This is a genomic window from Pseudomonas algeriensis (genome assembly GCF_048847255.1).
In the GTDB taxonomy this organism is placed as follows: domain Bacteria; phylum Pseudomonadota; class Gammaproteobacteria; order Pseudomonadales; family Pseudomonadaceae; genus Aquipseudomonas.
Window position 1 is genome coordinate 1 of the sequence record NZ_JBKKRK010000002.1, and the last position, 55,719, is coordinate 55,719.

51 protein-coding genes, 2 tRNA genes, 2 rRNA genes and 2 pseudogenes (1 of these 57 only partly in view) are annotated in these 55,719 nt (G+C 60.2%); 29 read left to right on the forward strand and 28 right to left on the reverse strand.

Annotated features, from left to right (window positions below):
• From ACLK1G_RS02790 to ACLK1G_RS02810, 5 genes are all read left to right on the forward strand, one after another.
• Nucleotides 1-1,005: ribosomal RNA gene (locus tag ACLK1G_RS02790) — 23S ribosomal RNA — on the forward strand; the annotation flags it as partial.
• A 155-nt stretch (nucleotides 1,006-1,160) separates the two neighbouring features.
• A 5S ribosomal RNA gene (gene rrf, locus ACLK1G_RS02795) occupies nucleotides 1,161-1,276 on the forward strand.
• A 148-nt stretch (nucleotides 1,277-1,424) separates the two neighbouring features.
• Nucleotides 1,425-2,084 carry a paraquat-inducible protein A gene (locus ACLK1G_RS02800; RefSeq protein ID WP_420764040.1) on the forward strand — a complete coding sequence of 220 codons (660 nt, stop codon included), beginning with the start codon at nucleotides 1,425-1,427 and terminating at the stop codon, nucleotides 2,082-2,084.
• Nucleotides 2,071-2,694: a paraquat-inducible protein A gene (locus ACLK1G_RS02805; protein WP_420764041.1), complete on the forward strand. Its 624-nt coding sequence runs from the start codon at nucleotides 2,071-2,073 to the stop codon at nucleotides 2,692-2,694. The genes ACLK1G_RS02800 and ACLK1G_RS02805 overlap by 14 nt, the downstream gene beginning before the upstream one ends.
• On the forward strand, nucleotides 2,687-4,990 hold the full coding sequence (locus ACLK1G_RS02810; RefSeq protein ID WP_420764042.1) for a PqiB family protein: 2,304 nt from the start codon (nucleotides 2,687-2,689) through the stop codon (nucleotides 4,988-4,990). The genes ACLK1G_RS02805 and ACLK1G_RS02810 overlap by 8 nt, the downstream gene beginning before the upstream one ends.
• 117 nt (nucleotides 4,991-5,107) lie before the next feature.
• Here ACLK1G_RS02810 and mksF read toward each other — a convergent pair whose 3' ends face one another.
• The 3 genes from mksF to mksB are packed head-to-tail and all read right to left on the reverse strand — an operon-like array spanning nucleotide 5,108 to nucleotide 9,922.
• On the reverse strand, nucleotides 5,108-7,948 hold the full coding sequence (gene mksF / locus ACLK1G_RS02815) for an Mks condensin complex protein MksF (protein WP_420764043.1): 2,841 nt from the start codon (nucleotides 7,946-7,948) through the stop codon (nucleotides 5,108-5,110).
• Entirely contained in the window at nucleotides 7,945-8,652 is a 708-nt protein-coding gene (gene mksE / locus ACLK1G_RS02820) for an Mks condensin complex protein MksE (RefSeq protein WP_420764044.1), read from the reverse strand. The genes mksF and mksE overlap by 4 nt, the downstream gene beginning before the upstream one ends.
• The gene (gene mksB, locus ACLK1G_RS02825; protein WP_420764045.1) at nucleotides 8,642-9,922 is read right to left on the reverse strand and encodes an Mks condensin complex protein MksB; all 1,281 of its coding nucleotides are present in this window, start codon (nucleotides 9,920-9,922) and stop codon (nucleotides 8,642-8,644) included. The genes mksE and mksB overlap by 11 nt, the downstream gene beginning before the upstream one ends.
• 181 nt (nucleotides 9,923-10,103) lie before the next feature.
• Here mksB and ACLK1G_RS02830 point away from each other — a divergent pair, with 181 nt between their 5' ends.
• Together ACLK1G_RS02830 and rimI are read left to right on the forward strand one after the other, a co-directional pair.
• Nucleotides 10,104-10,889: an energy transducer TonB gene (locus ACLK1G_RS02830; RefSeq protein ID WP_420764046.1), complete on the forward strand. Its 786-nt coding sequence runs from the start codon at nucleotides 10,104-10,106 to the stop codon at nucleotides 10,887-10,889.
• Nucleotides 10,882-11,334 carry a ribosomal protein S18-alanine N-acetyltransferase gene (gene rimI, locus ACLK1G_RS02835; protein ID WP_420764047.1) on the forward strand — a complete coding sequence of 151 codons (453 nt, stop codon included), beginning with the start codon at nucleotides 10,882-10,884 and terminating at the stop codon, nucleotides 11,332-11,334. The genes ACLK1G_RS02830 and rimI overlap by 8 nt, the downstream gene beginning before the upstream one ends.
• A 105-nt stretch (nucleotides 11,335-11,439) precedes the next feature.
• On the opposite strand, the gene ACLK1G_RS02840 is transcribed toward rimI, so the two are convergent.
• Nucleotides 11,440-11,844 (reverse strand): serine kinase/phosphatase, encoded by a 405-nt coding sequence (locus tag ACLK1G_RS02840; protein WP_420764048.1) that lies wholly within the window; start codon nucleotides 11,842-11,844, stop codon nucleotides 11,440-11,442.
• A gap of 133 nt (nucleotides 11,845-11,977) precedes the next feature.
• Between ACLK1G_RS02840 and can the strand changes: the two genes are divergently transcribed.
• Nucleotides 11,978-12,622, forward strand: coding sequence for a carbonate dehydratase (gene can, locus ACLK1G_RS02845; protein ID WP_039594546.1), 645 nt, complete (start codon nucleotides 11,978-11,980; stop codon nucleotides 12,620-12,622).
• Nucleotides 12,623-12,631: 9 nt separating this feature from the next.
• On the opposite strand, the gene ACLK1G_RS02850 is transcribed toward can, so the two are convergent.
• From ACLK1G_RS02850 to ACLK1G_RS02860, 3 genes are all read right to left on the reverse strand, one after another.
• Complete coding sequence (locus ACLK1G_RS02850) at nucleotides 12,632-13,159, reverse strand: SET domain-containing protein (RefSeq protein ID WP_420764049.1); 528 nt, start codon at nucleotides 13,157-13,159, stop codon at nucleotides 12,632-12,634.
• A 177-nt stretch (nucleotides 13,160-13,336) separates the two neighbouring features.
• Nucleotides 13,337-14,497 (reverse strand): hypothetical protein, encoded by a 1,161-nt coding sequence (locus ACLK1G_RS02855; RefSeq protein WP_420764050.1) that lies wholly within the window; start codon nucleotides 14,495-14,497, stop codon nucleotides 13,337-13,339.
• 110 nt (nucleotides 14,498-14,607) lie between these two features.
• Nucleotides 14,608-16,026, reverse strand: coding sequence for a short-chain fatty acid transporter (locus ACLK1G_RS02860; RefSeq protein WP_420764051.1), 1,419 nt, complete (start codon nucleotides 16,024-16,026; stop codon nucleotides 14,608-14,610).
• A gap of 308 nt (nucleotides 16,027-16,334) precedes the next feature.
• On the opposite strand from ACLK1G_RS02860, the pseudogene ACLK1G_RS02865 reads away from it, so the two are divergent.
• The 4 genes and pseudogenes from ACLK1G_RS02865 to ACLK1G_RS02880 form a co-directional block, all read left to right on the forward strand.
• A pseudogene (locus ACLK1G_RS02865) lies at nucleotides 16,335-17,021 on the forward strand (PAS domain-containing protein); the annotation flags it as partial.
• Between the two features lie 108 nt (nucleotides 17,022-17,129).
• Nucleotides 17,130-17,561: pseudogene (locus ACLK1G_RS02870) on the forward strand (methyl-accepting chemotaxis protein); the annotation flags it as partial.
• Nucleotides 17,562-17,691: 130 nt separating this feature from the next.
• A complete protein-coding gene (locus tag ACLK1G_RS02875; protein WP_420764052.1) occupies nucleotides 17,692-18,210 on the forward strand; it encodes a DUF2975 domain-containing protein in 519 nt (172 codons plus the stop codon).
• Between the two features lie 7 nt (nucleotides 18,211-18,217).
• Entirely contained in the window at nucleotides 18,218-18,451 is a 234-nt protein-coding gene (locus ACLK1G_RS02880; RefSeq protein ID WP_420764053.1) for a helix-turn-helix domain-containing protein, read from the forward strand.
• Here ACLK1G_RS02880 and ggt read toward each other — a convergent pair.
• Complete coding sequence (gene ggt / locus ACLK1G_RS02885) at nucleotides 18,433-20,277, reverse strand: gamma-glutamyltransferase (RefSeq protein WP_420764054.1); 1,845 nt, start codon at nucleotides 20,275-20,277, stop codon at nucleotides 18,433-18,435. The genes ACLK1G_RS02880 and ggt overlap by 19 nt on opposite strands.
• A gap of 107 nt (nucleotides 20,278-20,384) precedes the next feature.
• On the reverse strand, nucleotides 20,385-21,185 hold the full coding sequence (locus ACLK1G_RS02890; RefSeq protein WP_420764055.1) for a helix-turn-helix transcriptional regulator: 801 nt from the start codon (nucleotides 21,183-21,185) through the stop codon (nucleotides 20,385-20,387).
• A gap of 123 nt (nucleotides 21,186-21,308) precedes the next feature.
• On the opposite strand from ACLK1G_RS02890, the gene ACLK1G_RS02895 reads away from it, so the two are divergent.
• Nucleotides 21,309-22,130 (forward strand): carbon-nitrogen hydrolase family protein, encoded by an 822-nt coding sequence (locus ACLK1G_RS02895; RefSeq protein WP_420764056.1) that lies wholly within the window; start codon nucleotides 21,309-21,311, stop codon nucleotides 22,128-22,130.
• Nucleotides 22,131-22,278: 148 nt separating this feature from the next.
• On the forward strand, nucleotides 22,279-23,604 hold the full coding sequence (locus ACLK1G_RS02900) for an APC family permease (RefSeq protein WP_420764057.1): 1,326 nt from the start codon (nucleotides 22,279-22,281) through the stop codon (nucleotides 23,602-23,604).
• A 131-nt stretch (nucleotides 23,605-23,735) separates the two neighbouring features.
• Here the strand turns inward: ACLK1G_RS02900 and ACLK1G_RS02905 are convergent.
• A tRNA-Met gene (locus ACLK1G_RS02905) sits at nucleotides 23,736-23,812 on the reverse strand.
• 103 nt (nucleotides 23,813-23,915) lie between these two features.
• Complete coding sequence (locus tag ACLK1G_RS02910; protein WP_420764058.1) at nucleotides 23,916-25,973, reverse strand: methyl-accepting chemotaxis protein; 2,058 nt, start codon at nucleotides 25,971-25,973, stop codon at nucleotides 23,916-23,918.
• A gap of 335 nt (nucleotides 25,974-26,308) precedes the next feature.
• On the opposite strand from ACLK1G_RS02910, the gene ACLK1G_RS02915 reads away from it, so the two are divergent.
• From ACLK1G_RS02915 to ACLK1G_RS02925, 3 genes are all read left to right on the forward strand, one after another.
• A complete protein-coding gene (locus ACLK1G_RS02915; protein WP_420764059.1) occupies nucleotides 26,309-27,526 on the forward strand; it encodes an MFS transporter in 1,218 nt (405 codons plus the stop codon).
• 143 nt (nucleotides 27,527-27,669) lie between these two features.
• Nucleotides 27,670-27,825 carry a hypothetical protein gene (locus ACLK1G_RS02920; protein ID WP_420764060.1) on the forward strand — a complete coding sequence of 52 codons (156 nt, stop codon included), beginning with the start codon at nucleotides 27,670-27,672 and terminating at the stop codon, nucleotides 27,823-27,825.
• A gap of 3 nt (nucleotides 27,826-27,828) precedes the next feature.
• Nucleotides 27,829-29,904 (forward strand): calcium-binding protein, encoded by a 2,076-nt coding sequence (locus ACLK1G_RS02925; RefSeq protein ID WP_420764061.1) that lies wholly within the window; start codon nucleotides 27,829-27,831, stop codon nucleotides 29,902-29,904.
• A 54-nt stretch (nucleotides 29,905-29,958) separates the two neighbouring features.
• Here ACLK1G_RS02925 and ychF read toward each other — a convergent pair whose 3' ends face one another.
• The 8 genes from ychF to ACLK1G_RS02965 all read right to left on the reverse strand — a co-directional run bounded on the left by ychF (nucleotide 29,959) and on the right by ACLK1G_RS02965 (nucleotide 36,876).
• Nucleotides 29,959-31,059, reverse strand: a complete 1,101-nt coding sequence (gene ychF, locus ACLK1G_RS02930; RefSeq protein ID WP_420764062.1) for a redox-regulated ATPase YchF — start codon at nucleotides 31,057-31,059, stop codon at nucleotides 29,959-29,961.
• A gap of 22 nt (nucleotides 31,060-31,081) precedes the next feature.
• Nucleotides 31,082-31,666, reverse strand: a complete 585-nt coding sequence (gene pth, locus ACLK1G_RS02935) for an aminoacyl-tRNA hydrolase (protein WP_420764063.1) — start codon at nucleotides 31,664-31,666, stop codon at nucleotides 31,082-31,084.
• Nucleotides 31,667-31,832: 166 nt separating this feature from the next.
• Nucleotides 31,833-32,435 (reverse strand): 50S ribosomal protein L25/general stress protein Ctc, encoded by a 603-nt coding sequence (locus tag ACLK1G_RS02940; RefSeq protein ID WP_420764064.1) that lies wholly within the window; start codon nucleotides 32,433-32,435, stop codon nucleotides 31,833-31,835.
• Between the two features lie 140 nt (nucleotides 32,436-32,575).
• Nucleotides 32,576-33,517, reverse strand: a complete 942-nt coding sequence (locus tag ACLK1G_RS02945; RefSeq protein WP_003171603.1) for a ribose-phosphate pyrophosphokinase — start codon at nucleotides 33,515-33,517, stop codon at nucleotides 32,576-32,578.
• A 47-nt stretch (nucleotides 33,518-33,564) separates the two neighbouring features.
• Nucleotides 33,565-33,639, reverse strand: a tRNA-Gln gene (locus ACLK1G_RS02950).
• Nucleotides 33,640-33,676: 37 nt separating this feature from the next.
• Nucleotides 33,677-34,528: a 4-(cytidine 5'-diphospho)-2-C-methyl-D-erythritol kinase gene (gene ispE, locus ACLK1G_RS02955; protein WP_420764065.1), complete on the reverse strand. Its 852-nt coding sequence runs from the start codon at nucleotides 34,526-34,528 to the stop codon at nucleotides 33,677-33,679.
• A gap of 1 nt (nucleotide 34,529) precedes the next feature.
• On the reverse strand, nucleotides 34,530-35,147 hold the full coding sequence (gene lolB, locus ACLK1G_RS02960; protein WP_420764066.1) for a lipoprotein insertase outer membrane protein LolB: 618 nt from the start codon (nucleotides 35,145-35,147) through the stop codon (nucleotides 34,530-34,532).
• Between the two features lie 4 nt (nucleotides 35,148-35,151).
• Nucleotides 35,152-36,876, reverse strand: coding sequence for a tetratricopeptide repeat protein (locus ACLK1G_RS02965; RefSeq protein WP_420764067.1), 1,725 nt, complete (start codon nucleotides 36,874-36,876; stop codon nucleotides 35,152-35,154).
• Nucleotides 36,877-37,057: 181 nt separating this feature from the next.
• Here ACLK1G_RS02965 and hemA point away from each other — a divergent pair, with 181 nt between their 5' ends.
• The 6 genes from hemA (at nucleotide 37,058) to ACLK1G_RS02995 (ending at nucleotide 42,438) form a co-directional block, all read left to right on the forward strand.
• A complete protein-coding gene (hemA, locus tag ACLK1G_RS02970) occupies nucleotides 37,058-38,347 on the forward strand; it encodes a glutamyl-tRNA reductase (RefSeq protein ID WP_039592198.1) in 1,290 nt (429 codons plus the stop codon).
• Nucleotides 38,344-39,426 carry a peptide chain release factor 1 gene (gene prfA, locus ACLK1G_RS02975; RefSeq protein WP_420764068.1) on the forward strand — a complete coding sequence of 361 codons (1,083 nt, stop codon included), beginning with the start codon at nucleotides 38,344-38,346 and terminating at the stop codon, nucleotides 39,424-39,426. The genes hemA and prfA overlap by 4 nt, the downstream gene beginning before the upstream one ends.
• 14 nt (nucleotides 39,427-39,440) lie before the next feature.
• On the forward strand, nucleotides 39,441-40,271 hold the full coding sequence (prmC, locus tag ACLK1G_RS02980; RefSeq protein WP_420764069.1) for a peptide chain release factor N(5)-glutamine methyltransferase: 831 nt from the start codon (nucleotides 39,441-39,443) through the stop codon (nucleotides 40,269-40,271).
• Entirely contained in the window at nucleotides 40,265-41,020 is a 756-nt protein-coding gene (locus ACLK1G_RS02985; RefSeq protein ID WP_420764070.1) for a molybdopterin-synthase adenylyltransferase MoeB, read from the forward strand. The genes prmC and ACLK1G_RS02985 overlap by 7 nt, the downstream gene beginning before the upstream one ends.
• Nucleotides 41,013-41,804 (forward strand): glutamate racemase, encoded by a 792-nt coding sequence (murI, locus tag ACLK1G_RS02990; RefSeq protein WP_420764071.1) that lies wholly within the window; start codon nucleotides 41,013-41,015, stop codon nucleotides 41,802-41,804. Before ACLK1G_RS02985 ends, murI begins: the two co-directional genes overlap by 8 nt.
• A 115-nt stretch (nucleotides 41,805-41,919) precedes the next feature.
• Nucleotides 41,920-42,438: an acyloxyacyl hydrolase gene (locus ACLK1G_RS02995; protein WP_420764072.1), complete on the forward strand. Its 519-nt coding sequence runs from the start codon at nucleotides 41,920-41,922 to the stop codon at nucleotides 42,436-42,438.
• 124 nt (nucleotides 42,439-42,562) lie between these two features.
• Here ACLK1G_RS02995 and ACLK1G_RS03000 read toward each other — a convergent pair whose 3' ends face one another.
• The 6 genes from ACLK1G_RS03000 to ACLK1G_RS03025 form a co-directional block, all read right to left on the reverse strand.
• On the reverse strand, nucleotides 42,563-42,868 hold the full coding sequence (locus tag ACLK1G_RS03000; protein WP_420764073.1) for a YkgJ family cysteine cluster protein: 306 nt from the start codon (nucleotides 42,866-42,868) through the stop codon (nucleotides 42,563-42,565).
• A gap of 28 nt (nucleotides 42,869-42,896) precedes the next feature.
• The gene (locus tag ACLK1G_RS03005) at nucleotides 42,897-43,643 is read right to left on the reverse strand and encodes an SDR family NAD(P)-dependent oxidoreductase (RefSeq protein WP_420764074.1); all 747 of its coding nucleotides are present in this window, start codon (nucleotides 43,641-43,643) and stop codon (nucleotides 42,897-42,899) included.
• Between the two features lie 133 nt (nucleotides 43,644-43,776).
• Nucleotides 43,777-45,216, reverse strand: coding sequence for a deoxyribodipyrimidine photo-lyase (phrB, locus tag ACLK1G_RS03010; protein ID WP_420764075.1), 1,440 nt, complete (start codon nucleotides 45,214-45,216; stop codon nucleotides 43,777-43,779).
• Between the two features lie 11 nt (nucleotides 45,217-45,227).
• A complete protein-coding gene (locus ACLK1G_RS03015; protein ID WP_420764076.1) occupies nucleotides 45,228-46,166 on the reverse strand; it encodes a MerR family transcriptional regulator in 939 nt (312 codons plus the stop codon).
• A complete protein-coding gene (locus tag ACLK1G_RS03020) occupies nucleotides 46,166-47,128 on the reverse strand; it encodes a YbgA family protein (protein WP_420764077.1) in 963 nt (320 codons plus the stop codon). Before ACLK1G_RS03020 ends, ACLK1G_RS03015 begins: the two co-directional genes overlap by 1 nt.
• A 171-nt stretch (nucleotides 47,129-47,299) precedes the next feature.
• Nucleotides 47,300-48,286, reverse strand: a complete 987-nt coding sequence (locus ACLK1G_RS03025; protein ID WP_420764078.1) for an NAD(P)/FAD-dependent oxidoreductase — start codon at nucleotides 48,284-48,286, stop codon at nucleotides 47,300-47,302.
• Nucleotides 48,287-48,481: 195 nt separating this feature from the next.
• On the opposite strand from ACLK1G_RS03025, the gene ACLK1G_RS03030 reads away from it, so the two are divergent.
• Complete coding sequence (locus ACLK1G_RS03030) at nucleotides 48,482-49,381, forward strand: TIGR01777 family oxidoreductase (RefSeq protein WP_420764079.1); 900 nt, start codon at nucleotides 48,482-48,484, stop codon at nucleotides 49,379-49,381.
• Nucleotides 49,382-49,394: 13 nt separating this feature from the next.
• Complete coding sequence (gene hemH, locus ACLK1G_RS03035; protein WP_420764080.1) at nucleotides 49,395-50,420, forward strand: ferrochelatase; 1,026 nt, start codon at nucleotides 49,395-49,397, stop codon at nucleotides 50,418-50,420.
• A gap of 134 nt (nucleotides 50,421-50,554) precedes the next feature.
• Here hemH and ACLK1G_RS03040 read toward each other — a convergent pair whose 3' ends face one another.
• Nucleotides 50,555-51,829: a uracil-xanthine permease family protein gene (locus ACLK1G_RS03040; protein ID WP_420764081.1), complete on the reverse strand. Its 1,275-nt coding sequence runs from the start codon at nucleotides 51,827-51,829 to the stop codon at nucleotides 50,555-50,557.
• Nucleotides 51,830-51,831: 2 nt separating this feature from the next.
• A complete protein-coding gene (gene upp, locus ACLK1G_RS03045) occupies nucleotides 51,832-52,470 on the reverse strand; it encodes a uracil phosphoribosyltransferase (RefSeq protein ID WP_039592183.1) in 639 nt (212 codons plus the stop codon).
• A gap of 163 nt (nucleotides 52,471-52,633) precedes the next feature.
• On the opposite strand from upp, the gene ACLK1G_RS03050 reads away from it, so the two are divergent.
• The 4 genes from ACLK1G_RS03050 (at nucleotide 52,634) to ACLK1G_RS03065 (ending at nucleotide 54,626) form a co-directional block, all read left to right on the forward strand.
• Entirely contained in the window at nucleotides 52,634-53,191 is a 558-nt protein-coding gene (locus ACLK1G_RS03050; protein WP_030138595.1) for a hypoxanthine-guanine phosphoribosyltransferase, read from the forward strand.
• A gap of 4 nt (nucleotides 53,192-53,195) precedes the next feature.
• Nucleotides 53,196-53,669 carry a WbuC family cupin fold metalloprotein gene (locus ACLK1G_RS03055; protein ID WP_420764082.1) on the forward strand — a complete coding sequence of 158 codons (474 nt, stop codon included), beginning with the start codon at nucleotides 53,196-53,198 and terminating at the stop codon, nucleotides 53,667-53,669.
• Between the two features lie 122 nt (nucleotides 53,670-53,791).
• Nucleotides 53,792-54,277 carry a hypothetical protein gene (locus ACLK1G_RS03060; RefSeq protein ID WP_420764083.1) on the forward strand — a complete coding sequence of 162 codons (486 nt, stop codon included), beginning with the start codon at nucleotides 53,792-53,794 and terminating at the stop codon, nucleotides 54,275-54,277.
• A gap of 61 nt (nucleotides 54,278-54,338) precedes the next feature.
• Nucleotides 54,339-54,626 carry a PA4642 family protein gene (locus tag ACLK1G_RS03065; RefSeq protein WP_420764084.1) on the forward strand — a complete coding sequence of 96 codons (288 nt, stop codon included), beginning with the start codon at nucleotides 54,339-54,341 and terminating at the stop codon, nucleotides 54,624-54,626.
• Between the two features lie 112 nt (nucleotides 54,627-54,738).
• Here ACLK1G_RS03065 and mqo read toward each other — a convergent pair whose 3' ends face one another.
• Nucleotides 54,739-55,719 carry the 3' portion of a malate dehydrogenase (quinone) gene (gene mqo, locus ACLK1G_RS03070; protein WP_420764085.1) on the reverse strand. 528 nt of this gene lie beyond the right edge of the window, so the window shows 981 of its 1,509 coding nt (coding positions 529-1,509); the start codon falls outside the window, past its right edge — the gene reads right to left on this strand; the stop codon is at nucleotides 54,739-54,741.

Here is a 55,719-nt window from a genome sequence, read left to right on the forward strand (position 1 = left end):
AACGGCGGCCGTAACTATAACGGTCCTAAGGTAGCGAAATTCCTTGTCGGGTAAGTTCCGACCTGCACGAATGGCGTAACGATGGCGGCGCTGTCTCCACCCGAGACTCAGTGAAATTGAAATCGCTGTGAAGATGCAGTGTATCCGCGGCTAGACGGAAAGACCCCGTGAACCTTTACTATAGCTTTGCACTGGACTTTGAATTTGCTTGTGTAGGATAGGTGGGAGGCTTTGAAGCGTGGACGCCAGTCTGCGTGGAGCCATCCTTGAAATACCACCCTGGCAACTTTGAGGTTCTAACTCAGGTCCGTTATCCGGATCGAGGACAGTGTATGGTGGGTAGTTTGACTGGGGCGGTCTCCTCCTAAAGAGTAACGGAGGAGTACGAAGGTGCGCTCAGACCGGTCGGAAATCGGTCGTAGAGTATAAAGGCAAAAGCGCGCTTGACTGCGAGACAGACACGTCGAGCAGGTACGAAAGTAGGTCTTAGTGATCCGGTGGTTCTGTATGGAAGGGCCATCGCTCAACGGATAAAAGGTACTCCGGGGATAACAGGCTGATACCGCCCAAGAGTTCATATCGACGGCGGTGTTTGGCACCTCGATGTCGGCTCATCACATCCTGGGGCTGAAGCCGGTCCCAAGGGTATGGCTGTTCGCCATTTAAAGTGGTACGCGAGCTGGGTTTAGAACGTCGTGAGACAGTTCGGTCCCTATCTGCCGTGGACGTTTGAGATTTGAGAGGGGCTGCTCCTAGTACGAGAGGACCGGAGTGGACGAACCTCTGGTGTTCCGGTTGTCACGCCAGTGGCATTGCCGGGTAGCTATGTTCGGAAAAGATAACCGCTGAAAGCATCTAAGCGGGAAACTTGCCTCAAGATGAGATCTCACTGGAGCCTTGAGCTCCCTGAAGGGCCGTCGAAGACTACGACGTTGATAGGCAGGGTGTGTAAGCGCTGTGAGGCGTTGAGCTAACCTGTACTAATTGCCCGTGAGGCTTGACCATATAACACCCAAGCAATTTGTAGACTCGAAAGAGGCCAGATTGCGGTGTTGTGAAGACGAAACGAACCGAAAGTTCGAGATACTCACAAAGCAACACGCTATCACATACCCATTCGCTGGAACGTGACCGTAAGGCACGCGCTGGCTACCGAATTTCTTGACGACCATAGAGCATTGGAACCACCTGATCCCATCCCGAACTCAGCAGTGAAACGATGCATCGCCGATGGTAGTGTGGGGTTTCCCCATGTGAGAGTAGGTCATCGTCAAGATTAAATTCCGAAACCCCTATCTGCTGATGCAGGTAGGGGTTTTTTTTTGCTCGTCATAAAAATCCGCGACGGCTCATGTTAAATTTGCACAGTTATTTTTGAGCCGCAGCACTAGAATAGCCGCACCTTAGTTGAGCCAGAGCTGTTTATGCCCGATCCGTCAGACATTGATAGGTTGTCAGATCTACCCCTGGACGATCTGGTAGCGTGTCATGAGTGTGACCTGTTGATGCGCAAGCCTCAGTTGGCCCATGGCGAGAAAGCCGAATGCCCGCGCTGTGGATACGAGCTCTACGCCCACCGGCACAATGTGATTGATCGCAGCCTTGCCCTGGTTGTCGCCGCTCTGCTGTTATATGTACCCGCGAACTTTTTACCCATCATGCAGCTCAATCTGCTCGGACAATCCGCCCAAGACACCGTCTGGAGTGGCGTGGTCGGTCTGTTCGGCACCGGAATGCAAGGTGTATCGGTGGTGGTATTTCTATGCAGCATGGGCATTCCGTTGCTCAAGTTGCTTTGCCAATTGGCTGTACTGCTGACCATCCGCTGGAACATTGGAAGAAGTTACGGCTTGTTGTGGTATCGCATTTATCATCATCTAAGGGATTGGGGGATGCTCGAGGTTTATCTCATGGGCGTACTGGTTGCCATCGTCAAACTTGCGGACATGGCGGCGATTACCGTGGGGTTGGGCCTGGTGTGCTTTATCAGCTTGTTACTGGTTCAGGTCTGGCTGGAAGTGGTGATGTCACCGCACCAGATCTGGCACGCGTTGTCAGGGGAAGACGTCCATGCGAGCAATTGATGCGGGCATTTTGGTTTGCACTGAATGTCATGAATTGAATCGGCAGGACGACGCCGCCCAGAAGCAAGTCTGCACTCGTTGTGGCGCTCGTATTCACCCTCGGCGTCCCAACAGCTTGATGCGGACCTGGGCATTGCTGATCACGGCAGCGATTATCTATATCCCTGCCAACGTACTGCCAATCATGACCATCAACTCGCTCGGCCAGGGCGCGCCCAGCACCATCATGGCGGGTGTTATCGAGCTGGTTCAACACGGCATGATTCCCATTGCAGCGGTGGTATTCATTGCCAGTTTCGTAGTCCCCACCTTCAAGTTGGTCGGTATCGCATTGCTGCTGTTTTCCGTGCAACGTCACCAACCCATGTCGGCGCGCCAGCGCATCCTGATGTATCGCTTCATTGAGTTTATCGGCCGCTGGTCGATGCTGGATATTTTTGTAATCGCCATTCTGGTGGCGGTGGTGAATTTCGGCCGGCTTGCCAGTGTCGAAGCCGGTCTTGGCGCCATCGCGTTTGCCAGCGTGGTGATCCTGACAATGATTGCCGCAGTAACCTTCGATCCCCGACTGATTTGGGATAACACGGAGTCGGATGACGACCATGACTGATTTGCCTACTGCTAAAACCCGACCGGCTTCAAATTGGTCGGCCATCTGGGTCCTGCCGTTGATTGCCTTGATTATTGGCGGCTGGCTTGGCTGGCGTGCTTATAACGAGACCGGTATTGAGATCAACGTGCGTTTTGAAAGCGGTGAGGGCATCCAGGTCAACAAGACAGAGGTCGTCTACAAAGGCATGACGGTCGGTAAGGTGAAGGACCTCACGCTTGATGATGAAGGGAATTCGAAGGGGGTCATTGCGACCATCGAGATGAACAAGGAAGTCGAGCAATATCTCAAGACCGGCACACGTTTCTGGCTGGTCAAACCAAGTGTGAGCCTGGCAGGGATTACCGGGTTGGAGACGTTGGTTTCCGGTAATTACGTCGCCATCAGCCCGGGGGAAGGCGAGTCGACTCGCAAGTTCAAGGCCTTGGCCGAAGAGCCCCCGCTGTCTGACGCCAAGCCTGGCCTGCACTTGACGATCAAGGCCGATCGACTGGGGTCGCTGGACCGTGGCAGTCCGGTTTTCTACAAACAGATCCAAGTTGGCCAGGTGAAAAGTTACTCACTGTCCGAAGATCAACGCGCAGTAGAGATCAAGGTCTTTATCGAGCCGACTTATGCCAGCCTGGTCCGCAAGCACACGCGCTTCTGGAATGCCAGCGGCATCAGCATCGATGCCAATTTGTCAGGCGTCAAAGTACGCAGCGAGTCGCTGGCCAGTATCGTGGCGGGCGGCATCGCGTTTGCCACTCCGGAAAACCGCAAGGACAGCCCTCCGACGGATCCAAGCCTGCCATTTCGCCTGTATGAAGATTTCGAGGCAGCCGCCGCCGGGATTCGCGTCAAGGTCAAGCTCAGCGATTTCGAGGGATTGCAGGCTGGCCGTACGCCAGTGATGTACAAGGGCATCCAGGTCGGCAGCCTGAAGACGTTGAAAGTCGATCCGGACCTGTCCAGCGCCAGCGCCGAGTTGACGCTCGATCCGTTGGCGGAAGATTACCTGGTCGCCGGCGCTCAGTTCTGGGTCGTCAAACCATCGATTTCCCTGGCGGGCATCACGGGCCTGGAGGCGTTGGTGAAGGGTAACTACATCGCCGTGCGCCCTGGCGACAAAGGCGGAGCGCCGCAGCGCGAGTTCGAGGCCAGGGCGAAGGCGCCGCCGTTGGACCTTCGTTCACCCGGGCTGCATCTGGTCTTGTTGACCGAAAATCTCGGATCGCTGGAGGTCGGTAGCCCGATCCTCTACAAACAGGTCAAGGTCGGATCGGTGCAGAGCTACCAGTTTTCCCGCAAGAAGAAGAAACTGATCATCGGGGTGCATATCGAGAAGGAATACGAAGGGCTGGTCAACGGCTCCACGCGGTTCTGGAATGCCAGTGGCGTTACGCTCACGGGCGGCTTGACCGGCGGGATACAGGTCAAGAGCGAGTCCCTGCAAAGCTTGATGGCCGGGGGGATCGCTTTCGAAACTCCTGAGCCGAACGTGCCGCTGAAACGGCGCATCCCCCGGTTCCGTTTGCACGAAGATCGTGAAACCGCGCAGCAACGAGGCACTGTCGTGACGATCAAGGTCGATCGTGCCGACGGTTTGCGCAGCGGCACGCCGATCCGGTTCAAGGGGTTGGATGTGGGCAAGATCGAGGACGTCGACCTGAGCGCCGATATGCAGTCGGTGCTGGTCACCGCACGTATCACCGAAGTGCCCGAGCGTATCGCCCGCACAGGGACTCAGTTCTGGGTGGTCAAGCCTGAATTGGGACTGATGAAGACATCGAATCTGGAAACCCTGGTGACCGGCCAGTACATCGAAGTTCAGCCCGCGACGAAGAACCTGGGGCCACAGAAAAACTTCATGGCCTTGGCCGAACCACCCGAAAGTGTTGTTCCCGAAGCTGGCTTGAGCCTGGTGTTGAGTGCCGCCCGACGTGGTTCGTTGAAGATTGGCGTGCCGGTGACCTACCGCGAAGTGACCGTGGGTAAAGTCACAGGCTACGAGTTGGGCCAGACGGCGGACCGGGTGCTGATTCACATCCTGATCGAGCCTAAATACGCGCCACTGGTGCGCAGCGGTACACGTTTCTGGAACAGCAGCGGCTTCGGCCTGGACTTCGGCCTGTTCAAGGGCGCGACGGTGCGAACCGAGTCGCTTGAAACCTTGATCCAGGGCGGTATCGCATTCGCAACGCCAGACGGCGAGCGGATGGGCAACCCGGCACGCCCGGAGCAAACCTTCCCGCTGTTCGACAAGTTTGAAGATGAATGGCTGACCTGGGCGCCGAAGATCAGTCTCGCCAAGTAAGCTTATCGGATGCAACACCCGTGGCGAGGGAGCAAACTCCCTCGCCACTGAGTATGCGATAACAAAAAAGGCCGCGATCCATTGGATCGCGGCCTTTTTCACATCCAGATGATCACCTCAAACCGAATCCAGCTCCGGTTCATCGGCCTGGACGTTCATCGTGGCCTTCACGGCATCATGGCGACGAATGTATTTCCAGTCCGCCTCATCGATGTAGATGCCGTTCGGGCCGCTGCCGCCCTCCAGGTCGATGGCGACACTGGCGCAGACCTGTGGCTTCACGCTCGCCAGGATCGGCACGAAGCCCAGTTGCAGACTGGTTTCCAGCAGTGCGGCCTGGTTCTTCTCGTCGATGTCCGCCGCTTCGTCCAGGTAGTACGGCAGGCGCACGCGGCCGGCCTGTTCACGGTCCATCAGGTGCAGCAACAAGTACATGTTGGTCAGCGCCTTGATGGTCATGGTAGTGCCGTTGGACGCCGCGCCGTCGATGTCGGTGTGGATCACCGGCTGGCCATTGACCTTGGTGATCTCGAATGCCAGTTCGAACAGGTCCTTGAGGCCGAGCTGGTTGTGGTTCGCCGCCACCAGTCGTGCCAGGTATTCCTTGGCTTCTTCGTTCTTGTTGTCCTGCTCGGCGCTCTGGCTGAGGTCGAACACCGACAGCGTCTCGCCTTCCTCGTACTGGCCGGCGCTGTGGATGATCTGGTCGATGTGCTTGAGCGCTTCCTTGTTCGGCGCCAGGACGATACGGAAGCTCTGCAGGTTGGACACCTGACGCTTGTTGATCTCGCGGTTGAACAGCGCCAGTTGATGCTCGAGGCTGTCGTAGTCGCTGCGGATGTTGCGCAGGGTTCGGGCAATGTCTGTGACGGCCGCACGGCGCGCCTTGCCCAGGGTCAGGGCCTCGTCGGTGCGGTGGGCATAGGCGTTGATCAGCAGTTGCAGGCGCCGCTCCATATCGTCTTCGCTGTCGAACTTGGCCACGCCCTTGAGGCGTACCTGGGCATACAAGGCCTCGATCTGACCGTCAACCCGCAGCAGCCCTTGCCAGCTGTCCTGGTAGTCGTTGAGCAGTGGCAGCAGGTTGTCCATGGAATCGTCGACCGGGTCCATGAATGGCGTACCGAACGGCAGGTCCGCCGGCAGCAACTGGCGACGGCGCAGGGCGTCGTCGAGGGTGCGCTGCTTGGCTTCCATGTCGGCGATCTGCCGGCCCACCAATTGCAACTTGGCGGACAACTGCTGGACGCGCTCGGTGAAGGCATCGCTGGAGCGCTTGAGCTCATCCTGGGCGGCTTCCATCTGCGCCAGTTGCTCGAGCTTCTCGCCCTCTTCGGCACTCAAGGTCTGGGTGCGACGGAAGTCTTCCAGGGCTTTCTGTGCATCCAGCACTTGTTGGTACAGCGCCTCGGTCTGGGTCTTGCTTGCGGCGCGGTCGGCGGCCACGGCTTGCTGGGTCTTGAGCTGCTTGAGTTCTTTTTCCAGACGCTCTTTCTGATCCCGCAGCGCGGCACGGTCGGCCAGGGCTTGCAGGGCCGGCGGCTCGATGTGGGACAGGTCGATGGACAGGCCCGGCACTTCGAACCGCTCGCCCTTGAACCCGTCGAGGATCAGCTCCAAGGACTTGACCCACTCGCCGTTCTCATCCAGCGCGATGCCATGTTCGCCCAACGGCAGGCTGAACAGGGCGCTGTTGAACAAGCGCATCAGGCGTTCCACGTCCTGCTGGGAGAACTCTTCGCGCAGGCGGGCGTAGCTGTTGTTGTCGGCGTGGTCGAGTTGCTGCTTGACCGACTTGAGGCGTTTTTCCAGGTCCCGCAGGCGCTCTTCCAGGTCTTCTGCGCTGAATTGACGGGACTGGGCCAGGGCGCCGGCCAGTTCGTCGTGAGCGTCCTTGGCGGCGAGCAGTTGCTGCTCCAGGACCTTGGCGTCATCCACTAGGGCAAAGCGATGCTTGAGCACCGACAGCTCGCCTAGCCAACGCTGGATGCCGCTGATTTCCCGCTCCAGGCGCATCAGCTCCTGAGTGCCGCCGCGTTGGTCGTTCTGCAGCGAATCCTGCTCGTTGCGGTAATGCTCGGCTTGGATGGTCAGCTCTTCCTTGCGTGCACTGGCGTAATCCGACCAGGTGCCCAGAAGCGAGTCGAGCAGCGGCGAGAGGCGATGCAGTTTGCCCCGCAGGACATCGCGCTGCTTCACGCCATTGGCCAAGGCTTCCACCAGCGGACCGGCCGCCACGAGTGAGTTGTAGTCCTGCTCCATGCGTCGTACGTCGCGGAAGGCTTCTTCGCACGCCGCGATGTAGTCCACGCTGCCGGAGCGCAGGCTGTGCTCGAACGCATCGAGGAAAAGTTGTTTGAGCTTGGCCGCGGTGATTTCACGCATGTGCAGCAGGTTGATAAACAACGCGCGGAAGGTCTTGAGGCTTTGCTCGCTGGTGGAGCGAAGCGGAATCAGCGTCAGGTCCAGCGGAATCGAAGTGTGGCCGCCCACCAGCAGGCGACGCAGTTCATCCGGCTTGAGTTCGTAGGCTTTCAGGCCCTCGCGCTCCAGGTTGGTGAACAGTTCTTTCTGCCGCAGGCAGGTGTCGTTTTTCTGGTAATGAGCCAGGTCCAGTTTGCCGGCATAGGCAAAGAACTGGTGGCCGAAACCGCCGCCTGGGCCGCGACCTACCACGCCAATCACGTGTGGGCCGTGGGGCAGGGCGACTTCCACCAGAATGTAGCTGGTGTCGGAGGCAAAGTAGAAGCGCCGGGATTGTTCCAGGCTGTACTTGCCGAAACTCATGTCCGACATGCGCGCCAGGATCGGAAACTGAAGGGCGTTGATCGAGGCGGATTTACCCAGGTTGTTCGCGCCGTACACCGACAGCGGTTCCTCCAGGGGGAACAGGCCGAGGCTGTAGCCGGCGGTGTTCAAAAGGGCAAAGCGGCGGATGCCGTAGCGTTCCTTGCTCATGCGTCGGTCTCCTGTTCTTCGGCAATGGCGCGGGCCAGTGCGTCTTCTTCGCTTTCTTCTTCACCGTCGAATCCACTGAGGTCCAGCGGGTCATCGGTCTGAAGCAGTTTTTCGTCGCTGTCTTCGTCGATCAGCACCGGCGCTGGCAGCGGCAACACGCTGTGCAGGCTGGCGGCCAGGTCGCGGTCCTGCTGGACCGACAGGCAGACGTCGAGGAAGCGATGCATTGGCGGCAGGAAGCGGTACACGCCGTTCTCTTCGCTGGCAAAACCCAGTTGGGTCATGCGGCGCATGATTTTTTCTTCCAACTCTTCCTGGGTCTGCACTTCGGCCTGGATGAACAGGTCGCGGTATTTCTCCAGCAGCGAAGGCAGCTCATCACGGCCCAGGCTGCCACCGTCGAGCACGGCGATCGGGTCGCGGCCCTGGTCGGCCAGGTGCTCGACGAGGATGAAGGTAAACAGGGCCAGGCGCTGGGCGGTCTTGTTCACTGCCGCGGCGGCCAGGTCCGGCACGAAGTAATAGAACCCGCGGGTATCGCACACCAGCTCGAAGCCCAGGGCCTTGAACAGCGTGCGGTATTGATCCTGGAAGTTCGATAATTGGGCGTACAGCTCCGGGTCGCGGCGGCTGACGTGATAACCCTTGAACAGCTCGCGGAAGATCGGCGCCAGCTGGGACAGTTCGGATAGATCAAGATGCATGGGGGATGCTCGCAGAATCCTCGGCGGCGGTGTCGCCGGCCGAGAGCAGGGCGAAGGAGCGCAGGCTGACCTGATGCTCGTGAGTATGGTAGTCGCGGCGTTCCAGACGCTCGCGCTTGAAGCGTTTTTCCCGCGACAGGCGCGAAAACCAGTACAGCAATTCGTCGGTGGCGCCGTCCGGTTCCTGCTCCAGCAGCCACGTCATCAGGTCCGGCATCGGCAGGGCATCTTCGCAACGCTCGACCATCTCGCGCACGGTGCGTGGCGCACGCGGCGCATCGCCGCCCTTGTGGGTCTTGTGAGACTTGGGGAACCGCGCCGGTTTTGGTTCGAAGCGGGCCAGTGCATACACGTAGGCTTCGACCTGGCTGGCGCTGCCCAGGAACGTGCTTTGCGGTCGGGTGAACAGCGGCATCGCCGCTTGCGGCACGGCATCGAGACCTTTACGGCGAATGGCGGCCAGGGCCAGGGCTGCGCCACGGGTCACGGCGTTGTGGCGGCGGGCCTCTTCGCGCAGCGGCAGCAGCAGCTCACGCGCATGGCGCAGGGTCAGCTGGGCGCTGGTCTGCATCTCCAGGATTCGCGCGTGAGTGCGCAGCAGCATGTCGTCGTCCACCAGGTGACCGAGGCGCTGCTGTTCGGTGAGCATGCGCAGCAATACATTCTCGACCTTGCGCACACCTTGCTCGAACGCGCCGTCGGCGTTCACCAACTGGATCATCGGCTCGACGTATTCGTCCCAGGTCGCCAGCACTTCGGCGTAGCGCTGGCGCAGCGGGATCTGCCGGTCGCTGGTCTTGGCCCGTTCGGCGACGGCGACCAGCGCCTGTTCGTCGTTGGCGAGCTTCTTGAGAACGTCGCGCACGCGCATGTCCAGTAGGCGCAACTGGCGGGCGAGGTCGTTGCCGTCGCGCACTTCGAAGGCGTCCTGGATATAGCCGGCCAGACGCTCGAGGTGGCGCAGGTAGGCTTCGATTTCCAGGCACAGGCCCAAGCGGTGTTCGCGGCGCAGGTAGGCGAGGAAATCGTGGATCTGGGCGTTGAGCTCGAAGCGGTTCGGGCTTTTCGCTACCGGTACGAGGATGTCCAGGCGGATCCACACGTCCAGCAGATGGGTGATGTCCTGGGGCGTGCTGTCCAATTGTTGGGCGGCCAGCTGTGAACGCAATTCGTTGAGGCTCAGGGTGCCCTGGTCGAAATGCTCACACAAAGGTTCCAGCAATGCCCAGTGTTCAGCGAGGGCGCGCAAGACGCGCTTGGGTTCGATCATCGCAATGGCCGTCGGGTTGGCAATTAAAAGCGGCGATTGTACTGCATCGGGCCGGTTGCGATTCACCCCCGAGACGGACTGTCGTCGTGTATTGATCAACTAATCCACCGACAGGGAAGCGGTCCGCGCCGAAGGGCGGTAGAATCGCTGCCACTTTCAGTTATCCCCAAGTGGCCGACCTTTGCTTATCGAGTCCCGTCGCCGCGCTTATCTGACCGCCATGCAGGTGGTCAATTGGCTGCCGCGTACCGAATTGCCCTTTGCCGCGCCATCGCGGCCTGAGCTGTTGGAAACGCCGGAGCCGGTGGAAATCGCGCCGCCTCACGCAGCGCCCGTAGCCAAGGCTGCCGCCGAAGCGGTTGCGCCTGCCGCTGAACGGCCGAAAATCGAAGTCCCGCGTCCGAGCCTGGCCTCGACCCGTACGAATGCCAAACCGGTAGAAGAGGCCGACGTAGCGCCGGCCCCGATCAAGGTCGCCCACGTGCCGCCGCCGCGCTTCGCCCTGCAATTGCTGCGGGCCGGGCGTTGCCTGTTGCTGGTGGAGTTACCCACAGGCGAGCCGTTCCAAAGCCGCGATCCCGCTTACCTGTTGCTCAAGGACATGCTGCGCGCCGCTGGCCTGCCGGACAGCCCGCAGATCATCGGCGAACCGGTGCGCTGGCCGTTGTTGTCGCGGGGCACGATGGACCAGGGGCCCGAGGCGGCTCGGGATTTCGTCCAGGGATTCGTCTCGGCGCGGCTCGAAGACGAACCGTGTGTGTGCTTGTGGCTGGTTGGCCTGCCCGCGGTGAAATTCGCTGGCGAGGCGGACTTCGACGCGTTCTACCGTGAATTACAGGTCGAAGGCCTGGGCTCTGCCTGGGCGTTGCCGGGGCTTGAATCGTTAATGGAAACGCCACAGCGCAAGGCTGAAGTCTGGCAAGCCATGCGCCGGCTGATGGCGCGCTGGAAAGAATCGAATGAGTGACGCTGTATCGTTCCGCCCGATGACCGAGGCGGACCTCGACGCTGTGCTGAAGATTGAATACGCGGCCTATAGCCACCCGTGGACCCGCGGGATATTTCTTGATGGGCTGGGCAAATACCAGATCTGGCTGATGTTCGAAGGCCAGCAGCAAGTCGGCCATGGGGTGGTGCAGATCATCCTGGATGAGGCGCACCTGCTTAACATCACCGTCAAACCGGAAAACCAAGGGCGGGGCTTGGGCCTGCGGCTGTTGGAACACCTCATGTCGATTGCCTACAAGGCCGAGGCGCGTGAGTGCTTCCTGGAAGTGCGCGACAGCAATCGCACGGCGTTCCGACTGTATGAGCGCTATGGCTTCAACGAGGTTGGGCGGCGCCGCGACTATTACCCTGCCGTGGGTGGGCGCGAGGATGCGGTGGTCATGGTGTGTACGCTGGTGGATTGAATCGACTGGTCTGCGGTCATCGCGAGCAGGCCCGCTCCCACAGGGTCAATGGCGTTCCCAAAACCTGAGAGCACAAAACCACTGTGGGAGCGGTGGCGTTACCGGTCAGCGCTTGCCGTCGAGCGGATCGATATCGGCCATTTCCGCTTCGTCCAACCCGTCGCCTCCACCTATATCGTTTTCTCCAACGACGCTCAGGTCCCAATCGGCCTGTTCATCCTCGCCGGCCTCGCGGGCGTCCCGGGCACCGTCTTCGTGGATCAAGGTTTCGGGGCTCATGTCATCATCGGTCGGCTGGCGGTCTTCCATCGAGGCCCCTGTCATGCCCGCTTCACGCACGCGTTCATCCGGCATCAGTTGCTCGCGTTCTTCCTCCGGCAATTCATCGCCGATCCTGGCGTCGTATTCATCGTCATCGAATTCCAGCTCACGCATCGAGCCCATGCGGTCTTCGTTGTCGTCGATGGGTTCCGGTTGCACCGCATCGTAGGGACGTCGTGAATCATTCATGGCAATTCCTCATACTGTGGGCCTTACTAAGAGTCGACCGATTGTGGGGCCAGGAATTCCAATGCATCGCCGACGTGACCTCGACCGGCGGTCGTCTGTCACAGTTGGGCACTCTCTATCGAGGCTGGACAGCATGAATGAATTACAAGATCTGATTGATAACAACGCGCGCTGGGCCGATGCGATCAAGCAGGAGGATCCTGACTTCTTCGCCAAGCTGGCTCGTCAGCAGACCCCTGAATACCTGTGGATCGGCTGCTCCGATGCGCGGGTACCGGCCAACGAAATCGTTGGCATGTTGCCGGGTGATCTGTTCGTGCACCGCAATGTCGCCAACGTCGTACTGCACACTGACCTGAATTGCCTTTCGGTCATCCAATACGCAGTCGACGTGCTTAAGGTCAAGCACATCCTGGTGACGGGTCACTACGGCTGCGGCGGCGTGCGTGCTTCGATGCAGGACCGCCAACTGGGCCTGATCGACGGCTGGCTGCGCTCGATTCGCGATCTGTATTACGAGCATCGCGATGCCTTGGCCAAGCTCCCCACCGAAGAAGAACGCGTGGACCGTTTGTGCGAGCTCAATGTGATCCAGCAAGTGGCGAACGTGGGCCACACCAGCATCGTGCAGAACGCCTGGCACCGTGGGCAGAAGTTGTCGATTCATGGCTGCATCTACGGCATCAAGGACGGGCGCTGGAAAAGCCTGGACACCACGATCAGCGGCTTCGAGCAACTGCCGCCGCAGTATCGGCTACGTCCGGTCGACGCGCCCTGAGGGCAACCTCTAGTCGCGATGACAACGGCGCCGCCAGTGCCGCAAAAATTCCATTCCTCGCTCATTCGGCGATTCGTCATAGCCAGTGATCCAGCCGTGGCAGTTGGATGAACCGCACCGGCAGGCGAATTGCCGATACAGCTTGCGTTCAGTACTGGCGTAGTCCATCGCCAGGCGGTCGCCTTCACGGATATCCGTCAGGGACCACAGCCACAATTCGCTCATGTCCAGGAAGACATTGGGATTGCAGGAGTGCAGCAGCAATCCGGCGAAGTGTGGGTCGTACATGTGGACATCCGGCAGAAGCTGCAATGTGTGCAGGCGTCGGCGGCTGATCAGCAGCCCCGATACCCTGCACATCCGCGTCATGGGGGCGAATGGCTTGCGGGCGATGATCCCATTGCCGCGACCGGCGTTGGTCTGGCGCACTTCAAAATCGCGCACCGAGGGATAGCCCTGGCGAGGGCTGAATTGTTTTCCCGGATAGATGCAGTCCCGGGTCTTTGAATCGACGCAATTGTCGATGAATTCGATCATGACCGTCCTTGTCGGTGCTGGACACTCGACTTTTCAGCGCTGGCCTCCAGCCGGCGGCGGTTAAAAACTCCAATAGCTTCCTCCAGGCCGTGATGCGTATCTACTGTCGACTCTGACAGGTGTCATAAGCGCTTTCCCGTGTGAGCGCAGGCTTACACAGGAAAGGCTCGTCAGGGTTTATACGGCTTCGGCGGGTAATGGCATGGGCACTTTCAACTGCTGCAGTTGCGATTTGACCGGTGGTGTTTCGCACTTCTTGTCTGCGTCCACCTCGCTCAGCTTGCGAACCGAGGTGTAGAACAGCTCGCAAGTCTGCTCTTTTTGCGTGACCTGCCACGTCTGGGTGCATTGGCTCAGTAATGCGCTCGGGTCGGTGCCTGGCTTGCTGCCCATTCCGGCCTGCCAGCATGCAGCGCTCAGGTCCTGGCCCATGACTTTCAAGCCCGCGGCATCGGCCTTGGCCTGGTCGCCGTCATAACTGTCCGGATCGGCTGCGTACCAGATGTAGCTGGGGTGGTTGGAGCCCAGCACCGGAACCTTGGCCCCCGGCGCAGGCTCGATGGTCGCCAGGCCGAGTACCGCCACGGTCTGGCCGTATTGGGTCTTGATCCAGTCCCGGACGGGCGCTCCGAAAGCCACCATCGGCAGCGACGCCCCGCTGGCGTTCCGAGTGACTTCCTTGACCATGGTGGTCTGGTAATCGTTGAAATAGCTATACAGGCCGGCGAGTGTACTGCCCGCATTGGACGGCGCCGCAATGGGCGCGATGTCGATGATGGTCTGGTAAGCAGGCGTGTCCCCGGCGGCGATGCCGTTGGCGGTCAGCAGCGTGGCCCAGCGGTCGGTGGTGGCCGACTCCAGGTAATCCTGGGCCTGGGTCAGCGAATAATCCGGCGGGAAGTGCAGCAGCTCGACGCTCTTGCGGTTCTCCAGCGCCATGCCCAGGGGCAGGAACAGGTACCAGTTGTAGGCCCATTTTTTATCGTTGTTGAGTTTCGTGGCGCCGTTATAGGCGAGGTCGCCGGCGTTGAGCAAGGCGGCCAACGGTTGGCCATAACTCTTCGGCACGCCACTGATGTTGGCGTAGACGGTGCCGTTGTCGCTTTTGACCTCGACTTTGGCCGCGTCGTAGCCGTCGCGCTGGACGCTTTGCGTCAAATAATGCTCGACGGTCTGCTCGAGTGTCCAGTTGCGAAAACAGATGACATTGCAGTTGTTGGGGTAAGCGAAGAGGCGGGTGACGCGTTCGGTGCTGCCAAGGTTGACACCGATGTCGGCGGCTTGGGCGGTGGCGCTCAAGGCCAAGGCGGCGAGAGGAAGTACGGCGAGTTTGAACATGCTCAGATCCTTTTCAGCGTGGGCCCTTGGAAACAGGGTGTATCCATACTGAAACAGACGGAGCCGAAGAAGAAGTGGGCCGATGGAAAAATCGGCCCTTTTTTATGGCTTTATGGCATTACTGGCGGCAGGTAGGTCAGCGTGGTCCCCAGGGCCCACAGCAGCACCAATACCAGCGGCGTGTGAACCAGCAACTGCACGAAAGAGAATCCGATCAAGTCCCGCGCTTTCAACCCCAGAACGCCCAGCAACGGCAGCATGTAGAACGGGTTGATCAGGTTCGGCAGTGCTTCGGCGGCGTTATAGATCTGCACGGCCCAGCCCAAGTGGTAGTTCAGGTCGTTGGCCACCTGCATGACATAGGGCGCTTCGATAATCCACTTACCGCCGCCGGAAGGAATGAAAAAGCCCAGCACCGCCGAGTAGACGCCCATCAACAGGGCGTAGGTGTCATGGGAGGCGATTTGTACGAAAAAGGTCGAGATATGGTGTGCCAGCGTCTGCGCATCGCTGCCCTTGACGGTGGTCAACAGTGCGGCAATCGATCCGTACAACGGGAACTGGATCAGCACGCCGGTGGTGGTTGGCACGGCGCGGGCCACGGCATCGAGAAAACTGCGTGGCCGCCAGTGGAGCAAGGCGCCCAACATAATGAACAGAAAGTTATAGGTGTTGAGCCCGGAAATGGCGCTGATGGCCGGCTTGGTCGAAAACTCATGGAACAGCCAGCCAGCGGCGAGCAGCACCAATGCAATGGTCAACAGCGGGCTGTGCTCCAGCCATTCCCCGGGGCGGGTGCGCGGTTGCAGCGCCGGCATGCTGAAACTGGGGTCGATTCCGCAGGCGGCGGCGTCACGGGCGCTGTTGGGGCCCGGCGCGGTGGCATACGCGATGATCACCGAGATCACGATCAGCGCCAGCAGCATCACACCGGACTGCCAGAGGAAAATCGTCTGGGTAAAAGGGATGACGCCGGTAATCGACAGGATCGACGGCGGCAGGCTGGCCGGGTTGGCCTGCAATTGCGCGGCCGAAGAAGACAACCCCAGCGCCCACACCGCGCCCAGGCCCAGGTAAGCGGCAGCGCCAGCGGCGCGATAATCCATCTTCAAGTCCGCGCGCCGGGCGAGGGCACGCACCAGCAGGCCGCCGAACACCAGCGACAGCCCCCAGTTGAGCAGCGATGCGACCATGGAGATCACGGCCACCCACGCCACCGCGGAGCGGCCATTGCTGGGAATGCGCGCCAGGCGGTCGATCAGCTTGACGGCTGGAGGCGAGCTGGCCACTACATAACCGCCAATCACCACGAACGCCATTTGCATGGTGAAGGGAATCAGGCTCCAGAACCCATCGCCGAAAGCCATGGCTGCGGCAGTGGGCGTGGCGCCAATGAGCTGCGTCGCCAGCGCGACCACCAGCACCGCCAGCGCGGCAAAGACCCAGGAGTCGGGGAACCAGCGCTCGGCAAAACTGGAACAGCGCAGCGCGAAGCGGGCGGAACGGCTGTCTTCAATGTCAGTGGTCACGGCAATTACCTCGGGTTTTTATGATTATCGGTATCTGGAGCGACGAAGCATCGGCGGTCGGGCGCCAATATTGGAACAATCCAATGACCGTGGGAGACGGACCGGCGTTCGGAGTCCGACGTGATTTTTTTCAGACCGAACACCGGCGCTCTTCAGAAAAAAATCCTTGGGCCGATGGCAAGGAACAGCAGTAATTCTCCTGCCTGCCGGAGCTTGCCATGTTCAACAATCGCTTGAAGCAGGAGCTGCTCGCTCTTCGCCAAGAACTCTCCAGCCTCATGCAGATAAAAGAGAGCCTTGATCGCGAAATGCTCGGTTTGACCCTCGATGCTGAGGGGAGGATACAGTCGGTCAACCAGAACTTTCTCGATGACATGCGTTACAAGAGCCAAGACCTGATTGGCCGTTCTGTCGAGGAACTGGTACCGGCTTACCTGAAGTCCAATGAATTCCAGGCGCGCTTCAAGACCGCGCTGACCCGTGGCGAGCATTTTTCCGGCGCCGTGCGCCTGATGCGGGGCGACGGCAAAGAGGCCTGGCTGCGCTCGATCCTCCAGCCCATACGCAATGCCGAGGGGCGAATTCGTTCTTTTTCGATGTACTCCAACGACCTCACTCGCACCATCGAAAACTCCCGCGAGCATGAGAACCTGATAAGTGCCCTGGTGCATTCGACGGCGGTAATCGAGTTCGACCTGGGTGGCCATGTATTGACGGCCAATGACCGTTTCCTCAATGCGATGGGTTACAGCCTCGCGCAGATCAAGGGCAAGCATCACCGTACGTTTTGCGAGCCTGAGCAATACAACAGCGCGACCTACCAGCAGTTCTGGAAGCGTTTGAACAGCGGCGAGTTCGTTGCCGGGCGCTTCAAGCGTATCGACAGCAGCGGTCGCGAGGTGTGGCTGGAAGCTTCCTATAATCCGGTGGTCGATGCCAACGATCGCCTGTACAAGATCGTCAAGTTCGCCACCAACATCACCGACCAGGTCAAGCAGGAAAAAGCCGTTGCCGCGGCCGCCAACATCGCCTACAGCACTTCCCTGCAAACCGATAACAGCGCCCAGCGCGGCACCACCGTCGTGACCCAGGCCGTGGACGTGATGCGCGACCTGGCCCGGCATATGCAGACCGCTGGCCAGGGTATCGAGGCACTGAACGAACAGTCGCTGGTCATCGGAACCATCGTCAAGACCATCAGCGGCATCGCCGAACAGACCAACTTGCTGGCGCTCAACGCCGCAATCGAGGCTGCCCGGGCCGGTGAACAAGGGCGCGGATTTGCGGTGGTGGCCGATGAGGTCCGGCAACTGGCGTCGCGTACCAGCCAGGCAACCGATGAGATCGTCGGCGTCGTTCGCCAGAACCAGGACATGGCTCGCAATGCCGTGGCGCTGATGACCGACGGCCAACACCAGGCTGAACAGGGCCTGGCCCTGGCGGCCGAGGCGGGAACGGTAATCGTCGAGATCCAGGACGGCGCGAAGAAAGTCGTGGACGCGGTGAGCCAGTTTGCCAATCAGTTATCAACATAAGGGCGGTTTATTGTTGTTTTTTACAAATTAATTATCGTATTTCGATAATTTTAAGGCTATGTTCTGGGCTCCTTTCGTTCTGTTGGAGCCTCACATGGGTTCGAATCGCCTAGCTGTTTATAGTCAACGCATGGCTGCCATCACGCTGATATTCATTGCGGCCATGATGGTCATCAATGCCCTGGTCTGGGTGTTTCCTGATATCGAGTCGCAGTACGGCCTGGGCTTTGCGTTGACTCAGCGTCAGTTGTCCAGCCTGTCAGGGGAGGCGACCTTGTTAACTGGTTGGCAGAGCCTCGGCGCGATCTTCTTATCGAGTATCCCTCTGCTGGCGCTGACAGTCGGGCTGGTCAATCTGCGACAGCTCTTCAAGCGCTATGCGCAGGGGCAGTATTTCTCCGGCGAAGCCGCCATTGCACTGGGTAAGGCCGGCCGCGCGGTGGCATTGTGGGTGCTGCTGGATTTCCTGTGCGAACCTTTGTTGAGCCTGCTGCTCACCATCAATGCGCCCGTTGGCCAGCGATTGCTGAGCTTGAGCATCACCGCGCCGTCCTTCGTCGCTTTGTTTCTGGCGGCGTGCATTGCGATCATTGCCCGGATATTGTCCCAAGCCGCTGAAGTCGATTCAGAAAACCGAACTTTCGTTTGAGATACTCATGCCTATCGTGATTCAACTTGATGTGATGCTGGCGATGCGCAAGGTCAAGTCCAAGGATCTTGCCGCCGCCATTGGCATCACCGAGGCCAACCTTTCCCTGTTGAAGCAGGGAAAGGTCAAGGGCATACGTTTGGCGACCCTGGACGCCATCTGTGACTATCTGCACTGTCAGCCGGCCGACCTGCTGGTTTACCAGCCGCGAAGCGAATCCGATCAGTCGCCCAGCGCTTGACCTTCGCGCCTTGGATCCGCCCCGCCAGCCAGCGAGGATTTCCCTTGGCCATCACGCACCCGGATGATCGCCTGGGTGCCGCTGGTCATGTCGATTTCGCCCACTGTGTGGCCTTTGTCTTTCAACGCCTGGACCAACGCCGGGCTGAATTGCCCCTGTTCCAGTTCGGTGGGGCCATTGCGGCTGCCGAAGTTGGGAAGATTGACGGCGGCTTGCGGGTCCAGGTCCCAATCCAGCAGGCCGATGACGGACTTGGCGACGTATTCAATGATCTGCGATCCACCTGGGGAACCAACCGCGGCCAGCCATTCGCCGCTCTGGCGATCAAAGATCAGGGTCGGAGCCATGGACGATCGCGGGCGTTTGCCGGGCTCGACGCGGTTGGCGACTTTGCGCCCGTTCTCTTCGGGTATGAAGGAAAAGTCAGTCATCTGGTTGTTGAGCATGAATCCCTGCACCATCAAGTGCGAACCAAACGCTGACTCCACCGTGGTCGTCATCGACACGGCGCCGCCCTGGTCATCCACGGCCACTACTTGCGAGGTGGAAATTCGCAGGGGCGAGCGATCCGGCGCGAAGGCCATCTGGATGCCCGGTGGTGTTCCCGGCTTGGCAACGCCCATGCTGCGAGGGCCGATGAGGCTTGCGCGGCTCGCCAGATACGTGGGGTCGACCAAGCCTTTGACCGGCACGGGGACAAAATCCTGATCGGCAACGTAGAGGGCGCGGTCAGCGTAGGCCAGGCGCTCAGCCTCGGAAATCATGTGCACGGCTTCGGGCAAAGGCTCGATACCAGCGGGGTTCGTGGATTTGATCGGTTTCAATGCCGCGAGGGCGGTTTGGCCGTCGCGCTGTTCCAGGTTCTCCAATGTTCCGAGGATCTGCGCCACGGCAATCCCGCCGGAGGAGGGCGGCGCCATGCCACAGACTTGCCAGCGTTTGTAGTCGGTGCACAACGGCGCGCGCTCCCGGGCGGCGTAACCTTTGAGGTCGCTCAACGACAGACTGCCCGGATTGGCGTGGCTTTGGACCTTGGCGACAATTTCTTCAGCAACGGGCCCTTCGTACAAAGCATTGGGGCCTTCGTTGGCAATACGCTTGAGGACGCCCGCCAGTGCCGGATTTTTAAGCAGGGTGCCCACTGCCTTGGGGCTGCCGTCGGCATTCAGGAAATAGGCGGCCATGTCGGGCGAGCCGGGTAAAGAGGCATCGGCGGCAATCATCGAGTGAAGTCGAGGCGAAATCCTGAACCCCTGTTCCGCCAATACAATTGCCGGCTCGAACAGTGTCGCCCACTTCAGGCGGCCATGTTTGCGATGGGCCAGCTCCAGGGCACGCAACACGCCCGGTGTACCCACGGAGCGGCCGCCGATCTGCGCGGCGGTAAACGGCATCGGTTTGCCGTCGGCCTGGATGAAAAGTTTTTCGGTAGCACCGGCCGGCGCCGTTTCGCGGCCGTCGTAGGTACGCACCGCCTTGCCGTCCCATAGCACAATGAACGCACCTCCGCCGATGCCGGAAGACTGCGGCTCCACCAACGTCAGCACTGCCTGCATGGCAATTGCCGCGTCGATGGCCGACCCGCCGCGCCGGAGCATTTCCCGGCCGGCTTGCGCGGCAAGCGGGTTTGCCGCGGCGGCCATGTGTTTGTCGGCATGACGTGTCTGTAGATCGGTGCGGTAGCCGGAAGCGATTTCCGGAGCCGTGGGCAAGGCAGAAGCGGACGTGGAGGAGGGCGGAGCCTTGCAGGCGACAAGTGCCAAGGCGACAGCCAGCAGCGAAACGGCTGACAGGCGATGAAGATTCGATTTGAGATCTGAAAGCACGTGTCGCTCCGTCCATGGGCCAAGGATATTGAGATCGACTGTAGCGATACGAGGCGTGGGGCGCAAATCGACGGGGGGCGGCGATTCGGCTTCGCCCCCACAAGACGTCAGGCGTTCTGCGCCTGGAGAAAAATAGAAAACAGCTCGGACTGGGACTTGATCCCCAGTTTGCTGTACATATGTTTTTTATGGACTTTTACGGTTTCGGCGGAAATTTCCAGCTTGCGAGCGATTTCCTTGCTGGAGCAACCGCTGAGCATCAAGCGCCCGACATCCAGCTCCCGTGCGGTCAATTGCGCGCCTTTGAGCTGCTGGACTGACGCTTCCAGCTGCACGCGCCAATCGGCTTGCGGCGGTGCTGGTGCAAGGGCCACCACTTCGTTGATTTCGTAAGGCAGGCGCTGGCGCAACAGGCCGAGCACCCAGGGCTGGATGAGTGACAGCAAGGCAGTCTGCTCGCCACTGAACCGCTGCTTGCTGCCCAGCGACAGGCAAAGCGTGCGGTCGCCTTCGAGCTGGCAATTGAATTGGACCTCATCGGACACCACATTCAGGCGGAAGTAACGCTGGTAGTACTCGGTCAACTCGAAATGTTCCGGTGCGACTTCCGACAGGCGATACAGCCCGGTGCGCGACTGCTCGCGACAGGCGATGTAGAACGGATCGAGCAGATACAGGCCGCGCAGATAATCCTGGAACAATTGATCCGGACTGCCGTCCGCACCCGGGCACTCTGCGAATACCTGCGGGCGCTGGTCGGCGCTGAAAAGCAGTGCCACCCAACTGTCGAAAGGTACGTATTGATCGAGCAAACGGACCAGCTGCGTCCAGAAATTAGGCTTGTCCAAGGCGTCGATCAGTTGCCCGACCGAGCGGTGCCACGCGATGTCGTCTAACGAAAGTGTCATGCCTCTACCCCTATCGGGTTACCCCAGCGGCGTGATTTCCCGCCGTGGGTCTGCTGCGCATACTGGCTCACAGACACCGACCGGGCAATCTTCCAGCCCGCCTGGTTAGAACAAGGAATACCCATGAAAGTCGAACTCGCCCAGTTGGCGGGCCGTGATAACGACACGGCCTATAACCTCGAACGCGCCCTTCAGGCGATTGCCGCCTGTGCGGCCGATACGCAGTTGATCGTATTTCCCGAAACGCACCTGATGGGCTTCCCATCGCTTGAGACAGTGGCAGAAACCGCTGAGCCATTGGATGGCCGGACTGTCAGCGCGGTGCTTGCTGCGGCCCGGGAGCACAACATTGCCGTGGTCATAGGCGTGGCCGAAAACGACCGTGGCCGCTTCTACAACACCACGCTGCTGATCACCCCGCAGGGTATCGCGCTGAAGTATCGCAAGACCCACCTCTGGGCGTCGGACCGCGGTGTGTTCGAGGCCGGCGACCGTTACGCCACGTGTGAGTGGAACGGTGTGCGCGTCGGTCTGCTGATCTGCTACGACATCGAGTTTCCGGAAACCGCCCGAGCCCTGGCGCAACTGGGGGCCGAACTGCTGATCGTCACCAACGGCAACATGGACCCCTACGGGCCGACTCACCGCACCGCGATCATGGCTCGCGCCCAGGAAAACCAAGCGTATGCGCTGATGGTCAATCGGGTGGAAGAAGGGGACGGCGGGTTGGTGTTCGCAGGCGGCAGTGCGTTGGTGGACCCGCTGGGCACGCTGTTGTTCGAGGCCGGGCGCGAAGAAGGGCAGTTTGCGGTGGAATTGGACCTGAACCAACTGACGGCGGCGCGGCGTGATTATCGCTACCTCGATGATCAGCGGCTGAAGATGCCGGGAGAGATTGTCGAGCATCCCTATGGATTGCGAGAGCTGTTGATTCCTTCGCGTTGATCCTGAATCTGTGTCGTCAGGGCTTGCCCGCGAAGAGGCCCTGACAAGCAACACGTTTGCGTTGAAAAAAAACAGAACAAGAACCTAACACCCGAAATTGCGCCGAACTCGGCTCTGCCATAAATCTAATAATTCGGAGTAGTCACTCATGGCTCATTTGCAACGCACCCTGTCATTGGGGTCGGTGGTGCTGTTCGGCATCGCCTATATGACACCGATCATTGTCCTTGGCACTTTCGGTATTCTCGCTCAATCCACCTCCGGCATGGTCCCCGCCGCTTACCTGGCAGCACTGGTGGCGATGTTCTTCACCGCGATGAGCTACGGCCGAATGGCCGCGGCGTTCCCTGTCGCCGGTTCGGCCTACAGCTATGTCCGCAAGGCGATCAGCCCGAAACTCGGTTTCATCGCCGGTTGGGCGGTATTGCTCGATTACCTTTTCTTGCCCATGGCCATCTGGCTGATCGGCGCGGCCTACCTTCATTCCGCATTCCCGACCGTGCCGCAGTGGCTCTGGGTGCTGGTCTTCATTGGCATCACAAGTGCGATCAACATCGTCGGTCTGAAACTGGCCAACGGCATCAACGCGCTATTGATGCTGGTGCAATTCCTGGTGCTGATCGCCTTCGTTGCGTTGTGCGTTCATTATGTCGGCGGGGATGCGAGCACACCGTTATGGTCGGTCGAGCCCTTTTTTAACGGTGACATGCAGATGCCATTGATCATGAGCGGCGCAGCCATCGCCTGTTATTCATTCCTGGGGTTCGACGCGGTCAGTACCCTGACCGAAGAAACCCGCGATCCGCGCCGTACCATTCCACGAGCGATCATGCTGATTACCCTGGTCGGCGGATTGATCTTCGTCAGCGTGTCGTACTTCGTGCAGATCGCCCATCCGTCGTCCCAGTTCGACAGTGTCGACGCGGCGGCCTATGAAATTGCCCGCAATATCGGTGGCGACCTGTTCGTATCGATCTTCCTGATCGGCCTGATCGTTGGCCAATTCGCGTCGGGGCTGTCGGCCCAGGCCAGCGGCTCCCGGCTGTTGTTCGCCATGGGCCGAGATGGCGTACTGCCGAAATCGTTCTTTGGCGCCTTGCATGAACGCTTCGGTACGCCGGTCAACAGCATTCTCTTGTGCGCCGTGGTCGCGTTGCTGGCGCTGAAACTGGACGTCACCACCTCAACCTCGTTCATCAACTTCGGCGCGTTCCTGGCATTCAGCCTGGTGAACCTGTCGGTGATTTTTCACTACTGGATCGGCGCGCAGAAGAAAGGGCTGCGTGAATTCGTGTTGTTCCTGCTGTTCCCGTTCGTTGGTCTGGCGGCTGATGTATGGCTGATGGTCAGCCTCGATCACTTGGCGATCTACCTTGGCCTGAGCTGGCTGGCGATTGGCGTGGTGTATCTGGCGGTGCTGACGGGAGGTTTTCGTCGCCAGCCACCGGAGATGGATTTCCAGGAAGCCACATAAATCACTACGCCCCGTGGGAATAGCTGAATCTTGCGGGGGCATTCAGGGAGATATACCCAGAAACAAGAAAGCCCGCACTAGGCGGGCTTCTTGTTGTTCAAAGACATTCAGGAACATCTTTGAACAGGACTTGGTGGCTACACAGGGACTTGAACCCCGGACCCCAGCATTATGAATGCTATGCTCTAACCAACTGAGCTATGTAGCCAAGTGGCGCGCATTATTCGCTGGTAACGAAGATGTGTCAAGCGTAAATCCAAAATATTTCTCTGCACTTTCAACCGCTTAACCATCCTCGTCGCCAATGTGCGTCAACTGAGCTGAAATCTCCCTGTGTTCGCGCTCAAGGCCTGGCTGCCTTGGCTCAAGGTGTCCGCCGCCACGTTCACCGCGCGGGCGCCTTCCAGCAGGCGCATGGCCGCTTGATCGACCTGCTGGATATTGCCGCTGACCTCGTCGGCTGTGCTGGCCTGCTCATCCACCGCGGTGGCGATTTGCGCCAGGGTATCGGTGACGCTCTGTACGGCGCTGGCAATTTCCCCCAGACGCTCGCCAAGGCCGGTCACGGCTTGCGCATCGGTCTGGGCCTGGCCGCAGGCCGCTTCCATCAGGCTGACGGCTTCGTTGACCGTGGCGCGCAGGCTGTCGACGGTGCCGGCGATCTGTTGGGTGGAGGACTGGGTACGTTGCGACAGGCTGCGCACTTCATCGGCCACCACGGCAAAGCCCCGGCCTTGTTCACCGGCGCGGGCGGCTTCGATGGCGGCGTTGAGCGCCAGGAGATTGGTCTGCTCGGCCACGCCGCGAATGGTATCGACCACCAGCTGGATCTGTTGGCCCTGCTCGCTGACCCGGCCCAAGGCGGCGGCGGTTTCGTTGAGCCGCTGGTTGAGCTGCTGAATGCTCGCCGTGGTGCGCTGGCTGTCGCGGCTGCTGTCGGCGGCGATGCGGCGGGTCTGTTGGGCGCTGTCTGACGCCTGTTCGCAACTTTTCGCAACGCCTTGGGAAGTTGCGGCCAGTTGCGTCGCGGCGGCGGCGATCTGGCTGATTTGCATCTGCTGAGCCTCGACTTCGCCCAAGGCGCCGCTGGAGTGTGTATTGAGGGTGCGCACGGCGTCGCTCAGTTGCAGCGTTTCGTGATCCACGCCCAGCAGGCTGGTGCGCAACTGCACCACGGCGACATTGAGCGCGGTGCTGATAGCTGCCAGCTCATCACGCCCTTGTACCGGAACTTGCAGGCTCAGGTTTCCGTCACGCAGCGCTTCAGCCAGCAGGGTAATGCCACTGGCGCTGCGGCGGATGGAAGCTTGCAAGCAGACGAACAGGTACAGCGCCGCCAGCAATAGGCAGCCAAGCACCGTGGCCACCAATGTGAACTGGCGGATCGCCGAGCCGTGGTAATGGTCCAGCCGCGTGTCCAGTGCGACCAGCGATTGTTGTCGCAGGGTCGCCAGGTCTCGGAGAAGGGCGTCCATGTGTTTCTCGAACGCTTCCGGCTTGAGATTGATGGAGCCACCGAATACGCCTTCATCCAAGACTTTCAAGCCGGCATCCAAGTGCTTGAGGCTGCCCTGGAATTGTCCAGCCCAGGATTGCAGTTCGCTGGGCAAGCGTGTTTCCAGCAACGCACCGGTCTTGACCAACTGATCCCGGGCGTCGCCGATGCGGCTGCGCAAGTCACGCAGTTGCAGGCGGCTCTGCAAAGTGAATTGGCCTGACACCACCGAGGCCTGGCCAACGCTGGCCAGGCGGCCGACACGTTCGATCAGCTCGGGTGTCTGCTGGGTCGAAATCTGGGTGAGCAGGTAGGTTTCCAGCCAGGAGGCGAGCGTCAGGCGATTGTCCATGACCATCTGTTCGCGCAAAGCTTGCAATGCGCTGAGGGCTGCGGTGAAACGATCATAGCCATCCGGCCACCAACCCACGGCGCCCAGGCTCTTGGAATCCAGGCCGTTGAGGCTGGTCTGCAAGGCCTGGTAGCGGGCGAGGGTGTCGGCTTCGACGCCCTCGGCCTGCAAGGTCGCGCCAAGATCGTTGGCGACCTGGTTGAGCTCCGGTTGCACCGCATCGAACGCGGCCATGGCGGCGATCGTCGCAGGGGTGGGTTGTCGATTGGTCTCCGTGGCCCGCCAGCGCGCCGCGCGATTGCGCTGTGCGGCGAGCAGGTTGTCCAGGTTATCCAGGGCGAGCAACTGGCGTACGCCGGCGCGCTCTCCGGAAATCAGGTTGAGTTTGTCCCGGTAGTCCTGGCCGATGAGCCACAGGCTGCCCATGAGCGGCAGGATGAACAAAAGGAACAACAACTGGAATTTACGGGCGAAACCAAAATGCCCCAGCAACCGGATGCCCGGTGATAGAAAAGCCTGCATGCCCATACTCCCCTGAACACCCTTGCACTTTTTTTGTGCGTTTTTACACAAGTGCCGAAACGGGTGCTCTTTCAAAAGGCCTCGAAAGCTTGTCCAGGCCGGCTCTGTAGGCCTGCTCTGTAGCGAAACTTCCCATTCTCGGTCCCCTTTGTAAGGGGCCGCGTCGTAAGACTTTTACAAGGCAAGATTCAGACCATGGCGTTGCGCTATCACCTTGTTTGCCGACTATTTTTTATCGGTCGATAGCAAGCTAATGGGATAGCCTTGTCGCACTGAAAAATGGCACATTGGCGAACCTTGCCCATGTGCTCCCACCTGCCGTCTGGAAACTTCCCATGGCTATCAGCAATACCCCGGCTGACGCGACGCCCATTCGCGCCACGCCCCAAAGCAGTCCTTTGGTCATGCGCATCATTGGTGCGGTGGCGTTGGCTCATCTGATCAACGATCTGATCCAGGCTGTGCTGCCGTCCATCTATCCGATGCTCAAGGACAGCTATGGCCTGACGTTTACCCAGGTCGGCCTGATCACCCTTACGTTCCAGTTGACCGCATCTTTGTTGCAGCCTTGGGTCGGCTATCACACCGATCGGCACCCGAAGCCCTGGCTGTTGCCGGCCGGAACGGTGTGCACGCTGATCGGCATCGTGATGATGTCCATGGTCGGCAGCTTTGCCATGATCCTGCTGGCGGCGGCCTTGATCGGCATCGGCTCGTCGACTTTTCACCCCGAGGCATCGCGAGTGGCGCGACTGGCTTCCGGCGGTCGTTACGGCCTGGCGCAATCGACTTTCCAGGTGGGCGGAAACGCCGGCTCCGCATTCGGCCCGCTGCTGGCCGCAGCGATCATCATTCCCTACGGTCAAGGCAATGTGGCCTGGTTCGGCTTGTTCGCGCTGTTTGCCTTGTTCGTGCTGTACCGCATCAGCCGTTGGTACGCCAATCACCTGAACCTGTTCAAGCTCAAGCAAGGCCAGGCGGCGACGCATGGCTTATCCAAGGGGCGGGTCCTGAGTGCGTTGGTGGTGCTTGGCCTGTTGGTGTTCTCGAAGTATTTCTACATGGCCAGTTTCACCAGCTATTTCACCTTCTACCTGATCGAAAAGTTCGACCTGTCGGTGGCATCTTCCCAGCTGCACCTGTTCCTGTTCCTTGGCGCAGTGGCGGCGGGGACCTTCTTCGGCGGCCCGATCGGCGACAAGATCGGACGCAAGGCGGTGATCTGGTTCTCGATTCTGGGTGTGGCGCCCTTCACCCTGATCCTGCCTCACGTGGACCTGCTGTGGACCAGCATCCTCAGCGTGGTGATCGGCTTCATCCTGGCATCGGCTTTCTCCGCCATCGTGGTGTATGCCCAGGAGCTGGTGCCGGGCAACGTCGGGATGATCGCCGGCGTGTTCTTCGGGTTGATGTTCGGCTTCGGTGGGATCGGCGCCGCGCTGCTGGGGCATCTGGCGGACATCCGGGGTATCGAATACGTGTATTGGCTGTGCTCGTTCCTGCCGTTGTTCGGCGTGTTGGCGATTTTCCTGCCAAGGACCAAAAGGGCCTGAATCGAACATTCCGAGCCCCGTTTCAACGCAGTATGGGCCAGTGCGGATACCTTTCGTACAGAGCCTCGGTCAATCCATCAGGCATTTTGCTCTCGACCCCGGATGGGGTCGATGTACCGTTTATCGTTGTCCCTGAGCCATGAATGAACTTGCCGCTCTTTGGTGTTTCCGACGCAAAGAGCCTGTTCCAGTCAATTGGCTCCAACAAGAAGCCACCGGTCATGGTTATGACCGAGGCAGCGTGCAAAGCGTTGTCGCTCTACCAGGTGACGAAACTGGCATTTCTTTTAAGGGACTAAACCATGGCAACCGTCGATAACCCGAACCTGAATTCCCATACCGTGAGAACCGGCCCCGGCACTGTCCAGGTCGACCTCACCGGCCAGCTAGATGATGCCCAGAGCATCATTATCCAGCCGGACGGCAAGATACTGATTGGCGGCTATACCGAGTACCTGGCATGGGGCTACCCCGGGGCGCCAGGTGAGGAAAGCTACGGCTACGAGCAGAACCATTCCGTTATCCGCCTGAATGCGGATGGCAGCCTGGACACCCGCTTTCATGAAGGTGGCGTCGATACGATACCGACCATGACAGCCCCAGCGTCCCGCTATGAGTTAACGGCGGTGCAGGCCGATGGCAAGGTGCTCGTCGCTGTGGCGCTGAACACCGGCATACAGGTGGAGCGCTACAACAGTGACGGGACGCGCGATGTCGGCTTTGGTCAGAACGGTGTCATGACGGTCGACATCACCCATGATTTCAAGGATATCGACCTGACGGCCAATACGGACGGCACCTTTCAGGTCAGTGCCCGCGGGTTTGACCAGGCTACCGTGACCAAGGCTGGCAATGACGGCAGCTTGTTCGACGGCTTTGGTCACAACGGCGTGCTCACCGTCGACATTTACGAAGACCCGTTTTTCAACGGAGGGATCTCCACTGCGGTGTTGGCAGATGGAAGTGTCGTGGTCGGGGCTGCCTACAATGCCGCCGGCATGGGCGATCCGACGTTCGCCTTGCAGCGTTTCAACGCCGACGGTCAGTTGGATACCCGTTTCGGTGACGACGGCGTCCTGCATTTGAGCGCTGCCATGGGGTTTGGCGAAGACTCGGTGGTCACCGTGCAGGCTGACGGAAAGATCATCGTGATAGGGCATGGCGAGGGCGATCGCCTGGCTACCGTGGCGCGGCTCAACGCTGACGGGTCATTCGACAGTAGTTTCGGCAGCAATGGCTCGGTGACCTTCGAGGCCGACACGCCGGTGGCTTTGACGGTGCAAGCCGACGGCAGGATCGTGGCTGCCGGCACGAACAACGGAGATTTCAATGTCATCCGCTTGAACGCCGACGGTAGCCTGGACTCAAGCTTTGGCAGCCAGGACGGCAAGCTCCATATGGAGGGGTACGCCGGCGAGGAAATCTTGCGGGGCACCGATGCCGCCGAAATCATCCACGGCCTGGCGGGCGATGATGTGCTCCACGGCGACGGCGGGCGTGATGTGTTGCAAGGTGGCTCAGGCTCGGACATCTTCCGTTTTACCGAACGGGGCGACAGCTTCCGCACCGCCACGCTGAACAGCAGCGACCGAATCCAGGACTTCGATGTCTCCGAGGACCGCATTGACCTGATCGGCCTGGGCTTCACCGGTATTGGCGATGGCCATGACGGTACCTTGGCCATCCAGGCCAGCGCGGACGGCACCCGCACCTACCTCAAGAGCTTCGACGCCGATGCTACCGGGCAACGTTTTGAACTGACCTTGGATGGCAATCTGGTTGGGCAATTGAACAACACGAATCTTGTGTTCACAGCGCCCACGCTTGAAGGGGAATCTACCAACGATACGATTACCGGTTCTGCCTTGTCGGAAATCATCCATGGCCTGAACGGCAATGACCGTATCAACGGCGGCGCCGGAGCGGATGTCATCATCGGCGGCGCGGGCGCCGATCGTCTCAACGGTGGGGACAGAGCCGACATTTCGTTGTGGACGGACAATCGGGAAAACGCCGACGTGTTCCGCTATCTCTCCATCGAGGACAGCTACCGTACCGACAACCAGAGCTTTGCCGACCTTATCGAAGGCTTTACGGTTGACGACAAGATCGATGTGTCGGCACTAGGCTATACCGGCTTCGGAGAGGGTACGGGCACTACGCTGAAGTTGGTCTACAACGAGGCATTGGACCGCACTTACCTGAAGGATGCGCAAGCGGACGCGCAAGGCCATTCGTTCCAGGTTGCGCTGGCCGGGGACTGGCGGGAAAGCCTCGGCGAAGACAACATGGTCTTTGCTCCCACAGCGGCTCCCGACGCCCAACTAGGCCTGATCGGGGTGGCGCCAGACGTCGATCAATGGCATTTGTTAAGTTGACGCCCATAAAAAAACACCGCGTGACAGTCACTGCCACGCGGTGTTTTTTTCATTTCAGACGTTAAAGCGGAAGTGCATCACGTCGCCGTCCTTGACGATGTATTCCTTGCCTTCCAGGCGCCACTTACCGGCTTCCTTCGCGCCAGCTTCGCCCTTGTACTGGATGAAGTCGGCGTAGGCGATGACTTCGGCGCGGATGAAGCCCTTTTCGAAGTCGGTATGGATGACGCCAGCGGCTTGCGGGGCGGTGGCGCCCACGCGAACGGTCCAGGCGCGGACTTCTTCGACACCGGCGGTGAAGTAGGTCTGCAGGTTGAGCATTTCGTAGCCAGCGCGGATCACCCGGTTCAGGCCAGGCTCTTCCAGGCCCAGGGCCTCGAGGAACATGTCCTTCTCTTCGCCATCGTCCAGTTCGGCGATTTCCGCTTCGATCTTGTTGCAGACCGGAACGACCATGGCACCTTCTTCCTCGGCGATGGCACGGACCACGTCCAGATGCGGGTTGTTCTCGAAACCGTCTTCGGCGACGTTGGCGATATACATGACCGGCTTGGTGGTCAGCAGGTGGAAGCCCTTGATCACCAGCTTCTCGTCGGTGCTCATGTCCTTCATCAGGCTACGCGCGGGCTTGCCCTCGGTGAAGTGAGCGATCAATCGCTCCAACAGGCCTTTCTGGACGACTGCATCCTTGTCGCCACCCTTGGCGTTGCGGGCAACCTTCTGCAGTTGTTTCTCGCAACTGTCGAGGTCGGCGAAGATCAGTTCCAGGTCGATGATCTCGATGTCGCGTTTCGGGTCGACGCTGTTGGAAACGTGGATCACGTTCTCGTCTTCGAAGCAGCGCACCACGTGGGCGATGGCATCGGTTTCGCGGATGTTGGCCAGGAACTTGTTGCCCAGGCCTTCACCCTTCGAAGCACCGGCCACCAGGCCTGCGATGTCGACGAACTCCATGGTGGTCGGCAGGATGCGCTTGGGATTGACGATGGCCGCCAGTGCGTCCAGGCGCGGATCGGGCATCGGCACGATGCCGCTGTTCGGCTCGATGGTGCAGAAGGGGAAGTTCTCGGCCGCGATACCGGATTTGGTCAGGGCGTTGAACAGGGTGGACTTGCCGACGTTAGGCAGGCCGACGATGCCGCAATTGAATCCCATGGTGTTTCCCCTCGGATAAGTGTCAGGCCTTCTGGCTGTGCAGGTTTTTCATCGCGCGGTTCCATTCACCGGCGAGGATATCCGGCAGCACGCCGAGGGCAAAGTCGATGCTGGCATCGAGTTTTTCCTGTTCGGCGCGAGGCGCGCGACCCAGGACAAAATTTGAAACCATACTGGCAACGCCCGGGTGGCCGATGCCGAGCCGCAGGCGGTGAAAGGTATTTTGATTGCCCAGTTGCGCAATGATGTCGCGCAACCCGTTGTGACCGCCATGGCCGCCGCCCTGCTTGAGCTTGGCAACGCCCGGAGGCAGGTCGAGTTCGTCGTGGGCCACCAGGATTTCTTCAGGCTTGATGCGAAAGAAACCGGCCAACGCCGCCACGGCCTGGCCGCTGCGGTTCATATAGGTGGTGGGAATCAACAGGCGAACATCCTGACCCTGGTGTGAAAAACGCCCGGTCAGGCCAAAATATTTGCGATCGGCGGCCAGGCTGACGCCTTGGGCGTGCGCGATGCGCTCAACAAAAAGGGCCCCTGCGTTATGCCGGGTCTGTTCGTATTCGGCGCCTGGATTTCCCAGGCCAACGATCAGTTTGATGGCATTCACGATAGGGGCCCTTCCTGGAGTGGTGGTTAACATGTCGCGGTCAGACGGTGTGGCGACAACGAACGAAAATTGCGGATCTACCGTTAAGTAAACTTCGCGTTCTTGCCCGTTGTCTCGCTACGTTCCAGTCCGCGATGTTTCCGGTCACTCCGGCGACAGAGTGTAATTACTCTGCTGCGCCTTCTTCAGTCGCTTCTGGAGCAACACGTGGAGCGTGGACGTTGGCAACAGCCTTGTCATCACCGTGTGCCAGGGCAACAAACTCAACGCCTTTAGGAGCCTTGAGGTCGGACAGGTGAACGATCGTGCCAATCTCGGCGTCAGCCAGGTCGACTTCGATGAATTCAGGCAGGTCCTTCGGCAGGCAGGAAACTTCCAGCTCGGAAGTCACGTGCGAGATTTCGCCGCCTTTCTTGATCGGAGCAGCTTCGTTGATGAAGTGCACTGGAACGGTAGCGGTCAGTTTCTGGCCAGCCACGACGCGGATGAAGTCAGCGTGCATGATGAACTGCTTGGCCGGGTGACGCTGCATCGCTTTAACGATGACGTTTTGCTTCTTGCCATCAACGTTCAATTCGATCACGTGGCTGAAAGCAGCCTCGTCTTCGAACAGCTTGGCCACTTCTTTGGCCAGCATGGTGATGGATTCAGGGGCCTTGTCACCACCGTATACAACGGCAGGAACCTGGCTGGCGAGACGACGCAGGCGGCGGCTCGCACCTTTCCCCAGGTCGGTACGCGCTTGGGCGTTCAGAATGAAATCGGTCATGTTGTTTCTCCAAAATAGCCATATCCGAATGACGTCTGCGACCGACGCCAAAGCAGTATGGGCAAAAAAGCCCCGCCCCAACATGAGTGTTGGGGCGGGGCGCTTTTCGTCAACGAGATATCCGGGAAAGGGCAGGGCCCTTAGCGGAACATCGCACTGATCGATTCTTCATTGCTGATGCGGCGAACCGCCTCGGCAACCACCGGTGCGATATCCAACTGACGGATACGCGCACAGGCTTGTGCTGCAGCGGACAGCGGGATGGTGTTTGTCACCACCAGCTCGTCCAGCACGGAATTTTCAATGTTTTCGATCGCCCGACCCGACAGCACAGGGTGCGTGCAGTAGGCGAAGACCTTGGCAGCGCCATGCTCCTTCAGGGCCTTGGCCGCGTGGCACAGGGTGCCGGCGGTATCGACCATGTCGTCGACCAGGATACAGGTGCGCCCTTCGACATCGCCGATGATGTGCATCACTTCGGAGTGATTGGCCTTCTCGCGGCGTTTGTCGATGATACCCAGATCAACGCCCAAGGATTTGGCAACGGCCCGTGCACGCACGACGCCGCCAATGTCCGGGGACACAATCATGAGATTTTCGAAGCGCTGATCTTCGATGTCATCCACCAGGACGGGGGAGCCGTAGATGTTGTCCACGGGAATATCGAAGAAGCCCTGGATCTGGTCAGCATGCAGATCGACCGTCAGTACACGATCGATGCCGACCACGGTCAGCATATCGGCAACGACTTTCGCGCTGATGGCCACGCGTGCGGAACGCGGACGGCGATCCTGGCGGGCATAACCAAAGTAAGGAATAACAGCAGTAATACGAGTAGCCGAGGAACGGCGGAAGGCATCAGCCATCACGACGAGTTCCATCAGGTTATCGTTGGTCGGAGCGCAAGTCGGCTGAATAATGAAGACGTCTTTACCGCGAACGTTCTCATTGATCTCGGCAGTGATTTCGCCGTCGGAGAACTTACCGACAGAGATGTCACCGAGAGGGATATGCAGCTGACGTACGACACGCCGAGCCAGATCGGGGTTAGCGTTCCCCGTAAAGACCATCATCTTGGACACGCGCAGTACCTGAAGGCTGAGGGTATACCTGGATGAGTATAGGAAAATGGCAGGGGCGGCTGGATTCGAACCAACGCATGGCAGGATCAAAACCTGCTGCCTTACCGCTTGGCGACGCCCCTGTATCTGTTGCTGCGAGTGCCCAGCACTCGATTCCTTTTAGAGCAGACTTTGCAGCTTGCGATGCAACATCGAAACGTTGCTTCCTTTTGCTACAAACCCTGTAAGGGTCTCTGTAAGAAGGGCCGAGACTTTATCAGCTTCAGCTTTGCTTGGGAAGCCCCCAAACACACAACTTCCAGTTCCGGTGAGTTTTGCTTCGGTAAATTTACCTAACAAATTCAATGCGTTACGAACATCTGGATAACGCCTTGCTACCACCGGTAAGCAGTCATTTCGACTGTTTCCCTTGGGAACGGGGCGCACTTTAATGGGAGGAGAGTTACGTGTCAACAGTGGATCTGAAAAAATTTCTGCTGTACTTACAGAGACTTGCGGCACCAGCACCAAGTACCAAGGTTCCTCGGGCTCTACCGGTGTGAGTTTTTCCCCGACGCCCTCGGCGAAAGCCGCGTGGCCACGCACGAAAACCGGTACGTCGGCACCCAGCGAAAGGCCCAGCGCCGCGAGGCGATCCAGGTCCCAGCCCAACTGCCAGAGATGATTGAGGCCTAGCAGCGTCGTGGCCGCATTCGAACTGCCGCCACCGATCCCTCCACCCATGGGCAGGATTTTTTCGATCCAGATGTCGATGCCCAGCGAACAGCCGGATTGCTCCTGAAGCTTCTTCGCCGCCTTGACGATCAGGTTGCTGTCGTGGGGAACACCGTCGAATTCGGTGTGCAAACGGATCACGCCGTCATCGCGCACGGCAAAAGTGATCTCGTCGCCATAATCCAGGAACTGGAAAATCGTTTGCAGCTCGTGATAGCCATCCGGGCGACGACCGAGGATGTGCAGCATCAGGTTGAGCTTGGCCGGGGAGGGCAGCGTCAGGCGTGCAGCGGTCATGTCATTGTCCCAGCTTGCGCGGCTGCCATTGCTTGATGACCAGCGTGACGTCCAGGTTGCTGCCGTGCAGCTTGATGCGCTCCGGCAACCAGTAGCCGTTCTGCTCGGCATAGCTCAGGTATTCGATCTGCCAGTCATCCTGCTCCAGGTTCGACAGGCGGCTGTCGGCGTCCAGGGTCAGACGGCTCTTGCTGTCCGGTGCCGGGAGGCCGCGAACCCACCAGGTGAGGTGGGAAACCGGCAGTTTCCAGCCCAGCTGTTCTTCCAGCAGTGCTTCGGGGCTCGGAGCCTCGTAGCGTCCCTGGTTGGCGACTTCCAGCGAAACCTGCCCTGGCCGGCCGGTCAGCCGCGCCGCACCGCGCCCCAGTGGGCCCGAAAGTCGAATGTCGTAGTAATCCTGGCGCTGCAACCAGAACAAGGTACCGCTGCCAGAGTCCTTGGGCGCGCGAATGCCGATCTTGCCGTCGATCTGCCAGCCGTCGAGGCCGCTGAGCTGTTCTTTATGCTCGCGCCACTGGGCCGGGTCGCCATGGCCCTGGACGGATTCTCGGGCGCCGAAGCCCGCGCAACCGGCGAGCAGGGCGATGAAACTGAAAATAATGAAGTGGCGCACAAACATAATCTTAAAGGGTCTCTGATCCGGTCAGGCGTTTGATGGTGCCGCGCAGAATCGGGCTGTCCGGTTGTTCCTTGAGGAACTTGTCCCAGATCTGCCTGGCTTCTCGTTGTTTGCCGTTGGCCCACAGTACTTCACCCAGGTGCGCGGCGACTTCCTGGTCGGGGAAGCGCTCCAGGGCCTGGCGCAGCAGGCGTTCGGCTTCGTCGAGGTTGCCCAGGCGGAAATTCACCCAGCCAAGGCTGTCGAGTACGGCTGGGTCTTCCGGATTGATCCGGTGGGCCTGCTCGATCAGCACCTTGGCTTCGTCGTAGCGGGTGGTCCGATCCGATAGCGTGTAGCCGAGGGCATTGAGGGCCATGGCGTTGTCGGGATCGCGCTGGATGATCAGCCGCAGGTCTTTTTCCATCTGGGCCAGGTCGTTGCGCTTTTCGGCGAGCATGGCGCGGGTATAAAGCAGGTTCAGATCGTCTGGGTATTGCTTCAAGGCCAGTTGCAGGACACTCCAGGCTTTCTCGCCCTGTTTGTTGGCCGACAGGGTTTCGGCTTCGATCAGGTAGAGCTGGATGCCATAGTCCGGCTGGCTGTCGCGCTGCACGGCCAGGCGACTCTGGGCTTCGGCCGTCCGGCCGTTGCCGATCAGGATGTCGGCCTGGCGCAGCTGCGCTGGGAGATAGTCATTGCCCGGGCCGACCTGGGCGTATTCGATCAGCGCGCTTTCGGGATCGTTGCGCTCCTCGGCGATGCGGCCCAGGTTCAGGTGGGCCGAATCGACGTGGCTTTCCCGGGCGATAAGGTCTTCCAGGTAACCCTTGGCTTCTTCCCACGCCTTGGCTTCCAGGCAGACCAGCGCCAGGGAATAACGCAAGTCGTCGTCCTCGGGGTATTGCTGCACCAGGCTGGAAAACTCGACCTTGGCGTCGTCCATGCGGTTGTTCTCGACCAGCATGCGTGCATAAGTGAGGCGCAGGCGTTTGTCGTCCGGGTATTTCTTGATGCTTTTTTCCATCAGCGGCAGGGCTTCGTCGCCGCGATTCATGCCTTGCAGCAAGCGTGCTCGCAGCAGGATAGGCGCCACTTCGCCCGCTTCCGGCGGGTTGTCTTCCAGCAGGGTAAGGGCGCCTTGGGAGTCGCCGTCCTGCTGCAGCAACAGGGCCTTGCCGAAAATCAACTGGCCGTTGTTCGGGTGACGTTCCAGCAGGCGGTCGAAACTCTTCTTCAAGCCGTCGCGCGTCTCCTGGTCGGTATCGGCGGCGGACAGCGCAAGGAAGTCGAAATGGGTATCGCCCTTGCCCAGCAAGACTTTCTCCATGTAAACCATGGAGTCGTCGTAACGCCCGGCGCGCGCGAGTTGCACGGCGGCGGCGCGTTGCGCTTCGAGGTCGTCCGGGGCGTTTTTGGCCCAGATCAGCGCCGTATCCAGCGCGGCCTGGTCGGCCCCCAGGTATTCGGCAATGCGGAACGCCCGCTCGGAAATGCCCGGATCCTGAGTGTTGATGGCCTGGGTGACGTAGTTATCCAGGGCAATGTCGAAACGATTGCGCTGGCCTGCCAGCTCGGCACTCAGCAGGCTGAAGACAGTTTCTTCGCTGAACGAGCCGTACACCTTGGGCTTTTCGGGAGCCGGAGTGCTGCCTTCGACCGGTGGCGTACCGTCCGTCGAAACGGGGGCCATGGACTGGCAGCCGCCGAGAAAGGCAAAAGCGAGGAGCAACGCAAAAGATCTATTCATATAAGAAGAGGACGACTTACCTGCGGTCGGATCATCATGACACAAGCCATCGGTCAAACATAACCGAGTCTCGGCGGATGCCTTATAGGCACAGGTAATTGTGACAATAGTCGGTGGTGGTTGTTCTCAATCTGGCGAAGTAGGACAATTGCCGGCTTCACGTCACCATCAGCGACCTTGAATGGCCTTCCTTGCACTTGGTATTAACCACAAGACTGCTTCAGTAGATGTCCGCGAGCGCGTGGCCTTTACGCCTGAGCAGCTGGTTGAGGCCCTGCAGCAGCTCTGCCGACTCACCGACAGCCGCGAAGCTGCGATCCTCTCCACCTGTAATCGCAGTGAGCTTTATATAGAACAGGATCACGTCTCGGCCGATTCGGTGCTGCGCTGGCTGGCCGAATACCATGACCTGAGTCTGGAAGAGCTGCGCGCCAGTGCCTATGTACATGAGGACGATGCGGCCGTTCGTCACATGATGCGTGTCGCTTCGGGGCTCGATTCGCTGGTGCTCGGCGAACCGCAGATTCTCGGCCAGATGAAGTCGGCCTATGCCGTGGCGCGCGAGGCCGGCACCGTCGGGCCGCTGCTGGGGCGTCTGTTCCAGGCCACTTTCAACGCCGCCAAGCAAGTGCGCACCGACACCGCCATTGGCGAAAACCCTGTGTCCGTGGCGTTTGCCGCTGTCAGCCTGGCGAAGCAGATATTCAGCGATTTGCAACGCAGCCAGGCGCTGCTGATCGGTGCTGGCGAGACCATCACCCTGGTCGCCCGCCATCTGCATGACCTGGGGGTAAAGCGCATCGTGGTCGCCAACCGCACCCTTGAGCGCGCCAGTACCCTGGCCGAGCAATTCGGTGCGCATGCGGTGCTGCTGTCGGATATTCCCGCCGAACTGGTGCACAGCGACATCGTCATCAGTTCCACCGCCAGCCAGTTGCCGATCCTGGGCAAGGGCGCGGTGGAAAGCGCCTTGAAACTGCGCAAGCACAAACCGATCTTCATGGTCGACATTGCCGTGCCCCGCGACATCGAGCCCGAAGTTGGCGAACTGGACGACGTATACCTTTACAGTGTCGATGACCTGCACGAAGTCGTAGCCGAGAACCTGAAGAGCCGGCAAGGCGCGGCGCAGGCCGCCGAGGAAATGATCACCGTTGGCGCCGAGGATTTCATGGTGCGCCTGCGCGAGCTGGCGGCGGTGGACGTGCTCAAGGCGTATCGTCAGCAAAGCGAGCGCCTGCGCGACGAAGAATTGCAAAAGGCCCAGCGCCTGCTGGCCAACGGCGGCAGCGCCGAAGAGGTGTTGGTGCAACTGGCGCGCGGCCTGACCAACAAATTGCTCCATGCCCCAAGCGTCCAGCTCAAGAAGCTGACGGCCGAGGGCCGCCTCGATGCGCTGGCCATGGCCCAGGAACTTTTCGCCCTCGGTGAGGCTTCACCGGATAGCTTTTCGGATAAAAAATCGCAATGAAAGCGTCACTGCTCAATAAGCTGGACATTCTCCAGGACCGTTTCGAGGAACTGACCGCCTTGCTGGGCGACGGCGAAGTCATTTCCGACCAGAACAAATTCCGCACCTATTCCAAGGAGTACGCGGAAGCCGAGCCGATTGTCGCCACCTATAAGCAACTGCTCAAAGTGCAGGGCGACCTCGAGGGCGCCCAGGCGCTGCTCAAGGACAGCGACCCGGACATGCGCGAAATGGCCGTGGAGGAAGTGCGCGAAGCCAAGGAACAATTGGTCGAGCTGGAAAGCAATCTGCAACGCATGTTGCTGCCAAAGGACCCGAATGACGGACGAAACGTCTTTCTCGAAATCCGCGCCGGCACGGGCGGCGACGAAGCCGCGATCTTTTCCGGCGACCTGTTTCGCATGTATTCGCGTTATGCCGAGCGTCGCGGCTGGCGGGTGGAGATCCTGTCGGAGAACGAAGGCGAACACGGTGGCTATAAAGAAGTCATTGCCCGGGTCGAGGGCGACAACGTCTACGGGAAGTTGAAGTTCGAATCCGGCGCCCACCGCGTACAACGGGTGCCGGCCACCGAATCCCAGGGCCGCATCCATACATCGGCCTGCACCGTCGCGGTGTTGCCCGAGCCGGACGAGCAGGAAGCCATCGAGATTAACCCGGCGGACCTGCGGATCGACACCTACCGTTCTTCGGGGGCTGGTGGCCAGCACGTCAACAAGACCGATTCGGCGATCCGCATCACTCACTTGCCCTCGGGCATCGTCGTCGAGTGCCAGGAAGAACGCTCCCAGCACAAGAACCGGGCACGGGCAATGGCCTGGCTTTCGGCCAAGCTCAACGACCAGCAGACCAGCGCCGCCGCCAACGCCATCGCCAGCGAGCGCAAACTGCTGGTGGGGTCGGGCGACCGTTCCGAGCGCATCCGTACCTACAACTTTGCCCAGGGCCGGGTGACCGATCACCGGGTGAACCTGACGTTGTACTCCCTCGACGAGATCCTGGCCGGTGGTGTGGACGCCGTCATCGAGCCTTTGCTCGCCGAATACCAGGCCGACCAACTGGCCGCGATTGGCGAGTAAGCACGGGTGACCCAATGACCATCATCGCCAGTTTGCTTCGCGCCGCCGAATTGCCGGATTCGCCCACGTCACGCTTGGATGCGGAGTTGTTGCTGGCCGCTGCCCTGGGCAAGTCCCGCAGCTTCCTGCACACCTGGCCCGAGCGGATCGTGCCGAGCGAGGCCGCGCTGGTGTTTTCCGAATATCTACGCCGTCGTCGCTCCGGCGAGCCGGTGGCCTATATCCTCGGGCAGCAGGGTTTCTGGAAACTGGACCTGGAAGTCGCGCCCCACACATTGATCCCGCGTCCCGACACCGAGTTGCTGGTTGAGGCTGCGTTGGAGCTGCTGACAGCCACGCCGGCCCGGGTCCTCGACCTGGGCACCGGCAGCGGCGCGATTGCCTTGGCATTGGCCAGCGAGCGTCCGGCCTGGAGCGTGACGGCGGTCGATCGTGTGCTGGAGGCTGTGGCGTTGGCCGAACGCAATCGCCAGCGCCTGGGCCTGCGTAACGTCGCAGTCCTGAGCAGCCACTGGTTCAGTGCGCTGGAAGGCGAACGTTTCGGGCTGATCATCAGTAACCCGCCCTATATAGCCGCCAGCGATCCGCATCTGGCCGAGGGCGACGTGCGTTTCGAGCCGGCCAGTGCGCTGGTGGCGGGGCCGGACGGGCTCGACGATTTGCGCGTGATTGTCCAGCAGGCCCCCGATCACCTCGAGGCAGGCGGCTGGCTGATGCTCGAGCATGGTTATGACCAGGCCGACGCGGTGCGGGGGCTGCTGCAAGAACAAGGTTTTGCCCAGGTCCATAGCCGCAAGGACCTCGGTGATCACGAACGCATCAGTCTGGGACGCCTGCCGTGCTGAACGATCAAGAGCTGCTGCGCTACAGTCGACAGATCCTGTTGCAACACGTCGACATCGATGGGCAACTGCGCCTCAAGCAGAGCCGCGCATTGATTGTCGGCCTCGGTGGCCTGGGCGCGCCAGTGGCGTTGTACCTGGCCGCAGCCGGTGTCGGCGAGTTGCACCTGGCCGACTTCGACACGGTCGACCTGACCAACCTGCAGCGACAGATCATCCACGACACTGATAGCGTCGGGTTGACCAAGGTCGATTCGGCGATGCGCCGCCTCACCGCCATCAACCCTGAAGTCCGACTGGTCCCCCATCCAGCGGCCATGGACGACGACAGCCTGGCTGACGCGGTGGCGGCGGTCGACGTCGTGCTGGACTGCTCCGACAACTTTTCCACCCGCGAAGCGGTGAACGCAGCCTGCGTCGCCGCGGGCAAGCCCTTGATCAGCGGCGCGGCCATCCGCCTGGAGGGCCAACTGTCGGTATTCGACCCGCGCCGCCCCGAAAGCCCTTGTTACCACTGCCTCTACGGGCACGGCAGCGAAGCCGAGCTGACCTGCAGCGAGGCCGGCGTTCTTGGGCCGCTCGTGGGGTTGGTGGGCAGTCTCCAGGCGCTTGAGGCCTTGAAACTGTTGGCCAGCTTTGGTGAGCCGCTGGTGGGGCGCCTGTTGTTGATCGATGCGCTGGGTACGCGTTTTCGCGAATTGCGGGTCAAGCGCGATCCGGGGTGCGGCGTCTGCGGTTCCCGACATGAGTGAGGCGCCGGTCGGGGTGTTCGATTCGGGCGTCGGCGGGCTGTCGGTGCTGGGGGAAATTCGCCGACTGCTGCCCAACGAGTCGCTGCTGTACGTAGCCGATTGCGGGCATATTCCCTACGGAGAAAAAAGCCCGGAATTCATCCGACGGCGGTGCGCGATCATTGCCGATTTTTTTCAACGCCAGGGAGCCAAGGCACTGGTGGTGGCCTGCAATACGGCAACCGTCGCCGGAGTGGCTGAGCTGCGTCGTGATTATCCGGACTGGCCAATTGTCGGCATGGAGCCGGCGGTCAAGCCGGCCGCCGCGGCCACTCGAAGCGGCATCGTCGGTGTGCTCGCCACCACAGGCACCTTGCAGAGCGCCAAATTTGCCGCATTGCTCGATCGTTTCGCCACGGACGTGCGAGTGGTCACGCAACCCTGTCCCGGATTGGTCGAGCTGATCGAGGCTGGCGACTTGCATAGCCCGGCCTTGCGCCAGTTGCTGCAAGGCTACGTTGCGCCCTTGCTGGCGGCTGGTTGCGACACGGTAATCCTCGGCTGCACGCACTATCCATTCCTCAAGCCACTGCTCAAAGAGATGGTTCCGGAGGATGTCAGGCTGATCGACACTGGCGCCGCCGTGGCTCGCCAACTCCAGCGCTTACTGGGCGAGCGAGCGCTATCTGCCGACGGGCCTGCTGGCGAAACGCAGTTCTGGAGCAGTGCCGATCCGTCACACTTAAGAAAAATCCTACCAATGCTATGGAATTCTTCCGGCATTGTGCGAAGCTTTGTCCTGTAAAAAAAACGTGAAAATTATGTAAATCCCGCTGAACTTCTGTTTTAGCGCGGATTTCTATAGCTCTGTCTGTTTGTAAGAAAAAACTAACTAAGGCTGTCGGAAAAGGATGTTTCTAATGAAGCGTTTATTCTGCTTTGCTGCGTTTGCGGCTGCGTTGCTGGGGCACACTTACACCGCACAGGCGGCGGGCGTGGAGTTCGGGGTCGGCCAGACCGGCGACTCGACCATGACCTATCGCCTGGGGATGCAATTCGATTGGGACAAGAGCTGGCTGCAGAGCGACGTGGGGCGGCTGACCGGTTATTGGAGCGGTGCCTACACTTACTGGGAAGGGGACAAGACTTCCAGTAACCATAGCCTGTCGTTCTCGCCTGTGTTTGTGTACGAATTTGCGGGTCAGAACGTGAAGCCCTACATCGAGGCGGGGATCGGCGTGGCGTTTTTTGAAAATACCGAGGTCGAAACCAACAAGCTCGGTACGTCGTTCCAGTTCGAAGACCGTGTCGGTTTCGGCTTGCGCTTCAATGGCGGACACGAAGTGGGCATTCGTGCCACTCACTATTCCAACGCTGGGATCTCGTCGGACAACGACGGGGTGGAAAGCTACGCCCTGCATTACACAATGCCGCTGTAACAGCAAAAAAACCGGGGAGCGAGCTTGCTCGCGATAGTGATCGACCAGCCACTTTGTGATCGTCTGGTCAGCGCTATCGCGAGCAAGCTCGTTCCCACAGGGGTCCAGTCCGTCAGTTCATCTTTTATCGATACGCCGTCGCAATGCCCTGGCGTTCTTCCAAGCACTCCGGCGCGCCCATCTCGAATTCTCTACAGATCAGCGGGCGCTTTTCGTAGATCGTGCACATCATGCTGTCGCGATCCAGCGCCGCGCACCAGCCGTCATCGAGCCTCAGCATGACCTCCCCACCCCAATCGTCGGTGTCGATGAAACGTTCCGGAACGCCAGTATCGGTGATCAACATCACTTCCAGCTGGCAGCAGCACGCCGCGCATGTCGAGCACGTGACGACCGGCGCAGGGAGTTCAACGAGGGGGATGGTTTTCATGGCGCGCAGTGTAAGGCAACCGGGTCGATCAGGGTTGTCCCTTGATCGGCGATTCGCCAGCGGGATGGGTGTCCGCGGGAAAGTTGTTGGCCGAGGAGGGTAACGGCCAGAGGGTCTTCATGGAGGCGGCGGGTAGGGGCGTTTCGTGGGGGCGTTCGTTCAACTGCGCCAAGATGTAGTTCGCCGTCGCTGGGGCCGACCATCGGGTCGGGATGGGAAGGCTACCGTCGAGACCCATCGCCGGGTCGTCGAAGCCTGGGATAACCAGCGTTACGTCGATGCCTTTGCCCGACGGGGCGCCACGAACCGATTCAAACACCTGGCGCAGCGTAGTGCCGTCGCCCGCCGCGTGAGAAGGCGCCAGGTAAGTGACGGGGCTGGCGATGCCCACCAGGTGAGGCGTGACCCCCTGGCGCAATAACGGCAGCGCCACTTCAACGCAAAAGCTGGCGGCCAGCAAATTGCTGCGGACGATATGTTCTACCAGCGTATGGTCAGCCGGTTGGCCTTCAACGTATTCGGCCGTCCCGGCATTGATGATGACCGTGTCCAATGCGCCCCATTGCTGGGAAATCAATTGGCCGACTTCTCGAACGATCTGGCTATTGGTCATGTTGGCCGGCAGCGCCAAGACTTGGCCTTGATAGCGCTGGGAAAGGAGCTTGGACGATTTAGACGAGCCGATAGCCAACTGCGCCCCGGTCTGAAGCAATGCCTCAGCCAGCGAGGCACCTACGCCATCAGCCGCACCGGTTAGCCAATACCTTCGTCCCAATCCCTTTCTCCTTTAATTGTGTAACGTATCGAGGCACGGCTTACCATGCAGAGCCCAGAGATTAGTAAGACTATATATCGTCATGAACGATTTGCATTCCGCTTTCAGGGATTTCATGTTCGATTACCGCCCTTCAGCCCGATTGGCTGACCTGGCGAGACGGCAATTGCCTGAAAGCCGCCAGCGCCCGCGACCTTGATTGGGCCAGATCGACAATCGGTGCCGGATAATCTGTCGCGCGAAACAATTCATGCTGGGTATTAGGGCGGTGGACACTTTGGTTATCCAGATCGTTCAATTCAGGCAGCCAACGCTTGATAAACAGTCCCTCGCGATCAAATTTCTGTGATTGGCTCAGTGGATTGAAGATGCGGAACCAGGGCGCCGAGTCCGTGCCGGTGGAGGCGCTCCATTGCCAGCCGCCATTGTTGGCCGCCAAGTCGCCGTCGATCAGGTGGCGCATGAAGAAACGTTCGCCTTCGCGCCAGTCGATCAGCAGGTTCTTGGTCAGGAACATGGCCACCACCATCCGCAACCGGTTGTGCATCCAACCCGTCTCCAGTAGCTGGCGCATGGCTGCGTCAATAATCGGCAGGCCGGTGCGCGCCTGCTGCCACGCGGCCAGTTCATCCGGCGCATGGCGCCAGGCCAAGGCCTCAGTCTCCGGGCGAAACGCGCGGTGGCGGGACACGCGCGGATAACCCACCAAGATGTGTTTATAAAACTCGCGCCAAAGCAATTCATTGATCCAGGTCACTGTTCCTGCATTTCCACTTTCGAATTCACCCTGGTTGGCCTGCAATGCCGCGTGCAGGCATTGGCGTGGCGATACCACGCCGGCCACCAGGTAGGCCGAAAGCTGGCTGGTGCCAGGCCTGGCCGGGAAATCCCGCTCAGTCAGGTAGTCTTCGATGTGTTGTTCGACAAACCCCTCCAGCCGTCGCCGGGCTTCGCTCTCGCCGGCGGGCCAGAGGGCCCGCTGCGTTTCGCTGGGTGGCTCGAAACCTTCGACGCACGTCGGCACTGGATCGCTGGCAATGGTGGTGGGCGTTTGTGGGGCAGGCGTGGGAACCAGGCTTGGTAGCGAGAAATGCAAGCGCTGGTAGCACACCTTGCGAAACTGACTGAATACCTGGAAATAGTTGCCGGTCTTGGTCAGCACGCTGCCAGGCTTGAACAAGAGCTGGTCGAGGTGGCTATGAAACTCGACGCCCTCGCCGGCCAGTGCACGAGCGACCTGCGTATCCCGTCGGGTTTCGTTCAGGCCGTATTCTTCGTTGACATGCACGACATCGATGTTCAGCTCCCGGCACAGTGTGGCCAATATCGCGGGCGCCTGGTCCCAATGGGGCGCCTGGCGGATCAGCAGCGGGATGTTCAGTCGTTCCAACGCCGTGCTCAGAGAGGCCAGGTTGCGTAACCAGAAATCGACTTTGCAAGGCGCATCATCGTGGGCAAGCCATTGCCCCGGGCTTGGTAAATACACCGCCACACAGGGACCTCGGGCGGCAGCGGTGGCAAGCGCTGTGTTGTCATGCACGCGCAAATCGCTGCGCAGCCAGATCAATTGCATGGACATACTCTTTAAAGAAGCGCCCGACGACTCAGTTCGGCGTGAGCGCAGAGCGGGTTTTCGGCCCAACTGACGTGGGGCATCGAGACGTCGGTGGATAGCCTGGCGAGATGAATGGACACGGCCGGGCCGGCGATGATGATCGGGCAGTCGACGGCATTCAGTTGCCTAGGCAATTGGGAAAGGTTCAAGGCATTGCTTGAATACAGCAACACGGCGCGGGCCTTGAGCCGTTCGACCGCCAGCGCCAACTCTCCCGCCGGCAAAGGCGCATCGAAGACCTCCACGGGGCAATCGGAGCTGCTGGCGAGCCAGGCCGCCAACCACAGGTGCGGTTCCTGGGACGACAGAGAATGATTGACCATCAGCAACGGCGCGCCATGCACCTGGCGGTTGTTGTGGTAAACCCGGCTGCCGAACTTGCTGCGCAGCCAGGAATAAAAGAACACCTGCTCCAACTGCGCGCCGAACTGCCCTTGCCAACGTGTCTGCAATTCGTCGAGCAAGGGCAGCAGCAACTGTTCGCAAACAGTACTGGGCGGGTAAAGCGCCATCGCCTGGTTGACCAGATGATCGACTTGCCGCTCGGCCAGTTGCATCACCGCCAGCGCAAGGGCGTGGCGCTGGCACTGCCAATCATCTTCCAATGGCTCGTCGGGCGGCTGCGGAGTGTCGAGCAACGGCTTGACCTTGCTCACGGCCACGCCGCGATTGATCCAAGTGAGGATGCTCTGGATCCGTTGCACATGTTCAGCGCTGAACAAGCGATGGCCCTTGGGGGTGCGGTGCGGCACGATCAAGCCATAGCGGCGCTCCCAGGCACGCAGCGTGACGGCGTTGACGCCGGTCCGCCGGGACACTTCGCGTATGGGCAGCCAGCCCTGCGCCAGCGCTGTGGCAAAATCAGCGCCGAGGTCTTCGCTGGCGCTGGAGTCGGGTTCGTCGTTCATCAGATGGCATTTCGCAGGCTGAGATTTTCCGGGTGGGGTTGCAGGTACGCCTGTTGCGCGAGATATGGATCGGGATGCTGGCGCAGGTGATGCTTGAGTAACGTCAGCGGCACCACCAAGGGCACGATGCCGAGGCGATATTGCTGGATGAGGTGCTGCACTTCCCGCTTGTCATCGGCGCCGATGGCGCGTTTGAGATAGCCGCTCAAATGTTGAAGTACGTTGGCGTGGGTTCGACGGGTGGCGCATTTTTTCAAGGCCGCTATCAGGGCACTGAAATAACGCGGGCCCAACTCATTGGGATCCGACGTGCCCATGTTGCCCAACAGGTTGCCGAGGGCCTTGTATTGCACCGGATCGTGAGCCATCAGCAAGTATTTGTAGCGCGAGTGGAATTCAATGAGATCGCGCCGGGTCAGGTCGCGACGGCGCAGCGGTTGCCAAGCGGCGTAGACGAACACTCGCGTGAGGAAGTTCTCACGCAATACCGGGTCGTTGAGGCGACCGTCTTCTTCCACCGGCAGGTCCGGATGGCGCGCACAAAAGGCCTGCGCGTAGATACCACGCCCGCCGCCGTCCTGGGGCACGCTGTTGTGATCGTAGACCTTGACCCGTTCCAGCCCGCACGACGGCGACTTCTGCATGAAGATGTAGCCGCAAATGTCGTTTAGTTCCTCGGCCATTTGCCGACCGTAATCGTCCAGCGGTTGGGTGACGTCGAGATCGCGGTTCACGGTGCCGACCGCGTGGGGTTGCTCGGGTTTGCCCACCAGTCGGATCGGTTCCCGGGGAATGCCCAAGCCTATGGCGACCTCAGGGCAAACCGGGACGAAATCGAAAAAGTCATTAAGCGTGCGGCTGCATAGCTGGGATTGCTTGTGCCCGCCATTGAAGCGAACTTCGGCGCCCATCAGGCATGCGCTGATAGCAATCTTGGGTTTGGCGTTCGCTTCGCTGGGCATGAGCTACCTCTGGGATAAAAATCTTGTACATATTTACTTCGCTGTACAATATTTTTAATCATAGGTCCGAATGGACACAAGTCAACCGGCAATGGAATGAACGGGCGATGCCACGGAGGGCGCAGATGGGCTGCTGTCTATTGCGACAGCAGCGAGGGAGGCAAGGGCGATCTACTGGAGGCTGGCGTGCAACCGGCGCGCGGCGTCCTGGCCGCTGAGCCAAGCCCCTTCGACCCGGCCGGACAGGCACCAATCTCCGCACACGTACAACCCCAGGTCGGCATCGGCCAGCGCGCCCCATTCGTGACTGCTGGCGGGGCGGGCGTACAGCCAGCGGTGGGCCACGCTGAAGCTCGGAGCGGGCATGGCGCTGTGCAGCAGTTCGGCGAAGGCACCGTGCAGGTGTTCGATGACCGCTTCCTTGGACATGTCGATGTGCTGGCGGCTCCAGTCGCTGGTGGCGTGCAGCACCCAGGTGTCGAGCTTGCTATCGCGGCCTGGCTTGCTGCGGTTGCGTGCCAGCCAGTCGAGAGGGCTATCCTGTACGAAGCAGCCTTCCATGGGCGTATCCAAAGGCTGTTCGAAGGCCAGCGCCACCGCCCAGGTCGGGTCCATTTTTACCCCGGCGGCCACGCCAGCCAGTTTCGGCACCGCGGCCAGTAATGCGGTCGCCTGGGGCGCGGGCGTGGCGATGACCACCTGGCCGAACGGGCCATGGGTGAACCCTTCGGCGTCCTGCAGATGCCAGTGCTCCTGGCCGCGAAACACTTCGGTGATGCGGCAGGAGAACTGCACGGGCAGGTCGCCGAGCAGGGCACGGGTAATCGCGCTCATGCGCGGGGTGCCGACCCAACGGGTCTGTTCGTCCGGTGAAGGGCTCATCTTCCCGTCCTGGAAGTGATAGAGCTGCGGGTTCCATTCCGCTGCCCAGCCGTTGGCTTGCCAGCGCTGCACCTCCGTGACGAAGCGCCGGTCCCGGGCAGTGAAATACTGGGCGCCCATGTCCAGCGCGCCAGCGTCGCTGCGCTTGCTCGACATGCGTCCGCCGCTACCGTGGCTTTTATCGAAAAGTTGGATGACATGCCCGGCCTCCGTCAGGGCCTGGGCGGCGGAGAGTCCGGCGATGCCGGTGCCGATGATTGCGATAGGTACAGTCATGAGGGCCTCGTTTACTTTCTGTACAGACTACGCCGTCGTTTAATCCTGTACAATTTTGGTTTTTGGTATAAGTTTTACCGTTCGCGTTTTGGCAGGTTGTCCTATTGTTAGAAACAGACCTTGGCCGATGTGAAAAATCTCTACCTATAAAAATAGACTAATGGGCCGGGTAAAACGCGATGCGAGGAACACCTCATGCACATATTGCTGACCGGCGGTACTGGTTTGATCGGACGTCAGCTCTGCCAGCACTGGTTGGAGCAAGGCCATCGCTTGACGGTATGGAGTCGTCGACCCGAGCAGGTGGCGAAAATCTGTGGGGCGCAGGTGCGCGGCATCGCCGCGCTCGATGAGATTGGCGAGCCGGTGGACGCGGTGGTCAACCTCGCCGGCGCGCCCATCGCTGATCGGCCCTGGAGCCACAAGCGCAAGATCTTGCTGTGGAGCAGCCGCATCACGTTGACCGAGGCTTTGCTTGCATGGCTGGAACGGTGCGAGCAGAAACCGCAGGTGCTGATTTCCGGATCCGCCGTGGGCTGGTATGGCGACGGTGGCGAGCGGGAGCTGACCGAGGAATCAGGGCCGGTCAGCGAGGACTTCGCCAGCCAGCTGTGCATCGCTTGGGAGGAAACGGCGCAGCGGGCCGAGGCCTTGGGCCTGCGCGTGGTCCTGGTTCGAACCGGCCTGGTCCTGTCCGCCGAGGGCGGCTTTTTGTCGCGGTTGCTGCTGCCCTTCAAACTGGCGCTGGGCGGGCGTATCGGCAACGGGAGACAGTGGATGCCATGGATTCATATCGACGATCAAATCGCTCTGATTGATTTTCTTCTGCACCGCAGTGATGCCAGCGGTCCTTATAATGCCTGCGCGCCGAACCCGGTGCGCAACCGCGATTTTGCCAAGGCCCTGGGGCACGTGTTGCATCGCCCGGCCGTGGTGCCGATGCCGGAGCTTGCGCTGAAAGTCGCGTTGGGGGAATTGTCATTGCTGTTGCTGGGCGGCCAGCGCGCCACGCCGGCCCGATTGCAGGCGGCGGGTTTTTCATTCCAGTTCACTGATTTGCCCGCGGCCCTGGAAGATTTATCGGGTCGCCTTTGAAATAGGACGTTGCATGACCGATCACGCGTTGCTTCTGGTGAATCTGGGTTCGCCTGCCTCCACCTCGGTGGCCGATGTGCGCCGCTACCTCAATCAATTCCTGATGGACCCGTACGTGATCGACCTGCCATGGCCGGTCCGGCGGTTGCTGGTGTCGCTGATCCTGATCAAACGCCCCGAACAGTCTGCCCACGCCTACGCGTCGATCTGGTGGGAAGAGGGCTCACCCCTGGTGGTGCTCAGCCGCCGCTTGCAACAGGCGATGACCGCCCAATGGACGCAGGGGCCCGTAGAGTTGGCGATGCGTTACGGCGAGCCGTCGCTGGAGTCCACCTTGGTGCGCCTGGCGAGCCAGGGCCACAAGAACATCACCCTGGCCCCGTTGTATCCGCAATTTGCCGATAGCACCGTCACCACGGTCATCGAAGAAGCCAAGCGGGTTGTGCGCGAGAAGAAGCTCGACGTGAAATTCTCGATTCTCCAGCCTTTCTACGATCAGCCGGAATACCTCGATGCGCTGGTTGCCACCGCCAAGCCGTACCTGATGCAGGACCATGATCACCTGTTGTTGAGTTTCCATGGCTTGCCCGAACGGCACCTGACCAAGCTCGACCCCACGGGTTACCACTGCTTCAGGGATGCCGACTGCTGCAAGAACGCGCCGCCTGAAGTCATGGCGACCTGTTACCGCGCCCAGTGCATTCGTACCGCCGAATTGTTCGCCCAGCGCATGGGCCTGGCGCAGGGTAAATGGTCGGTGTCGTTCCAGTCGCGATTGGGCCGTGCCAAGTGGATCGAACCCTACACCGAAGCGCGTCTGGAGGAACTGGCCAAGAGCGGCGTGAAAAAAGTCCTGGTGATGTGCCCGGCGTTCGTGGCCGATTGCATCGAGACGCTCGAGGAAATCGGTGATCGCGGCCGAGAGCAGTTCCGCGAGGCGGGAGGCGAGGAGTTGGTACTGGTGCCTTGTCTCAATGACGATCCGCGCTGGGCGCAGGCCTTGAGTACCCTCTGCGAGCGGGCGCCGATTGCTTTGTGAGGTTCAAGAGCCTCATCGCGAGCAAGCTCGCTCCCACAGTGGATCTCGAGTGGTCACAAAATTTGTGTTCACAACAGATCCCCTTGTGGGAGCGAGCTTGCTCGCGATGGCTTTCTGACTGACAACAAAGTACTTCAGACCAGCGGCTCATCCGCTTTCTTCTGCTTCCACCCGTCATTGCCCGGCAAGATCAGGTTCAACGCGATCGCCACCACGGCGCACAGCGCGATGCCCTTGAGGCCGAAGTCGTCCGGGCCCGTGCCGGTGCCGACCAGCACGCCGCCGATGCCGAACACCAGCGTCACCGAAACGATCACCAAATTGCGCGCCTCGCCCAGATCGATCTTGTGACGAATCAGCGTGTTCATGCCCACTGCGGCAATCGAGCCGAACAACAGGCACAGGATCCCACCCATCACAGGCACCGGAATGCTTTGCAGCAGCGCGCCGAACTTGCCGATGAACGCCAGGCTGATGGCAAAGATCGAGGCCCAGGTCATGATCTTCGGGTTGTAGTTCTTGGTCAGCATCACCGCGCCGGTGACTTCGGCGTAAGTGGTGTTGGGCGGGCCGCCGAAGAGGCCGGCTGCGGTGGTGGCGACGCCGTCGCCGAACAACGTGCGATGCAGGCCCGGCTTCTTCAGGTAATCGCGACCGGTCACGCTGCCCACGGCAATGACGCCACCGATGTGCTCGATGGCCGGTGCCAGGGCGACGGGCACGATGAACAGGATCGCCTGCCAGTTGAACTCCGGTGCGGTGAAGGCGGGCAGGGCGAACCAGGGGGCCGCGGCGATCTTCGCGGTGTCGACGACGCCAAAGAAAAATGCCATGGCGAAGCCCACCAGCACGCCGGAGATGATCGGCACCAGGCGGAAAATGCCCTTGCCGAACACGGCGACAATCAACGTGGTGAGCAACGCCGGCATCGAAATCATCATCGCGGTCTGATAATGAATCAGCTCGGTGCCGTCGCCGGCTTTGCCCATGGCCATGTTCGCGGCAATCGGCGCCATCGCCAGGCCGATGGAAATGATCACCGGACCGATCACCACCGGCGGCAGCAGGCGGTCAATGAACCCGGTGCCCTTGATCTTCACCGCCAGGCCCAGAAACGTGTAGACGAAACCGGCCGCCATCACGCCGCCCATGGTCGCCGCCAGGCCGAACTGGCCCTTGGCGAGGATGATCGGCGTGATGAAGGCAAAGCTCGACGCCAGGAACACCGGCACCTGGCGTCCAGTGACGATCTGGAACAGGATCGTCCCCAGGCCCGCCGTGAACAGTGCCACGTTCGGGTCCAGGCCCGTGATCAGCGGCATCAGCACCAGCGCGCCGAAGGCGACGAACAGCATCTGCGCGCCGGACAGCACCTGACGCCAGAGCGGATCGTGGAATTCGTCCTGCATGCTCAGGCGTCCTTCTGCTTGGTGCCGAAGATCTTGTCGCCGGCATCGCCCAGGCCCGGAATGATATAGCCGTGTTCGTTGAGTTTCTGGTCGATGGAGGCGGTGTAGATGGTCACGTCGGGGTGGGCATCTTCCACGGCCTTGATGCCTTCGGGCGCGGCGACCAGCACCATGGCTCGGATATCGCGGCAACCGGCCTTTTTCAACAGATCGATGGTGGCGACCATCGAGCTGCCGGTGGCGAGCATCGGGTCGATGATCATTGCCAGGCGCTCGTCGATTTCCGGCACCAGTTTTTCCAGGTAGGTGTGGGCTTGCAGGGTCTGCTCGTTGCGAGCCACGCCCACGGCACTGACCTTGGCGCCCGGGATCAAGCTGAGCACGCCTTCGAGCATGCCGATACCGGCGCGCAGGATCGGCACCACGGTAATCTTCTTGCCGGCGATTTTTTCCACTTGCACCGCACCGGCCCAGCCGGCGATCTCGTAGGATTCGAGCGGCAGGTCTTTGGTGGCTTCGTAGGTGAGCAGGGCGCCGACTTCCTGGGCGAGTTCGCGGAAGTTCTTGGTGCTGATGTCTGCGCGGCGCATCAGGCCGAGTTTATGTCTGATCAGCGGATGGCGGATCTCGAGGATGGGCATGGGGAAGGCTCCGGCGGCGGGCAAAAAAACCGGCCTAGATTAATCTATCCGAGGGTGTTGTCCTATAGACAATACAGAACGTTAGTCCACAAATGCTTGATCTGGCCGGGCGGGATGCGTACCTTTGCCCGCTTTTCCGAACTGCCACCCCTGGAGAGCGCACATGTCCGCTGATCTCGAGCATATCCGTCAAGTCATGCGAGAGGCTGACTGCCTGTACACCGAAGCTGAAGTCGAAGCGGCCATCGCCCGTGTCGGTGCGCAAATCAACGATCAATTGGCTGAAAGCAATCCGGTCGTGTTCTGCGTGATGAACGGCGGGCTGATTTTCTCCGGCAAGCTGCTGACCTATCTGAACTTCCCGCTGGAAGCTTCCTACCTGCACGCCACCCGTTATCGCAACGAGACCAGCGGCGGCGACCTGTTCTGGAAAGCCAAGCCGGAAGTCTCGTTCATCGACCGTGACGTGCTGATCATCGATGACATCCTGGATGAAGGGCATACCCTGGGCGCGATCATCGATTTCTGCAAACACGCTGGCGCCCGCGCGGTGCACACCGCCGTGCTGATCGACAAGGACCACGACCGCAAGGCCCGTCCTGACCTGAAGGCCGATTTTGTCGGCCTGCCGTGCATCGACCGCTACATCTTCGGCTACGGCATGGACTATAAAGGCTACTGGCGCAACGCCAATGGCATTTTCGCCGTCAAGGGGATGTAATCGGATGACTGGCCCTGCCTTCCTGGATCAAGCCTTGTTCGATGAGCTGGCCGAGAAGGCCGGGGCCAGTGCGCGTGGGCGCCAACACCACAATTTCCACCAGATGGATGAGCCTTGCCACCGCATGGCGGTGGGTTTGCAGCCCTCGACCTACATCCCGCCGCATCGCCACCTGAGCGCCGACAAGGCTGAAACCTTACTGGTGCTCAAAGGCCGCCTCGGTGTGTTGATCTTCGATGAAACCGGAACCGTGACCGGCAAGCGCATCCTGCAGGCCGGTGGCGATTGCCTCGGTGTCGATCTGCCGGCCGGTGTCTACCATGGCCTGGTGGTACTGGAAGCCGACAGCCTGATGTTCGAATGCAAAGCCGGCCCCTACCGGCCGGTGGGCGACGGCGAACTGGCCCCTTGGGCGCCCCGCGAAGGCGAGCCCGGCGTTTCGCAATACCAGGCCTGGATGCGCGCTCAATTCGACTAATATCGATGGCGATCGCGCTTTTATGAGGCCAGCGCTGATGGCCTGTGCCGCGAATGAATTGTCCGGGTCGCTTATTTTTTCGATGAATGCTAGCGTGCCCGGCCAAGCCTCCGGAGCCTGTCATGAGTGTATCGATCCGCCGCTGCGCCACTTTGCTGTTGCTAACTAGCCTGCCCTTGATGGCCGTGGCCGCGCCGATGCACAGTCAGTTCTTGCCGCCGGATGACCTCGTGGCGCGCCAGGAGCAGCCTGAACAGCAGCAGTTGCTGCAAGTCACCGAATACTCGGTGGTACTGGGCAACCAGCGCCCTTCCAACCAGCAGCCGATCCCGGTCACCTCACCATTGATGGTGCGCCTCAAAGGCAAACCGTTGAACAAGGGCGCGACCATCAGCCAGGTGATTCTCAATTTCGACGGGGAAAGCAAAAGCCTGAAGAAACCGGCGTACGACGAGGCGAGCAAGACCTTGACCTTGTCTTATCCACAGGCCCAGTACCGGGTGGTCATTGACCTGTTGCGCAATGACACGGTGTACGTGCAATTCCTCAGCTACGCCAACGGCCATATCTGGGCCGATCTGCACACCGGCACCGCACGCCCGCGTTGAGCCGCAACGCCCGCCGGGGGTAAACTGCCCGCCCCGTGAATTGTGCGAGTTGGAGCCGGCAATGCGTAAAGACAAGAAACAAGTGATTGGTGACGAGATTGGCGACGAACAGATCAAGCTGTTCCTCAATTTTGAACCGGTCGATGCTACGTCGCCGTCGCTGCACAAACTGATCAAGGCCTACCGTGGGCTGCGTGTCGACGACTTCGAGCGTTTCCTGGTGTTTTTCGTCGAGGCGGGCTACGACCTCGATGGCAAGGACGAACATGGCAATGATTTCGTTGCGCTGAACAAGGACCAGCGCAACGCCGAGGAATACATCGAGTTGATCAACAAGGCGCGTGGCTGATAGGCCGAGGGCCTGCCTGGCAGGTCAGCGGGAGCAAGCTCCCTCGCCACGAAAAGCTTCAAAAAAAAAGCCCCGCCCTCATTGAGAGCGGGGCTTTTTTTAGCCGACCGAATCAAGCGTAGCTTTGGGTCTCGCTGCTTTCTTCAACCAGTTCCAACGCAATGTTGTTTTGCGCATTGATCTTGCGATACAGCGCGGCATCGGTTTCCAGTACTTTTTCCCGGGCTGGGAAGATTTCCGCGAGCTTGGTGGCCCACTCGCCCTTGGCTTTTTCCGGGAAGCAACGCTCGATCAGTTCCAGCATGATCGAAACGGTGACCGAGGCGCCTGGCGAAGCGCCGAGCAGGGCGGCGAGGGTTCCGTCCTTGGCCGCCACCAGTTCGGTGCCGAATTGCAGTACGCCGCCTTTCTTCGGGTCTTTCTTGATGATCTGCACCCGCTGGCCGGCCACTTCCAGGCGCCAGTCCTCGGCTTTCGCCTCGGGGTAGAAGCGGCGCAGGGATTCCAGGCGCTGCTCCATGGACTGCATCACTTCGCTGATCAGGTACTTGGTCAGGTCCATGTTGTCCCGGGCCACGGCCAGCATCGGGCCGATGTTGCCGGCGCGTACCGACATCGGCAGATCCATCAGCGAGCCGTGCTTGAGGAACTTGGTGGTGAAACCGGCGTAAGGCCCGAACAGCAGGGATTTCTTGCCGTCGACCACGCGGGTGTCCAGGTGCGGCACCGACATCGGTGGCGAGCCCACGGCGGCCTGGCTGTAGACCTTGGCCTGGTGGTGCTTGACCACTTCCGGGTTGTCGCAACGCAGCCACTGGCCGCTGACCGGGAAACCACCGAAGCCCTTGCTTTCTTCGATACCCGACGCTTGCAACAGCGGCAACGCGGCGCCACCGGCACCGAGGAAGACGAACTTGGCGTCGACTTCGCGGGTGCTGCCGGAATTGACGTCCTTGATGCTCACGGTCCAGCCGTCACCTTTGCGCTTGAGGCCGGTGACGCGCTTGCAGTATTTGATCTGAGTGTCCGGCGCGCTGCCCAGGTGCTTGAGCAACTGGTTGGTCAAGGCGCCGAAGTTGACGTCGGTCCCGTT

Excerpts from the sequence above, each read along its gene's own strand:
- ACLK1G_RS02965 (WP_420764067.1), bottom strand. The coding sequence starts at position 36,876 with ATGAATAGATCTTTTGCGTTGCTCCTCGCTTTTGCCTTTCTCGGCGGC.
- can (WP_039594546.1), top strand. The coding sequence starts at position 11,978 with ATGAATGAATTACAAGATCTGATTGATAACAACGCGCGCTGGGCCGAT.
- hemH (WP_420764080.1), top strand. The coding sequence starts at position 49,395 with ATGACCGATCACGCGTTGCTTCTGGTGAATCTGGGTTCGCCTGCCTCC.
- ACLK1G_RS02910 (WP_420764058.1), bottom strand. The coding sequence starts at position 25,973 with ATGCAGGCTTTTCTATCACCGGGCATCCGGTTGCTGGGGCATTTTGGT.
- ACLK1G_RS02875 (WP_420764052.1), top strand. The coding sequence starts at position 17,692 with ATGGCTGCCATCACGCTGATATTCATTGCGGCCATGATGGTCATCAAT.
- ACLK1G_RS03020 (WP_420764077.1), bottom strand. The coding sequence starts at position 47,128 with ATGCCCAGCGAAGCGAACGCCAAACCCAAGATTGCTATCAGCGCATGC.
- ACLK1G_RS02805 (WP_420764041.1), top strand. The coding sequence starts at position 2,071 with ATGCGAGCAATTGATGCGGGCATTTTGGTTTGCACTGAATGTCATGAA.
- ACLK1G_RS02855 (WP_420764050.1), bottom strand. The coding sequence starts at position 14,497 with ATGTTCAAACTCGCCGTACTTCCTCTCGCCGCCTTGGCCTTGAGCGCC.
- ACLK1G_RS03065 (WP_420764084.1), top strand. The coding sequence starts at position 54,339 with ATGCGTAAAGACAAGAAACAAGTGATTGGTGACGAGATTGGCGACGAA.
- ACLK1G_RS02890 (WP_420764055.1), bottom strand. The coding sequence starts at position 21,185 with ATGACACTTTCGTTAGACGACATCGCGTGGCACCGCTCGGTCGGGCAA.
- murI (WP_420764071.1), top strand. The coding sequence starts at position 41,013 with ATGAGTGAGGCGCCGGTCGGGGTGTTCGATTCGGGCGTCGGCGGGCTG.
- lolB (WP_420764066.1), bottom strand. The coding sequence starts at position 35,147 with ATGTTTGTGCGCCACTTCATTATTTTCAGTTTCATCGCCCTGCTCGCC.
- ispE (WP_420764065.1), bottom strand. The coding sequence starts at position 34,528 with ATGACCGCTGCACGCCTGACGCTGCCCTCCCCGGCCAAGCTCAACCTG.
- ACLK1G_RS02800 (WP_420764040.1), top strand. The coding sequence starts at position 1,425 with ATGCCCGATCCGTCAGACATTGATAGGTTGTCAGATCTACCCCTGGAC.
- ACLK1G_RS02915 (WP_420764059.1), top strand. The coding sequence starts at position 26,309 with ATGGCTATCAGCAATACCCCGGCTGACGCGACGCCCATTCGCGCCACG.
- ACLK1G_RS02840 (WP_420764048.1), bottom strand. The coding sequence starts at position 11,844 with ATGAATGATTCACGACGTCCCTACGATGCGGTGCAACCGGAACCCATC.
- ychF (WP_420764062.1), bottom strand. The coding sequence starts at position 31,059 with ATGGGATTCAATTGCGGCATCGTCGGCCTGCCTAACGTCGGCAAGTCC.
- hemA (WP_039592198.1), top strand. The coding sequence starts at position 37,058 with ATGGCCTTCCTTGCACTTGGTATTAACCACAAGACTGCTTCAGTAGAT.
- ACLK1G_RS02880 (WP_420764053.1), top strand. The coding sequence starts at position 18,218 with ATGCCTATCGTGATTCAACTTGATGTGATGCTGGCGATGCGCAAGGTC.
- ACLK1G_RS03055 (WP_420764082.1), top strand. The coding sequence starts at position 53,196 with ATGACTGGCCCTGCCTTCCTGGATCAAGCCTTGTTCGATGAGCTGGCC.
- ACLK1G_RS03015 (WP_420764076.1), bottom strand. The coding sequence starts at position 46,166 with ATGAACGACGAACCCGACTCCAGCGCCAGCGAAGACCTCGGCGCTGAT.
- mksE (WP_420764044.1), bottom strand. The coding sequence starts at position 8,652 with ATGCATCTTGATCTATCCGAACTGTCCCAGCTGGCGCCGATCTTCCGC.
- mksB (WP_420764045.1), bottom strand. The coding sequence starts at position 9,922 with ATGATCGAACCCAAGCGCGTCTTGCGCGCCCTCGCTGAACACTGGGCA.
- phrB (WP_420764075.1), bottom strand. The coding sequence starts at position 45,216 with ATGCAATTGATCTGGCTGCGCAGCGATTTGCGCGTGCATGACAACACA.
- ACLK1G_RS02940 (WP_420764064.1), bottom strand. The coding sequence starts at position 32,435 with ATGACCGATTTCATTCTGAACGCCCAAGCGCGTACCGACCTGGGGAAA.
- ACLK1G_RS02895 (WP_420764056.1), top strand. The coding sequence starts at position 21,309 with ATGAAAGTCGAACTCGCCCAGTTGGCGGGCCGTGATAACGACACGGCC.
- upp (WP_039592183.1), bottom strand. The coding sequence starts at position 52,470 with ATGCCCATCCTCGAGATCCGCCATCCGCTGATCAGACATAAACTCGGC.
- ACLK1G_RS02920 (WP_420764060.1), top strand. The coding sequence starts at position 27,670 with ATGAACTTGCCGCTCTTTGGTGTTTCCGACGCAAAGAGCCTGTTCCAG.
- ACLK1G_RS02925 (WP_420764061.1), top strand. The coding sequence starts at position 27,829 with ATGGCAACCGTCGATAACCCGAACCTGAATTCCCATACCGTGAGAACC.
- ACLK1G_RS03000 (WP_420764073.1), bottom strand. The coding sequence starts at position 42,868 with ATGAAAACCATCCCCCTCGTTGAACTCCCTGCGCCGGTCGTCACGTGC.
- prmC (WP_420764069.1), top strand. The coding sequence starts at position 39,441 with ATGACCATCATCGCCAGTTTGCTTCGCGCCGCCGAATTGCCGGATTCG.
- ACLK1G_RS03025 (WP_420764078.1), bottom strand. The coding sequence starts at position 48,286 with ATGACTGTACCTATCGCAATCATCGGCACCGGCATCGCCGGACTCTCC.
- rimI (WP_420764047.1), top strand. The coding sequence starts at position 10,882 with ATGAGTGACGCTGTATCGTTCCGCCCGATGACCGAGGCGGACCTCGAC.
- ACLK1G_RS02900 (WP_420764057.1), top strand. The coding sequence starts at position 22,279 with ATGGCTCATTTGCAACGCACCCTGTCATTGGGGTCGGTGGTGCTGTTC.
- ACLK1G_RS03050 (WP_030138595.1), top strand. The coding sequence starts at position 52,634 with ATGTCCGCTGATCTCGAGCATATCCGTCAAGTCATGCGAGAGGCTGAC.
- ACLK1G_RS02850 (WP_420764049.1), bottom strand. The coding sequence starts at position 13,159 with ATGATCGAATTCATCGACAATTGCGTCGATTCAAAGACCCGGGACTGC.
- ACLK1G_RS03060 (WP_420764083.1), top strand. The coding sequence starts at position 53,792 with ATGAGTGTATCGATCCGCCGCTGCGCCACTTTGCTGTTGCTAACTAGC.
- prfA (WP_420764068.1), top strand. The coding sequence starts at position 38,344 with ATGAAAGCGTCACTGCTCAATAAGCTGGACATTCTCCAGGACCGTTTC.
- mksF (WP_420764043.1), bottom strand. The coding sequence starts at position 7,948 with ATGAGCAAGGAACGCTACGGCATCCGCCGCTTTGCCCTTTTGAACACC.
- ACLK1G_RS02810 (WP_420764042.1), top strand. The coding sequence starts at position 2,687 with ATGACTGATTTGCCTACTGCTAAAACCCGACCGGCTTCAAATTGGTCG.
- ACLK1G_RS03030 (WP_420764079.1), top strand. The coding sequence starts at position 48,482 with ATGCACATATTGCTGACCGGCGGTACTGGTTTGATCGGACGTCAGCTC.
- ACLK1G_RS02995 (WP_420764072.1), top strand. The coding sequence starts at position 41,920 with ATGAAGCGTTTATTCTGCTTTGCTGCGTTTGCGGCTGCGTTGCTGGGG.
- ACLK1G_RS03040 (WP_420764081.1), bottom strand. The coding sequence starts at position 51,829 with ATGCAGGACGAATTCCACGATCCGCTCTGGCGTCAGGTGCTGTCCGGC.